Source organism: Rugamonas sp. GW822-FHT03B10, assembly GCF_058801745.1.
Genome location: NZ_JBXANP010000014.1, coordinates 56,588 through 114,258, shown reverse-complemented (window position 1 = coordinate 114,258; position 57,671 = coordinate 56,588). Strand labels below are relative to the sequence as shown.

The following is a 57,671-nucleotide window of genomic DNA, read 5'->3' as shown; positions in this document are numbered from 1 at the left end:
GACTTCTCCCAGGCCGCCATCGACGCCGACATCCGCGCCAGCGCCGACTTCCTGCGCCGCTTCGAGGCCATCGACACCAGCGGCTTCCCCGAGCAGGAACAGCTGAACCAGACGCTGATGGTGCGCTCGCTGCGCCTGAACCTGGACGGCGCCCGCTTCAAGGAATGGGAAATGCCGGTGCTGCAGAATTCCGGCATCCACATCGACGCGCCGCAGCTGGTGTCGGCGCTGGCCTTCGACACGGTCAAGGATTACGATGATTACCTGGCCCGGCTGCGCGCCTTGCCGCGCGCGTTCGCCGACACCACCATCCAGATGCAGAACGGCATGCACGACCACCTGATGCCGCCCCAGTTCCTGATCCCCAAGATCGCGCGCCAGTGCGACGACCTGGCCGCCATGGCGCCGGCCGCCTCGCCGTTCGCGGAACCGCTGAAGCGTCTCCCGGCCAGCTTCAGCGCGGCCGACCAGGCGCGCCTGCGGCGCGACATCCTGGCCGCCATCGAGCATGACGTGGTGCCCGCCTATCGGAAATTCGCCGCCTTCGTGAAGAACGTCTACCTGCCCCAGGGCCGCACCGAGCCGGGCCTGTGGTCGCTGCCGGACGGCGCGGCCCGCTACAGCTACCGGGTGCGCTCGGCCACCACCACCGACCAGACGCCCGAGCAGATCCACCAGCTGGGCCTGGCCGAGGTGGCCCGCATCGAGGGCCAGATGCTGGGCGTGGCCAGGAAGATGGGGTACGCCGACCTGAAGAGCTTCAACGCGGCCGTCCACGCCAACGCGGCCCTGCATCCGAAGTCGCGCCAGGAATTGCTGGACCTGTACACCAAGTACACGGACCAGATGTACGCCAAGCTGCCCCAGCAGTTCGGGTTGCTGCCCAAGGCCAAGGTCAAGATCATGCCGGTCGAGCAGTTCCGCGAGGAGGGCGCGGCCGCCGCGTCCTACAACCTGGGCACGCCGGACGGCAGCCGGCCCGGCCGGGTGATGGTCAACACGGGCGAGTTCGCCAAGCGCTCGCTGATCGACGTGGAGACCACGGCCCTGCACGAGGGCGTGCCGGGCCACCACATGCAGATCGCCATCGCCCAGGAATTGCAGGGCCTGCCCGCGTTCCGCCAGCAGCCGAACTACACGGCCTACACGGAAGGCTGGGCCCTGTACGCCGAGCGGCTGGGCGAGGAGCTGGGCTTCTACAGCGATCCGTACAGCTACTACGGCCATTTGCAGGACGAGATGCTGCGCGCCATCCGGCTGGTGGTCGATACCGGCCTGCACTATAAACAGTGGAACCGCCAGCAGGTGGTCGACTTCTTCCATGCCCACTCCGGCATCGAGGAGGTGGACGTGCAAAGCGAGACCGACCGCTACATCGTGTGGCCGGCCCAGGCGCTCGGCTACAAGATCGGCCAGCTGAAGATCCTGGAACTGCGCGACTATGCGCGTCGGCAACTGGGCGCCAAGTTCGACATCCGCGCCTTCCACGACGAGGTGCTGGGCGCCGGCGCCTTGCCGATGGATGTGCTGGAGGCGCGCGTCAAAGCCTGGGTCGCGGCACAGCAACGGGCCTGAGCGTTCCGCCTTCCTCGTCCGGCGCCGTGCGAGGCGGCCGGGCCAAGACAGCGCCGACAGCGGCGCCCCGGCAACGGGGCGCCGCTGTCGCATTGTTCAGCAGCATTTTCACCTTTGTGTGTAGTCGAGGGAAATTCGCGCGCCAGATTGGCGAGCCCATGCGGTGTAGGACCGCTCCTACGCTGCCCGCCGGCCGGCCGGAAGTTGTCAATACATATATGGTGTGGCGCGGCGGCCGGTGGCTAGCGCGGATGGGATGGCCGGGCTATCCCCCAAACAGGGCATGCGGGCCCAGGCTGGTGTCCAAGAGGGGTGGCACGGGTCCGCGCCATGTCATGCGGGCGTCATGCGGATCGTGCACAGTCATGTCCGCCCTTGAGTTTCCCCAGTGAATTACGACGGTTTCGTCATTCTGTTTGCCGGATGGCATCCAAGTTGCAAGCTCTACAATGGCCTCGACCGTCGCCAGGCGGGCCGTTGGTTGCAGCAAAATCTTGCAAGATCAATAGGTTGCGAGCGAACGACAGCCTGACAGAAAAATTCTTTTGGGAAATTAGGTGGGTTATACTGCGAGGTATTGCCCTACGTAAACATGTTCCATTCGCTGGTCAACGCGGGTGTCAATATATTGCCTGGCGAGAATAAGTTTACTTAATGGAAGTATCCACCCGGTCGCTTTGTACGAAAACGGGCCGAGTGCGGATACCTACGCAGCAGTGTCATGCCAGTATGGAAAAGTTGTTTAAATTACAGTTCGCGTAACCAGCCATCCGCCTGACGGCGCGGCATTAAATTCCTAAAGTTAACTTTTTTGTTGACGTTAAGAATGAACGGCCGGGTTCGTTGTGGTCACAGCATCGGTTTTACAGAATATTTAAGAGTACAAAAACGTCAATTGCCATGGTGGGGATAGGAGCTGAGGGGGAATGCCCGTCGGCTCCTGTCCGTTTCCAAACAGAAAATTAGCGGCGACCTTCAGGAGAAATGCAAATGAGCAGCATCTTAGCTACCTATACAACTGACCAGATCGCGAATCTGACCACCCAAGAGATCGCAGCGCTATATACCTCTGACATCACGGTACTGAATTCGGATCAAATCGCCGCTTTCACCACCACGCAAATTGCCGTATTCAGCTCCCTGCAGATCGGCGCGATCACGACGGCCAGCCTGCCGTCGCTGACCACCGCCGATTTCGCCGCCATCACGACCACCGCGCTGGCCGGCCTGACCACCGCGCAGACCAAGGCGCTGACGACCGATCAGGTCGTCGCCCTGACCACCGCCCAAGCCAACGTCCTGTCGACCCAGCAAGTCGCCGCGCTGAGTACCGATGATCTGGCCGCGATGCAAACCGCTGATTTCGCCGCCCTGAAGACCTCCGCCATTGCCGCCCTGTCGACGGGACAGGTCAAGGCCCTGACCACCGACCAGGTCGTCGCCCTCGACACGAGCCAGGCCAACGCCCTGACCAGCGCGCAAGTCGCCTCGCTCAGCACGGACGATATCGCCGCCATGCAGACGGCCGATCTGGCCGCCCTGAAGACGTCGTCGATCGCCGCGTTGGCGTCGGCGCAGGTCGCCGCGCTGACCACCAACCAGATTAACAGCCTGGCGACCGCCCAGCTCGTCGCCCTGAGCACGGCGAATATCGCCAACGGCCTGACCACCGACCAGATCGTCGCGCTGACGTCGGACCAACTGCGCGCCCTGAGCACCGCGCAGGTCGCTGCCCTGTCGAGCAACAACATCGCCGCCATCGAGACGGCCGACATCACCGGCATCACCACCGCTGGTATCGCCGCGCTGAAGTCGACGCAAATCGCCGGCCTGAGCACCGCCCAGGTGGCCTCCCTGTCGACCAACCAGATCGTCGCGCTGAGCACGGCGGCCATGAACGGCATGAGCACCGACCAGATCGGCGCCCTGACGACCAACCAGGCAGCGACCCTGAGCACGAGCCAGGTGGCCAGTCTGTCGACCAACTCCCTGGTTGCCCTGACCACGGCCGACTTCGCCGCCCTGAAGACGGCCGCCATCGCCGCCCTGTCGACCAACCAGATCAAGGCCCTGACCACCGACCAGGTGGTGGCCCTGTCGACGGCCGAGGCGAACTCGCTGTCGAGCGCGCAGATTAGTGCGCTGAGCACGGACGATGTCGTCGCCCTGGAGACGGCCGACCTGGCCGCCCTGAAGACGTCGTCGATCGCCGGCCTGAGCACCGCCCAGGTCGCCGCGCTGACCACCAACCAGGTGCACAACCTGGGCACGGCCCAGCTCGCCGCACTGAGCACGGCGAATGTGGCCGCCGGCCTGACCACCGACCAGATCGTCGCGCTGACCTCGAGCCAGCTGGCCGCCCTGGGCACCGCGCAGGTCGCCGCCCTGTCGAGCAACAACCTCGGCGCCATCGAGACGGCCGACATCGTCGGCCTGTCGACCGCCGCCATCGCCGCCCTCAAGTCGGCGCAGATCGTCGGTCTGAGCACCGACCAGGTGGCCGCCCTGTCGACCAACCAGATCGTCGCGCTGAGCACGGCCGCCATGAACGGCATGAGCACCGACCAGATCGGTGCCCTGACGACCAACCAGGCCGCCGTCCTGAGCACGGGCCAGGTGGCCAGTCTGTCGACCAACGCCATCGCCGCGCTGTCGACGGCTGATTTCGCCGCCCTGAAGACGGCCGCCATCGCCGGTCTGTCGACCAACCAGATCAAGGCCCTGACCACCGACCAGGTGGTGGCCCTGTCCACGGCCGAGGCGAACTCGCTGTCGAGCGCCCAGATTGCCGCGTTGAGCACGGACGATGTCGCCGCGCTGGAAACGGCCGACCTGGCCGCCCTGAAGACGTCGTCGATCGCCGGCCTGAGCGCCGCCCAGGTCGCCGCGCTGACCACCAACCAGGTGCACAACCTGGCCACTGCCCAGCTCGCCGCCCTGAGCACGGCCGACGTCGCCAATGGCCTGACCACCGACCAGATCGTCGCGCTGACCTCGAGCCAGCTGGCCGCCCTGAGCACCGCGCAGGTCGCTGCCCTGTCGAGCAACAACATCGGCGCCATCGAGACGGCCGACATCGTCGGTCTGTCGACCGCCGCCATCGCCGCCCTCAAGTCGGCGCAGATCGCCGGTCTGAGCACCGACCAGGTGGCCGCCCTGTCGACCAACCAGATCGTTGCGCTGAGCACGGCCGCCATGAACGGCATGAGCACCGACCAGATCGGCGCGCTGACGACCAATCAGGCCGCCGCCCTGAGCACGGCCCAGGTGGCCGGTCTGTCGACCAACGCCATCGCCGCCCTGTCGACGGCCGACTTCGCCGCCCTGAAGACGGCCGCCATCGCCGGTCTGTCGACCAACCAGATCAAGGCCCTGACCACCGACCAGGTGGTGGCCCTGTCCACGGCCGAGGCGAATTCGCTGTCGAGCGCCCAGATTGCCGCGTTGAGCACGGACGATGTCGCCGCGCTGGAGACGGCCGACCTGGCCGCCCTGAAGACCGCCTCGATCGCCGGCCTGAGCACCGCCCAGGTCGCCGCGCTGACCACCAACCAGGTGCACAACCTGGCCACTGCCCAGCTCGCCGCCCTGAGCACGGCCGACGTCGCCAACGGCCTGACCACCGACCAGATCGTCGCGCTGACCTCGGACCAACTGCGCGCCCTGAGCACCGCGCAGGTCGCTGCCCTGTCGAGCAACAACATCGGCGCCATCGAAACGGCCGACATCGCCGGTCTGTCGACCGCCGCCATCGCCGCCCTGAAATCGGCGCAGATCGCTGGTCTGAGCACCGACCAGGTGGCCGCCCTGTCGACCAACCAGATCGTCGCACTGAGCACGGCGGCCATGAACGGCATGAGCACCGACCAGATCGGCGCCCTGACGACCAACCAGGCCGCCGCCCTGAGCACGGCCCAGGTGGCCGGTCTGTCGACCAACGCCATCGCCGCGCTGTCGACGGCCGACTTCGCTGCGCTGAAGACGGCCGCCATCGCCGGTCTGTCGACCAACCAGATCAAGGCGCTGACCACTGATCAGGTGGTGGCCCTGTCCACGGCCGAGGCGAACTCGCTGTCGAGCGCCCAGATTGCCGCGTTGAGCACGGACGACATCGCCGCGCTGGAAACGGCCGACCTGGCCGCCCTGAAGACCGCCTCGATCGCCGGCCTGAGCACCGCCCAGGTTGCCGCGCTGACCACCGACCAGGTGCACAACCTGGCCACGGCCCAGCTCGCCGCCCTGAGCACGGCCGACGTCGCGAACGGTCTGACCACCGACCAGATCGTCGCGCTGACGTCGAGCCAGCTGGCCGCCCTGAGCACCGCGCAAGTGGCTGCCCTGTCGAGCAACAACATCGCCGCCATCGAGACGGCCGATATCGCCGGCCTGTCGACCGCCGCCATCGCCGCCCTGAAATCGGCGCAGATCGCAGGCCTCACGACGGGCCAGGTGGCAGCGTTGTCGACCAACCAGATCGTCGCGCTGAGCACGGCCGCCATGAACGGCATGAGCACCGACCAGATCGGCGCCCTGACGACCAACCAGGCCGCCGCCCTGAGCACCGGCCAGGTGGCCGGTCTGTCGACCAACGCCATCGCCGCCCTGTCGACGGCCGACTTCGCCGCCCTGAAGACGGCCGCCATCGCCGGTCTGTCGACCGGCCAGATCAAGGCCCTGACCACTGACCAGGTGGTGGCCCTGTCCACGGCCGAGGCGAACTCGCTGTCGAGCGCCCAGATTGCCGCGTTGAGCACGGACGACATCGCCGCGCTGGAAACGGCCGACCTGGCCGCCCTGAAGACGTCGTCGATCGCCGGCCTGAGCGCCGCCCAGGTTGCCGCGCTGACCACCGACCAGGTGCACAACCTGGCCACGGCCCAGCTCGCCGCCCTGAGCACGGCCGACGTCGCGAACGGTCTGACCACCGACCAGATCGTCGCGCTGACCTCGAGCCAGCTGGCCGCCCTGAGCACCGCGCAGGTCGCTGCCCTGTCGAGCAACAACATCGGCGCCATCGAGACGGCTGACATCGTCGGTCTGTCGACCGCCGCCATCGCTGCCCTCAAGTCGGCGCAGATCGCCGGTCTGAGCACCGACCAGGTGGCCGCCCTGTCGACCAACCAGATCGTCGCGCTGAGCACGGCCGCCATGAACGGCATGAGCACCGACCAGATCGGTGCCCTGACGACCAACCAGGCCGCCGCCCTGAGCACGGCCCAGGTGGCCGGTCTGTCGACCAATGCCATCGCCGCCCTGTCGACGGCCGACTTCGCCGCCCTGAAGACGGCCGCCATCGCCGGTCTGTCGACCGGCCAGATCAAGGCCCTGACCACTGACCAGGTGGTGGCCCTGTCCACGGCCGAGGCGAACTCGCTGTCGAGTGCCCAGATTGCCGCGATGAGCACGGACGACATCGCCGCGCTGGAGACGGCCGACCTGGCCGCCCTGAAGACCGCCTCGATCGCCGGCCTGAGCGCCGCCCAGGTTGGCGCGCTGACCACCGACCAGGTGCACAACCTGGCCACGGCCCAGCTCGCCGCCCTGAGCACGGCCGACGTCGCGAACGGTCTGACCACCGACCAGATCGTCGCGCTGACCTCGAGCCAGCTGGCCGCCCTGAGCACCGCGCAGGTGGCTGCCCTGTCGAGCAACAACATCGGCGCCATCGAGACGGCTGACATCGTCGGTCTGAGCACAGCCGCCATCGCCGCCCTGAAATCGGCGCAGATCGCCGGTCTGAGCACCGACCAGGTGGCGGCGTTGTCGACCAACCAGATCGTCGCGCTGAGCACGGCCGCCATGAACGGCATGAGCACCGACCAGATCGGCGCCCTGACGACCAACCAGGCCGCCGCCCTGAGCACGGCCCAGGTGGCAGGTCTGTCGACCAACGCCATCGCCGCCCTGTCGACGGCCGACTTCGCCGCCCTGAAGACGGCCGCCATCGCCGGTCTGTCGACCAACCAGATCAAGGCCCTGACCACTGACCAGGTGGTGGCTCTGTCCACGGCCGAGGCGAACTCGCTGTCGAGCGCCCAGGTTGCCGCGTTGAGCACGGACGACATCGCCGCGCTGGAAACGGCCGACCTGTCCGCCCTGAAGACCGCGTCGATCGCCGGCCTGAGCACCGCCCAGGTTGCCGCGCTGACCACCAACCAGGTGAACAACCTGGCCACGGCCCAGCTCGCCGCCCTGAGCACGGCCGACGTCGCGAATGGTCTGACCACCGACCAGATCGTCGCGCTGACCTCGGACCAGCTGCGCGCCCTGAGCACCGCGCAGGTGGCTGCCCTGTCGAGCAACAACATCGCCGCCATCGAGACGGCTGACATCGCCGGCCTGTCGACCGCCGCCATCGCCGCCCTGAAATCGGCGCAGATCGCAGGCCTCACGACGGGCCAGGTGGCAGCGTTGTCGACCAACCAGATCGTCGCGCTGAGCACGGCCGCCATGAACGGCATGAGCACCGACCAGATCGGCGCCCTGACGACCAACCAGGCCGCCGCCCTGAGCACCGGCCAGGTGGCCGGTCTGTCGACCAATGCCATCGCCGCCCTGTCGACGGCCGACTTCGCCGCCCTGAAGACGGCCGCCATCGCCGGTCTGTCGACCGGCCAGATCAAGGCCCTGACCACCGACCAGGTGGTGGCCCTGTCCACGGCCGAGGCGAACTCGCTGTCGAGCGCCCAGGTTGCCGCGTTGAGCACGGACGATGTCGCCGCGCTGGAAACGGCCGACCTGTCCGCCCTGAAGACGTCGTCGATCGCCGGCCTGAGCGCCGCCCAGGTCGCCGCGCTGACCACCGACCAGGTGCACAACCTGGCCACGGCCCAGTTGGCTGCCCTGAGCACGGCCGACGTCGCGAACGGCCTGACCACCGACCAGATCGTCGCGCTGACCTCGAGCCAGCTGGCCGCCCTGAGCACCGCGCAGGTGGCTGCCCTGTCGAGCAACAACATCGGCGCCATCGAGACGGCTGACATCGTCGGTCTGAGCACCGCCGCCATCGCCGCCCTGAAATCGGCGCAGATCGCCGGTCTGAGCACCGACCAGGTGGCAGCGTTGTCGACCAACCAGATCGTCGCGCTGAGCACGGCCGCCATGAACGGCATGAGCACCGACCAGATCGGCGCCCTGACGACCAACCAGGCCGCCGCCCTGAGCACGGCCCAGGTGGCAGGTCTGTCGACCAACGCCATCGCCGCCCTGTCGACGGCCGACTTCGCCGCCCTGAAGACGGCCGCCATCGCCGGTCTGTCGACCAACCAGATCAAGGCCCTGACCACCGACCAGGTGGTGGCCCTGTCCACGGCCGAGGCGAACTCGCTGTCGAGCGCCCAGGTTGCCGCGTTGAGCACGGACGACATCGCCGCGCTGGAGACGGCCGACCTGGCCGCGCTGAAGACCGCGTCGATCGCCGGCCTGAGCACCGCCCAGGTTGCCGCGCTGACCACCAACCAGGTGAACAACCTGGCCACGGCCCAGCTCGCTGCCCTGAGCACGGCCGACGTCGCGAATGGTCTGACCACCGACCAGATCGTCGCGCTGACCTCGAGCCAGCTGGCCGCCCTGAGCACCGCGCAGGTGGCTGCCCTGTCGAGCAACAACATCGCCGCCATCGAGACGGCTGACATCGCCGGCCTGTCGACCGCCGCCATCGCCGCCCTGAAATCGGCGCAGATCGCAGGCCTCACGACGGGCCAGGTGGCAGCGTTGTCGACCAACCAGATCGTCGCGCTGAGCACGGCCGCCATGAACGGCATGAGCACCGACCAGATCGGCGCGCTGACGACCAACCAGGCCGCCGCCCTGAGCACCGGCCAGGTGGCCGGTCTGTCGACCAACGCCATCGCCGCCCTGTCGACGGCCGACTTCGCCGCCCTGAAGACGGCCGCCATCGCCGGCTTGACGACCGGCCAGATCAAGGCCCTGACCACCGACCAGGTGGTGGCCCTGTCCACGGCCGAGGCGAACTCGCTGTCGAGCGCCCAGGTTGCCGCGTTGAGCACGGACGACATCGCCGCGCTGGAAACGGCCGACCTGGCCGCCCTGAAGACGTCGTCGATCGCCGGCCTGAGCACCGCCCAGGTCGCCGCGCTGACCACCGACCAGGTGCACAACCTGGCCACGGCCCAGTTGGCAGCCCTGAGCACGGCCGACGTCGCGAACGGCCTGACCACCGACCAGATCGTCGCGCTGACCTCGAGCCAGCTGGCCGCCCTGAGCACCGCGCAGGTGGCTGCCCTGTCGAGCAACAACATCGGCGCCATCGAGACGGCCGACATCGTCGGTCTGAGCACCGCCGCCATCGCCGCCCTGAAATCGGCGCAGATCGCCGGTTTGAGCACCGACCAGGTGGCAGCGTTGTCGACCAACCAGATCGTCGCGCTGAGCACGGCCGCCATGAACGGCATGAGCACCGACCAGATCGGCGCCCTGACGACCAACCAGGCCGCCGCCCTGAGCACGGCCCAGGTGGCAGGTCTGTCGACCAACGCCATCGCCGCCCTGTCGACGGCCGACTTCGCCGCCCTGAAGACGGCCGCCATCGCCGGTCTGTCGACCAACCAGATCAAGGCCCTGACCACCGACCAGGTGGTGGCCCTGTCCACGGCCGAGGCGAATTCGCTGTCGAGCGCCCAGGTTGCCGCGTTGAGCACGGACGATGTCGCCGCGCTGGAAACGGCCGACCTGTCCGCCCTGAAGACCGCGTCGATCGCCGGCCTGAGCACCGCCCAGGTTGCCGCGCTGACCACCAACCAGGTGAACAACCTGGCCACGGCCCAGCTCGCTGCCCTGAGCACGGCCGACGTCGCAAACGGTCTGACCACCGACCAGATCGTCGCGCTGACCTCGGACCAGCTGCGCGCCCTGAGCACCGCGCAAGTGGCTGCCCTGTCGAGCAACAACATCGGCGCCATCGAGACGGCTGACATCGTCGGCCTGTCGACCGCCGCCATCGCCGCCCTGAAATCGGCGCAGATCGCCGGTCTCACGACGGGTCAGGTGGCCGCCTTGTCGACCAACCAGATCGTCGCGCTGAGCACGGCCGCCATGAACGGCATGAGCACCGACCAGATCGGCGCGCTGACGACCAACCAGGCCGCCGCCCTGAGCACGGGCCAGGTGGCCGGTCTGTCGACCAACGCCATCGCCGCCCTGTCGACGGCTGATTTCGCCGCATTGAAGACTGCCGCCATCGCCGGTTTGACGACCGGTCAGATCAAGGCCCTGACCACCGACCAGGTGGTGGCCCTGTCGACGGCCGAGGCGAACTCGCTGTCGAGCGCCCAGGTTGCCGCGTTGAGCACGGACGACATCGCCGCGCTGGAGACGGCCGACCTGGCCGCCCTGAAGACGTCGTCGATCGCCGGCCTGAGCGCCGCCCAGGTTGCCGCGCTGACCACCGACCAGGTGCACAACCTGGCCACGGCCCAGCTCGCTGCCCTGAGCACGGCCGACATCGCCAACGGCCTGACCACCGACCAGATCGTCGCGCTGACGTCGAGCCAGCTGGCCGCCCTGAGCACCGCGCAGGTGGCTGCCCTGTCGAGCAACAACATCGCCGCCATCGAGACGGCCGATATCGTCGGCCTGTCGACCGCCGCCATCGCCTCCCTCAAGTCGGCGCAGATCGCCGGTCTGAGCACCGACCAGGTGGCAGCGTTGTCGACCAACCAGATCGTTGCGCTGAGCACGGCCGCCATGAACGGCATGAGCACCGACCAGATCGGCGCCCTGACGACCAACCAGGCCGCCGCCCTGAGCACCGGCCAGGTGGCCGGTCTGTCGACCAACGCCATCGCCGCGCTGTCGACGGCTGACTTCGCCGCATTGAAGACTGCCGCCATCGCCGGTTTGACGACCGGCCAGATCAAGGCCCTGACCACCGACCAGGTGGTTGCCCTGTCCACGGCCGAGGCGAACTCGCTGTCGAGCGCCCAGATTGCCGCGTTGAGCACGGACGACATCGCCGCGCTGGAAACGGCCGACCTGGCCGCCCTGAAGACCGCCTCGATCGCCGGCCTGAGCGCCGCCCAGGTCGCCGCGCTGACCACCGACCAGGTGCACAACCTGGCCACGGCCCAGCTCGCCGCCCTGAGCACGGCCGACGTCGCGAACGGTCTGACCACCGACCAGATCGTCGCGCTGACCTCGAGCCAGCTGGCCGCCCTGAGCACCGCGCAGGTCGCCGCCCTGTCGAGCAACAACATCGGCGCCATCGAGACGGCCGATATCGTCGGCCTGTCGACCGCCGCCATCGCCTCCCTCAAGTCGGCGCAGATCGCCGGTCTGAGCACCGACCAGGTGGCAGCATTGTCGACCAACCAGATCGTCGCACTGAGCACGGCGGCCATGAACGGCATGAGCACCGACCAGATCGGCGCCCTGACGACCAACCAGGCCGCAGTCCTGAGCACGGGCCAGGTGGCCGGTCTGTCGACCAACGCCATCGCCGCGCTGTCGACGGCCGACTTCGCCGCCCTGAAGACGGCCGCCATCGCCGGTCTGTCGACCAACCAGATCAAGGCGCTGACCACTGATCAGGTGGTGGCCCTGTCCACGGCCGAGGCGAACTCGCTGTCGAGCGCCCAGATTGCCGCGTTGAGCACGGACGATGTCGCCGCGCTGGAAACGGCCGACCTGGCCGCCCTGAAGACCGCCTCGATCGCCGGCCTGAGCGCCGCCCAGGTCGCCGCGCTGACCACCGACCAGGTGCACAACCTGGCCACGGCCCAGCTCGCCGCCCTGAGCACGGCCGACGTCGCGAACGGTCTGACCACCGACCAGATCGTCGCGCTGACCTCGAGCCAGCTGGCCGCCCTGAGCACCGCGCAGGTCGCCGCCCTGTCGAGCAACAACATCGGCGCCATCGAGACGGCCGATATCGTCGGTCTGTCGACCGCCGCCATCGCCTCCCTCAAGTCGGCGCAGATCGCCGGTCTGAGCACCGACCAGGTGGCAGCATTGTCGACCAACCAGATCGTCGCGCTGAGCACGGCGGCCATGAACGGCATGAGCACCGACCAGATCGGCGCCCTGACGACCAACCAGGCCGCAGTCCTGAGCACGGGCCAGGTGGCCGGTCTGTCGACCAACGCCATCGCCGCGCTGTCGACGGCCGACTTCGCCGCCCTGAAGACGGCCGCCATCGCCGGTCTGTCGACCAACCAGATCAAGGCGCTGACCACTGATCAGGTGGTGGCCCTGTCCACGGCCGAGGCGAACTCGCTGTCGAGCGCCCAGATTGCCGCGTTGAGCACGGACGACATCGCCGCGCTGGAAACGGCCGACCTGGCCGCCCTGAAGACCGCCTCGATCGCCGGCCTGAGCACCGCCCAGGTTGCCGCGCTGACCACCGACCAGGTGCACAACCTGGCCACGGCCCAGCTCGCCGCCCTGAGCACGGCCGACGTCGCGAACGGTCTGACCACCGACCAGATCGTCGCGCTGACCTCGAGCCAGCTGGCCGCCCTGAGCACCGCGCAGGTCGCTGCCCTGTCGAGCAACAACATCGGCGCCATCGAGACGGCTGACATCGTCGGTCTGAGCACCGCCGCCATCGCCGCCCTGAAATCGGCGCAGATCGCCGGTCTGAGCACCGACCAGGTGGCAGCGTTGTCGACCAACCAGATCGTCGCGCTGAGCACGGCGGCCATGAACGGCATGAGCACCGACCAGATCGGTGCCTTGACGACCAACCAGGCCGCTGTCCTGAGCACGGCCCAGGTGGCCGGTCTGTCGACCAACGCCATCGCCGCGCTGTCGACGGCTGACTTCGCGGCCCTGAAGACGGCCGCCATCGCCGGCCTGTCGACCAACCAGATCAAGGCCCTGACCACCGACCAGGTGGTGGCCCTGTCCACGGCCGAGGCGAACTCGCTGTCGAGCGCCCAGGTTGCCGCGTTGAGCACGGACGATGTCGCCGCGCTGGAAACGGCCGACCTGGCCGCGCTGAAGACCGCGTCGATCGCCGGCCTGAGCACCGCCCAGGTTGCCGCGCTGACCACCAACCAGGTGAACAACCTGGCCACGGCCCAGCTCGCCGCCCTGAGCACGGCCGACGTCGCCGCCGGCCTGACCACCGACCAGATCGTCGCGCTGACGTCGGACCAACTGCGCGCCCTGAGCACCGCGCAGGTGGCCGCCCTGTCGAGCAACAACATCGGCGCCATCGAAACGGCCGACATCGGCGGTCTGTCGACCGCCGCCATCGCGGCCCTCAAGTCGGCGCAGATCACCGGCCTGAGCACCGGCCAGGTGGCAGCGTTGTCGACCAACCAGATCGTCGCGCTGAGCACGGCCGCCATGAACGCCATGAGCACCGACCAGATCGGCGCCCTGACGACCAACCAGGCCGCCGCCCTGAGCACGGGCCAGGTGGCCGGTCTGTCGACCAACGCCATCGCCGCCCTGACGACGGCCGACTTCGCGGCCCTGAAGACGGCCGCCATCGCCGGCCTGTCGACCAACCAGATCAAGGCGCTGAGCACCGACCAGGTGGTGGCCCTGTCCACGGCCGAGGCGAACTCGCTGTCGAGCGCCCAGGTTGCCGCGTTGAGCACGGACGATGTCGCCGCGCTGGAAACGGCCGACCTGGCCGCGCTGAAGACCGCCTCGATCGCCGGCCTGAGCACCGCCCAGGTTGCCGCGCTGACCACCAACCAGGTGAATAACCTGGCCACGGCCCAGCTCGCTGCCCTGAGCACGGCCGACGTCGCAAACGGTCTGACCACCGACCAGATCGTCGCGCTGACCTCGGACCAGCTGCGCGCCCTGAGCACCGCGCAAGTGGCTGCCCTGTCGAGCAACAACATCGGCGCCATCGAAACGGCCGACATCGGCGGTCTGTCGACCGCCGCCATCGCCGCCCTCAAGTCGGCGCAGATCACCGGCCTGAGCACCGCCCAGGTGGCAACGTTGTCGACCAACCAGATCGTCGCGCTGAGCACGGCCGCCATGAACGCCATGAGCACCGACCAGATCGGCGCCCTGACGACCAACCAGGCCGCCGCCCTGAGCACGGGCCAGGTGGCCGGTCTGTCGACCAACGCCATCGCCGCCCTGACGACGGCCGACTTCGCGGCGCTGAAGACGGCCGCCATCGCCGGCCTGTCGACCAACCAGATCAAGGCGCTGAGCACCGACCAGGTGGTGGCCCTGTCCACGGCCGAGGCGAACTCGCTGTCGAGCGCCCAGATTGCCGCGTTGAGCACGGACGATGTCGCCGCGCTGGAAACGGCCGATCTGGCCGCGCTGAAGACCGCCTCGATCGCCGGCCTGAGCACCGCCCAGGTTGGCGCGCTGACCACCGACCAGGTGCACAACCTGGCCACGGCCCAGCTCGCCGCCCTGAGCACGGCCGACGTCGCGAACGGTCTGACGACCGACCAGATCGTCGCGCTGACGTCGAGCCAGCTGGGCGCCCTGAGCACGGCGCAGGTGGCTGCCCTGTCGAGCAACAACATCGGCGCCATCGAGACGGCCGACATCGGCGGCATCACCACCGCCGGCGTGGCCGCCCTGAAATCGGCGCAGATCGTGGCGCTCAGCACCGACCAGGTCAGCAAGCTGTCGACCGGCCAGACCATCGCCCTGACCACCGCCGCCTTCTCGGCCCTGAACAGCGACCAGGTCGCTGCGCTGACCACCAGCCAGGCCGCCGTGCTGAGCACGCAGCAGGTCGTGTCGCTGTCGGCCGCCGCCATCGCCAGCATGAGCACGGACGATCTGGGTGCGTTGAAAACCTCGGCTGTGGCCGCCCTGACCACCAACCAGGTCAAGGCGCTGACCACTGACCAGGTCGCCAGCCTGTCGACCAGCGACATCGTCGTGCTGACCACCTCGCAGTTGGGCAATGCCTTCACCACGGACCAGGTGGTGGCGCTGTCGTCGAACCAGGTGGGCGCGCTGAGCACCGCGCAGGTGCAAGCCTTCTCGACCGCCAGCATCGCGGCGATCGAGACCGCGGACATCGGCGCGCTGAAGACGGCCGCCATCGCCGCCCTGCGCACCGCGCAGCTGACGGCGCTCAGCACCAACCAGGTCGTGGCCCTGAGCACCAACCAGGTGGCGGCGCTGAGCACGGCCGCCATCGGCTCCGCGCTGACCACCGACCAGGTCGTCGCGCTGTCGAGCGACCAGCTCAATGCCTTGAGCACGGCGCAGATCCGCGCGCTGTCGACCAACGGCATCGTCGCGCTGGAAACCTCGGACCTGCACGCGCTGAAGACGGCGTCGTTCGTGGCCATGAGCACCACTCAGCTGGTGAAACTGACCACCGATCAGATCGTCGCGCTGACCACCGGCCAGATCAAGAATCTGAGCTCGGCACAAGCCAACGCGATGACCTCGACGCAGATCCAGGCGATGAGCACCGACCAGGCCAACGCCCTGTTCAACGCGGCCCACGGCCTCTCGCCGATCGTGCTGGACCTGAACGGCAACGGCATCAACACCCTGTCGTCCAACGCCGGCGTGAGCTTCGACCTGAATGCCGACGGCACCAAGGTCAACGCCGGTTGGGTTGGCGGCGGCGATGGCTTGCTGGTGCTCGACCGTAACGGCGACGGCACCATCAACGATGGCGGCGAACTGTTCGGCACCGGCACCACACTGGCGGATGGCACCAAGGCCAACAACGGCTACCAGGCGCTGTCGGCGATCGACAGCAACGGCGACGGTGTGGTCGATGCCAAGGACAGCCAGTTCGGCAAGCTGCAAGTGTGGGTGGACGCCAATGCCGACGGCGTCAGCCAGACCGGCGAGCTGAAGTCGCTGGCGGACCTCGGCATCACCAAGCTGAACCTGGACGTCAAGGTCGATGGCCACCGCGACAACGGCAACACCGTGGGCCTGAGCTCGACCTACGAGACGGCCGACGGCACCACCCACCAGGCAGCGGACGTCTGGTTCGCCGCGGGCAGCACGTCGACGACTCTGACCAGCTCGGTCAGCAGCCTGTCGGCGGCGATGTCGGGCTACACCGCTGCGGATGCCGCAACCACGGCAACCAAGCTGGAGATGCCAAGCGCCGGTAACACGGCGGTGGCGGCCCTGGCCAGCGCGATCGGCAGCTACGACAACAGCACGCTGACCGCGGCGTCCGGCCAGGCCTCGAGCGACGAGACCCAGCGCCTGAAAGCGCTGTTGGCCGGCAACCACGGCGCCGGCATCCTGGCCGCCAAGTAAGCCAAGCGCGTCATAGCGCCAGAAACGGCAGGGCCTGCGGGCCTTGCCGTTTTTTTTTATGCCGCGAACAAGCCCGTAAACGCGCCGGTGTTTCTGCAACAGAAAAGGCGCCGGCGGGCATGGTGCTGGGTTAGAATCCCAAGGCTGGTACGGTAGTGCGCAAATGCAAGCTTTTACCTTTGACAGGCCTATGCAAGATAAATTTCCCCATACCGCGATCCAGTGCCTGACTGCCATCGCGCAGCATCACGGTCTGCAGATCAACCCCGAACGCATCATTGACGACAATGCGCTGCGCGCCGAGGAACCGAGTACGGGGGCGCTGCTGCGGATCGCGTCCGAGATCGGCCTGAAATCCAAGGCCGATAAACTGAGCTGGGCCCGCCTGATGGCGCAAGGCGGGGTGTTCCCGCTGATGGCGCGCCTGGTCGACGGCAACATGATCATCGTGGTGGGCGTCAAGCCGGGCGAGCAGGGCGCGGAAGACCAGGTCGCCGTGCTCAACCCGGCCGCCGGCAACGCGCAGGTGATGATGGTGGCGCGCAGCGAATTCGAGCGGCGCTGGCTGGGCGAGGTGATTTTCGTCAAACGCCAGCACAAGCTGACCGATCCCAACCAGCCGTTCGGCCTGCGCTGGTTCATCCCGGAGATCTTGCAGCAGAAGGCCGCCTTCCGCGACATCTTCATCGCCGCCATCGCCATGCAGTTGCTGGCGCTGGCCTCGCCGATCTTCTTCCAGCTGGTGATCGACAAGGTGCTCACCCACCAGAGCGTGACCACGCTGCAGGTGCTGGGCGTGGGCATCGTGATGGCGCTGGCGTTCGACGCCACCTTCGGCTTCCTGCGCCAGACGCTGACCCTGGCCGCCTCCAACAAGATCGACATGCGCCTGACGCGGCGCGTGTTCAGCCACCTGCTGTCGCTGCCGATCGACTTCTTCGAGACCACCAGCGCCGGCGTGGTCACGCGCCACATGCAGCAGCTCGAGAAGATCCGCAACTTCCTCACCGGCCGCCTGTTCTTCACCGGCCTGGACCTGATCGCGCTGGTGGTGTTCATCCCCATCCTGTTCAGCTACTCGTTCAAGCTGGCCCTGATCGTGCTGCTGTTCGCCGGCCTGATCGGCGGCATCGTGCTGGCCATGGTGCCGACCTTCCAGCGCCGCCTGAACGCGCTGTACGCGGCCGAGGGCCAGCGCCAGGGCATGCTGGTCGAGACCATCCACGGCATGCGCACGGTCAAGGCGCTGGCGATCGAGCCGTCGCAGCGGCGCGTGTGGGACCAGCGCTCGGCCGAGGCGATCACCATGCATTTCCGCGTCGGCCAGATCTCCATCGCCGGCAATTCGCTGACCGACTTCCTCGGCAAGCTGCTGCCGGTGACGCTGATCATCGTCGGCGCGGCCGACGTGTTCACCGGCACGCTGTCGGTGGGCGCGCTGATCGCGTTCCAGATGCTGTCGGGCCGGGTCACCCAGCCGCTCATCTCCATCGTCGGCCTGGTCAACGAATACCAGGAGACGGCGCTGTCGGTGCGCATGCTGGGCGAGGTGATGAACCGCGCGCCGGAGGGCCGCCCCGGCGCCAACGGCCTGCGCCCCGTGCTGCAGGGTGAGATCAAGTTCGACAACGTGGTGTTCCGCTATCCGGGCGCGCAGAACCTGGCCCTGAACCAGGCCAGCTTCACCATCGAGCAGGGCCAGGTGGTGGGCATCGTCGGCCGCTCCGGCTCGGGCAAGACCACCCTGACCAAGCTGATCCAGGGACTCTATCCGCTGCAGGAGGGCCTGGTGCGCTTCGACGGCATCGACGCGCGCGAGATCGAGCTGTCCCATCTGCGCCGCCAGATCGGCGTGGTGCTGCAGGAGAACTTCCTGTTCCGCGGCACCGTGCGCGAGAACCTGGCGGCGACCAAGCCCGACGCCACCTTCGACGAGCTGGTGGCGGCGGCCCAGGCGGCCGGCGCCGACGAGTTCATCGAACGCCTGCCGCAGGGCTACGACACGGTGCTCGAGGAGAACGCCACCAACCTGTCGGGCGGCCAGAAGCAGCGCCTGTCGATCGCCCGCACCCTGGTGGCGCGCCCGCGCATCCTGATCCTCGACGAGGCCGCCTCGGCGCTCGATCCGGAGTCGGAGGCCATCTTCATCAACAACCTGGCGCGCATCGCCGTCGGCCGCACGGTGGTGATGATCTCGCACCGCCTGTCGACGCTGGTGAACGCCGACAAGATCATGGTCATGCAGCAGGGCTCGCTGGTCGACGCCGGCCGCCATGAAGAATTGCTCACCCGCAGCGAAACCTACCAGCACCTATGGAACCAGCAAACAAGTCACCTGTGAAGTTCATGCGCGGCACAAAGGACCAGACGGAAATCGAGTTCCTGCCCGACGCCGACGCCATCGAGCGCGGCCCGCTGCCGCGGTTCGTGCGGCTGACGCTGCACCTGCTGCTGCTGGCCTTCGCCAGTTTCATCGTGTGGGCCTGCGTGTCGCCGGTGGAGAAGATCGTCATCGCGCACGGCAAGCTGGTCAATCCCTTGCCGAACATCGTGGTGCAGCCGCTCGACACCTCGATCGTCCAGAGCATCGAGGTGCGCGTGGGCCAGGTGGTGAAGAAGGGCCAGGTGCTGGCCACGCTGGACCCGACCTTCACGGCCGCCGACGAGACCCAGTTGCGGGTCCATCTGCAGTCGCTCGACACCCAGGCGGCGGCGCTGCGCGCCGAGCTGGCCGGCAAGCCGGGGGCCCGCCCCGGCGACGGCGCCAGCGACGACGCCCGCCTGCAGGCGCAGCTGGCGGCCGAGCGCAAGGCCAACTACGCGGCGCAGCTGGCCAGGATGGACCAGAACATCGCGCGCCTGCGCGCCGGGCTCGACACCAACCGCCACGACCAGGTCATCCTGGCGCAGCGCGTGAAGTCGCTGCGCGAGGTGGAGGCCATGCAGGAGCAGTTGATGGCCGAGCAGTTCGGCGCCAAGATGCACCTGCTGGAGGCGCGCGACCGCCGCCTCGAGGTCGAGCGCGACATGGATCTGCAGCGCAACAAGGCCGTCGAGATGGGCCGCGAGCTGGCCGCGGCCGAGTCGGAGCGGGCCGCGTTCGAGAAGGGCTGGCGCCAGAAGTCGATGGAGGATCTGCTCAACGCCAGCCGCGAACGCGACAGCGTCAGCGAGCAGCTGGCCAAGGCCGACAAGCGCAACCGCATGGTGCAGCTGGTGGCGCCGGCCGACGGCGTGGTGCTCGAGATCGGCAAGCTGTCGATCGGCTCCATCGTGCGCGAGGCCGAGCCGCTGTTCACGCTGGTGCCGCTCGGTTCGCAGCTGGAGGCCGAGGTGCAGATCGATTCCCAGGACGTGGGCTTCATCAAGAGCGGCGCGCTGGCGCACCTGAAGGTGGACGCCTACTCATTCCAGGAGCATGGCATGCTCGAGGGCAAGGTGCGCTTCATCAGCCAGGATTCGTTCAAGCGCGAGACGGCCGACCGCAACGGCGGCGGGATGGACGCCTACTACCTGAGCCGGGTGCCGTACCACGGCAAGCTGCGCAACCTGCCGGGCGACGCGCGCCTGCTGCCGGGCATGACGGTGACGGCCGAGATCGTCGTCGGCCACCGCACCGTGATGTCCTACCTGCTGTACCCCCTCACCCGCGCGCTCGACGAATCGATACGCGAACCTTAACCTGCCGGAGCGGACCGTGTTCACCATCATCATCCCCACCCACGACCGTCCGCTGCTGCTGAAGCGCACGCTCGAATCGCTGATCGCCCAGACCTGCCAGGATTTCAAGGTCGTGATCGTCTCTGACACGGCCGGCTACCTGCCGCCCTACCAGGAGCTGCACCAGCTCAGCGGGCGCTTCGACTATGTGCTGCGCTGCTCCGGCACGCCGGGGCCGGCCGCCAGCCGCAACCTCGGCCTGGCCATCGCCGACGGCGAGTACATCCTGTTCCTCGACGACGACGACACCTACCGCCCCGACCACCTGGCCCGGCTCAAGGCGCGCCTGCTGCAGGACCGGCCGCCGTTGCTGTTCCACGATTTCCAGATCCAGAACGAGGACCGCACGGTGTTCCCGCCGCGGCCGCTGCCGGGCGGGCAGACGGTGTCGATCGCCGACGTGACCGCCGACAGCGTGTACGTGCGCAACCGCATCCCGAACAGCTGCCTGGCCTACCGCCGCGACGTGCTGGCCGGGGTCCGCAACGAGACCGACCTGATCATTTACGAGGACTGGGACTTCCTGCTCAGCGCCCTGCATGGCCGCGCGCTCGTGCACTACGCCACGGACGGCGTGGTGATCCACAAGAGCGCGGCCACGGCGCCCGAGAACATGCGGCGTGGCAATTCGCGCGACGACAAGATCGTCGAGGTGATGCTGCAGCTGTACCGCCGGCATCCGGCGCCGAACCCGCAGACGCGCCAGGCGCGCCTGGCGCTGATGGCCAGCGCCGGGGTGGCGCTGGACCCGGCCCACTGCTAGGGCGCGCCGGCGCGCGCCGGCCTCAGGCCTGGTGGAACTGCGCCAGGCCGTGCGCCAGCGCCACCTTGGGCCGCCAGCCGGGCAGGCTGCGGTAGCTGTGCCACGGCACCATCACCTCGCGCTCGCGATAGGGCCGGCCGCCCCAGTCGATGGCCAGCGGCTTGCCGCTCACCTGCGCGTACAGCGCGGCGATCTCCTTGAGCGGCAGCGGCTGGCCGCTCGAGACGCCATACTCCTCCATCGGCCCGGCCTGGGTCGCCAGCCGCGCGCCGGCCAGCACGAAGGCCTCCACCACGTCGTCGATGTGGACCAGGTCCACCAGCTGTTCGCCCGGCGACATGGCCAGCGCCGTGCCCTCGTTGGCCACCCGCTTGAGCAGGTTCAGCACCTTGGGCCGGGGATCGCCGGCGCCGTAGGTGTCGAACAGCTTGAGCGTCACCACCCGCAGGCCGTGCACCTCGACGTAGTAGCGCAGCAGCGCCACGAAGGCGGTCTTGGTGGCCGCGTACAGGCAGACCGGGTTGTAGGGCTGGTCTTCGTAGTGTTCCCACGAGGTGCCGGTGTTGACCAGTTCGCGCACGCCGCAGACGGCCATCGCCTCGGCCAGCTGGGTGCCGAACAGCAGGTTGGCGTTGACCAGCCGCTCCACGTCCTGCGGCTGGTGCGCCGCCAGGAACAGCGAGGCCAGGTGGAACACCACCCGCGGCGCGGCGGCGCGCATCAGCTCGACCAGTTGCACGGTGCTGCCGTCGTGACGGTGCACCTGCGCCTGCGGCGGCAGGCCGTCGGCCGACGAGGCGGCGCGCAGCAGCACATGCACCTCCCAGCCGTCGGCCAGCAGGCGGCGCACCAGCGCCGCGCCGACGAAGCCGGAGGCGCCCGTCACCAGCGCGCGTTGCGGGGCGGCGGCGGTCGACGCCGGCGCGCTCACGGGCGCGCTCCCGCCGCCGCGCCGTCGTAGACGAAGGGGCTGTCGAATTGCGCCAGCGTGGGGAAGGTGCGGTCGCGCGCCGACATCAGCGGCGCGCCCGGCGGCCAGGCGATCCCGGCCGAGTCCCACAGCACGCCGCCATCGTGCTCGGGCGCGTAGGTGGTGGTGACCTTGTACACCATCAGCGACTGCTCGCTGAGCGAGCAGAAGCCATGGGCCAGTCCGGCCGGCAGGTACAGCATGTGGCCGTTCTCGGCGCTCAGTTCCAGCGTGATGTGGCGGCCGTAGGTGGGCGAGCCGCGGCGCAGGTCGAGCGCCGCGTCGAGCACGGCGCCGTGGGCGCAATAGACCAGCTTGGCGTGCGCGTGCGGCGGGGTCTGGAAGTGCAGTCCCCGCACCACGCCGCGCTGCGAGGTCGAATAGTATTCCTCGGCGTAGTCGGTGGCCAGGCCGTGCTGGCGGAAGATGTCCTCGTGGAACACCTTGACGAAGCTGCCGCGCTCGTCGCGGCGGATGTCGGTGATGATCCGGTAGCAGCCGGGCAGGTCGGTGGGTACGATGTTCATGGCAGGGTCAACGGGGGTAGTTTTCATCGAGCCGCACCAGGGCGCGGGCGATCACCTTGTCCGGCCCCCAGGCGGCGATGCGCTTGGCCAGCAGGAAAGCCTGCAGGCGCTCGCAGCAGAAGGCCATGCTGCGGTCGGCGTAGCCGGGCCGCTGCACGTAGTGGTGGCGGAAATAGCGCGACATCACCAGCTCCAGGTCGTGCACGATCTCGACGAACCAGCTGACGGGGATGTAGGCCACGGTGGGCGCGGTGATGAAGGACGGGTTGCACAGGAAGTTGGCGGCCTCCAGGTTGGTGATCACGCCGCAGTCGATGGCGTCGCCGAAGAACATCAGCATGTCGCGCGCCACGCCGTTGGCCTCGTACTGTTGCAGCACGCTGCCGGCGAACGTCACCGTGATCGGCACGATGGGGGTCTGGCCGTCGCCGTAGAAGTGCTCGGGCCGGACCTGGGCCAGCAGGTCCGGGTGGGCGTGGTAGTTGAAGCCGGTCAGCACGCCGATCGGATGGGTCAGCGCGAAGCGGCGGTAGTGGCAAAAGCCGACGAAGCCCTGCGCGCCCTCGGCCAGCAGGCGGCGGCGGATTTCAAACAGCGCCAGGTACTCGCCCAGGTAGCGGTTGCGCGCCGCCTCCTGCGGCGACAGCAGCTGGCTCATGGCCAGTCCCCGCTCCGGCACATAGTCGCCCGAGCCCACCATGGTCATGAAGTCGGGCATCCGCCAGTTGAACGGCGCGTGGGCGATGCAGTAGAACCGTGGTTGCTCGTGCGTCATGCCGGCACCGCCTTGATCAGGTAATGGGACGGCTGGGCCGCGTCGAGCAGCGCCTGCGGCGCCGCGCCGCTGGCGGCGGCCCGCTGGCGCAGCGCGTCCTCGATATCCGCCGGCAGCGGCGCCGGGTTCAGCAGCACGCCGCTGGCGACCCGGAAGCCGGCCCGCTGGAACAAGGCCAGCATGTCGTCGATGGCCCAGGCGTGGCGCGCCGGCGCCGCCGGCGCGTCCCAGTGGCTGCGGTTGGCGATGCGGGCCACCACGCAGGCGTCGCACTGGATCACCTTGCGCACCTGGCGCAGCACGCGGGCCGGGTCGGCCAGCTGTTCGAGCGTGGCGTCGAACAACCAGCCGTCGGCCCATTCCAGCTGGCGGTAGCAGTCGTCGCCGGCCGTGTCGAGGTCGGCCTGCAGCACACGCTCGGCGTAGGCGCCGGCCTGCCGCGCGCGCAGCGGATCGGCCTCCACCACCAGCAGCGCCGAGGCCGGGTACAGGGCGTGGTAGTCGCGCGCCAGGCCGCCGTCGGTGGCGCCGGCCTGCACCAGCAGGCGGGCGTTGGGCGGCAGCATGGCCTTGAACGGCGCGACGTAGGGAGCCGGCTCACCCATGGCCGGCTTAGAAGTTGACGCCGAAGAAGGCTTCCAGCTTCTCCACCGCGAAGTCCAGCATCTCGCGGCTCAGGCCCGGGTAGACGCCGATCCAGAAGGTGTCGTTCATCACGCGGTCGGTGTTGGTCAGCGTGCCGGCCACGCGGAAATTGCGGCCCTGCATGTACGGCTGGCGCACCAGGTTGCCGGCGAACAGCAGGCGGGTGCCGATCTTGTGCTGGTCCAGGTAGGTCAGCAGGTCGACCCGGGCCACGTTGGCGGCCGGCTTCAGCGTCATGGGGAAGCCGAACCACGACGGGTCGGCGTGCTCGGTGGCCTCGGGCAGGATCAGGAACTCGGCGCACGACTGCAGCCGCTCCTTCAGGTAGGCGAAGTTGTCCTTGCGCGCCTGGATGAAGCCGGCGGCGCGGTCGATCTGCGCCAGGCCGCAGGCGGCCTGCATGTCGGTGATCTTCAGGTTGTAGCCCAGATGGCTGTAGGTGTACTTGTGGTCGTAGCCGGGCGGCAGCGTGCCGAAGCACTGGCAGAAGCGCTTGCCGCAGGTGTTGTCCTTGCCGGGCGGGCAGTAGCAGTCGCGGCCCCAGTCGCGGAACGACTCGGCGATCGTCTTCAGTTCCGCGTTGTTGGTGAACACGGCGCCGCCCTCGCCCATGGTGATGTGGTGGGCCGGATAGAACGACATGGTGCCGATGTCGCCGAAGGTGCCGACCATCTTGCCGTGGTAGGTCGAGCCGAGCGCGTCGCAGCAGTCCTCGATCAGCCACAGATTGTGCTGCTTGCAGAAGGCCGTGATCACGTCCAGGTTGTACGGGTTGCCCAGCGTGTGGGCCAGCATGATGGCCTTGGTTTTGGGCGAGAGCGCCGCCTCGAGCTGGGTCACGTCGATGTTGTAGGTGCCCAGTTCGACGTCGACGAACACCGGCACGGCGCCGAACTGCAGGATCGGATTGACGGTGGTGGGGAAGCCGGCGGCCACGCCGATCACCTCGTCGCCGGGCTGGATCGCGCGCGCGCCCAGCTTGGGCGAGGTCAGCGTGTTGAACGCGACCAGGTTGGCCGACGAGCCCGAGTTCACCGTGATCAGGAAATCGACCCCGATCAGCTTGGCCAGCCTGGCCTCGAACTGGTCGTTGAAGCGGCCGGTGGTCAGCCAGGCGTCGAGCGAGGCCTCGACCATCAACGCCATCTCCGGCGCGCCGACCACCTTGCCGGCCGGCGGGATGACCGTCACGCCCGGCTCGAACGGCTTGGGCGCGCTGGCCAGCGCGCCGTATTCGGCCACCAGCTTGCTGATCTGTTCGCGCAGTTGCTGCTGCTTGTTTTGCATTTCACTCATGATTGCTACCTTAGACGGGGGCGGTGTTTTGATAGGTGTCGATCTGGGCCAGCGTCAGCGCGCGCATGTCGGCGCCCGCCATCTGGGCCCGGTGCCAGGCGACGATCTGGTCGATGGCGTGGCCGAGCTGCCAGCGCGGTTGCCATTGCAGACGGGCGCGCGCCTTGGAGCAGTCCAGTTTCAGGTAGTGCGCCTCGTGCGGCTGCGGCGCCCGGTCCAGTTCCCAGGCCGCCCCGGCGCCCCAGCTGGCGCACAGGCGCTCGACGATCCATTGCACCGGACGGGCGTCGACGTCGTGCGGGCCGAAGTTGTAGCCCTCGGCGTAGGCCGCGCCGTCCTGGTACAGGCGCTCGGCCAGGGTCAGATAGCCCGACAGTGGTTCCAGCACGTGCTGCCACGGCCGGATCGCGTGCGGGCTGCGGATGCGCACCGGCTGGCCGGCGCCGATCGCGCGCACCATGTCGGGGATCAGACGGTCGCCGGCCCAGTCGCCGCCGCCGATCACGTTGCCGGCGCGGGCCGACGCCAGCGCCACGCCGTGCACGGCGTATTGTTCGGGATTGAAGTACGACGAGCGGTAGCCGGCCGTCACCAGCTCGGCGCAGGCCTTGCTGTTGCTGTACGGGTCGTAGCCGCCGAACGCTTCGTTCTCGCGGTAGCCCCAGGCCCATTCCTTGTTCTCGTAGCACTTGTCGCTGGTGACGTTGAGCACCGCCTTGATGCCGGGCGTATTGCGCACCGCCTCGAACAGGTTGACCAGGCCCATGACGTTGGTGGCGTAGGTCTCCACCGGGTTGGCGTACGAGTAGCGCACCAGCGCCTGCGCCGCCAGGTGGATGACGATCTCGGGCCGGGCCTGGCGCATCGCCGCCAGCAGCGCCGCGCCGTCGCGGATATCGCCGATGACGGAGGTCATGCCGTCGCCGACGCGCGCCACCTCGAACAGGCTGGGCGTGCTGGGCGGCGCCAGCGCGTAGCCGGTCACCTGCGCCCCCATGCGCTGCAGCCACAGGCTGAGCCAGCCGCCCTTGAAGCCGGTGTGGCCGGTCAGGAACACCCGCTTGCCGTGCCAGAACGCGCCATTCATGGCCAGCGCTTCCATGGCGCCTTGCCGCTGTCCCACAGGTCCTCGAGGTGGATCTTGTCGCGCAGCGTGTCCATCGGCTGCCAGAAGCCGTGGTGGAGGTAGGCGTCCATCTGGTTGTCGCGGGCCAGCGTCTCCATCGGCTCCTTCTCCCAGATGGTGGCGTCGTCCGCGATGTAGTCGATCACCTTGGGCGAGAGCACGAAGTAGCCGCCGTTGATCCAGGCGCCGTCGCCGCGCGGTTTTTCCTTGAAGCTGACGATGCGCTGGCCGTCGATGTCGATGGCGCCGAAGCGGCCCGGCGGCAGCACCGCCGACATGGTGGCCAGCTTGCCGTGCGCGCGGTGGAAGGCGATCGAGGCGCTGATGTCGATGTCGGCCACGCCGTCGCCGTAGGTGAAGCAGAACGCCTCCTCGTCCTTCAGGTGCTCGCGCACGCGCTTGAGGCGGCCGCCCGTCATGCTGTCGGCGCCGGTGTCGATCAGCGTCACGCGCCACGGCTCGGCGTGGCGCTCGTGCACCTCCATGCTGTTGCGCTGCAGGTCGAACGTGACGTCCGAGGTGTGCAGGAAGTAGTTGGCGAAGAATTCCTTGATCACGTAGCCGCGGTAGCCGCAGCAGATGACGAAGTCGTTGATGCCGTGGGCCGAGTAGATCTTCATGATGTGCCACAGGATCGGCTTGCCGCCGATCTCGACCATCGGCTTGGGCTTGACGGTGGTTTCCTCGCTGAGCCGTGTGCCCAGGCCGCCTGCCAATATCACTGCTTTCATGCTGTCTCCGGATTGAGGGTGGGTGCGCTCACAGACTGCATTGTCAGCCACCGCCGTCGTATTCTAAACGAAAAGAACCGCGTGTTTTTCCCATCAGCACGGCCGTTCGCCATGCCGGCGCGACGGGCGCGACGATTATAGCGTGCCGGCCCGCCACTGCCTATCGCCCGGCCGCCCCGGCCACGGCCACCTCGAGATCGGTCAGCGGCAGGTGGCGCGGCAAGGTGAACAGGGGCTCGCCGACCCGCCCGGGCACGGGCGCGCCGCTGCCGTCGTGGGCCAGGCGCGCGTAGTCGGCCACCAGCGCGCGGGTGGCCTGCGGCTGCGGCTCGCTGTCGAGTACGGCCTCCATGATGCGCAGCATGATCCACGGGTCGACGTCTTCGCGCCGGCCGGCCGCGTCGTGCGGCGCCACGGTCTTGACGCGGAAATGGAAGTGGCCCATGCGCAACATGTGGCTGGCGATGGCGGCGATCTCGGCGGCGTCGGCGCGCGGCGCGCGCGGGCGCACGAAGTTGAAGGTCGGCAGCGGGGTGCGCAGGAAATCGGGCAGCAGCAGCGCCTGCCAGACGTCGTTCGGGCACTGGCTGTACGGGTGGCGCGGGTCGTAGCGCTCGCGCATGCGCTCGAGCGCGTCGCGCGAGAACACGGTGCTGGCGCCGCTGGTGAAGGTCAGGCCGGCCAGCTCGGCCGGGCCGGTCAGGCGCGCCAGCGGGCCGGCGTAGCAGCCGCTGGCCGGCAGCTGGTCCAGCACCGTGTTCAGGGCGCGGAAGTCGACCACCGAGGTCAGCGTCAGGTGGTGGAAGAAGAACGGGCCGCCGCGGGTGCGCAGCAGGTGGTCCTGCACCAGCATCTGGCGGTAGATGAACTTGGCGTTCTCGCTGCCGGACCAGACCCCGGTGCTGGCGTAGCCGGTGTCGGCCCCCAGCGCGTCGCCGATGCCGACCAGCAGGTCGTGGCCGTCGTGCACCACCTCGCCCGGGCGCAGCTTGCTGTCCCAGCGCGTGAACACGATCTCGATGCGCGGGAAGTGGGCGGCGTAGAACTGCCACAGCGCGCGCGCGTTGCGGTAGACGGGCAGCTCGTCGCCATAGGGGATCATGACGACCAGGTCGGGGCGTTCGGTGGTGGCGATGCGTGCGAGCGGGCTGGACATGGATGCGGCGGGCCGGTGGCGGCTCAGAACGTGACTTGGGCGCCGTCGGGCAGGAACTTGCGGTACCGGGCCAGGGCGCCCAGGATGGCCTCGTGGCTCATCTCGTAGTGGTACTCGTGCGCGTGCTCGGCCACCTGCACGGCGCCGAAGCGCAGGTGGAAGCTGATGACGCCGTCGTTGCCCTTGCTGACCTGGAAGTGCGCGCGCCGGAAACCCAGCTGCAGCGCGAAGTCGTAGACCAGCAGCGCCGACTCCACGCCGAAGCCGGCGGGCGCGCCGTCGCTCTTGATCCACGAGCCCCAGCAGAACGAGTCGCCCTGCTGGTCGTACAGGCGCACCGTGCCCACCGGCTGGCCGTCGAGCTTGCAGATGATGAAGTAGATCTGGCTGTCGTCGGCGGCGTAGCGGGCCAGCCAGTCGCGCTGTTGCTGGACGTCCGGCGAGGTGGCCGACAGGTAGCGGTTCTTGGCGGCGTCGGTGCGCAGCGACAGGATGAACTCGGCGTCGGCGACGGTGGCGTCGCGCAGCATCAGCTGGTGGCCGCGCACGGCCTTCGGCTTGACGTAGCGCGGCCCGCTCACGCCGCCTCCAGCGCGGCCACGGCGGCGCGCACGGCCGCCACCACCTGGTGCGCCTGTTCGGCCGTCATGGTCGGCCCCATCGGCAGGCTCAGCACCTCGCGGTGCATGGCCTCGGAGACCGGGTAGCTGCCCTCGGCCAGCCCAAGTTGCGCGTAGGCCGGCTGCAGGTGCGGCGGCAGCGGGTAGTGCACCAGCGTGCCGACCCCGGCCTCGGCCAGGCGGGCCGCCAGCGCGTCGCGCCGGGCGTGGCGCACCACGTACAGGTGCCACACCGGCTCCGCCCAAGGCGCCACCTGCGGCAGGCGCAGGCCGGCCACGCCGGCCAGGCCTTCGTTGTAGATGGCGGCGATGGCGGCGCGCGCCGCGTTCTGCCGGTCCAGCACCGGCAGCTTGACCGACAGCACGGCCGCCTGCAGCTCGTCGAGCCGCGAGTTGAAGCCAGCCAGTTCGTTGTGGTACTTCTTCTGCGAACCGTAGTTGCGCAGCGTGCGCAGCTTGAGCGCCAGCGCGTCGTCGTCGGTGGTGATGGCGCCGGCGTCGCCCAGCGCGCCCAGGTTCTTGCCCGGATAGAAGCTGAACGCGGCCGCGTGGCCCAGCGCGCCGGCCCTGCGGCCGCGGTAGCGCGCGCCGTGCGCCTGCGCGCCATCCTCGATCACCTTCAGCCCGTGCTCGCGCGCCAGGGCCAGCAGCGGGTCCATGTCGGCCGTCTGGCCGTACAGGTGGACCGGGATGATGGCGCGGGTGTCGGCCGTGATGGCCGCCGCCACGCGCCGCGGGTCGAGGTTGTAGGTGCCGTCCACCGGCTCCACCGGCACCGGCGTGGCGCCGCAGTGCGACACGGCCAGCCAGGTGGCGATGTAGGTGTTGCTGGGCACGATGACCTGGTCGCCGGGGCCGATGCCGTAGGCCTTGAGCGTGAGGAAGATGGCGTCCAGGCCGTTGGCCACGCCGACCGCGTGGCGCGTGCCGCAATAGGCCGCGAACGCCTGCTCGAACGCCTCGACCTCCTTGCCCAGCACATACCAGCCCGAATGGAGCACGCGCCGCATCGCCTGCTCGATCTCGTCCTGCTGGGCGAGGTTGATGGCTTTCAGGTCCAGAAAGGGGATGCTCATGCTTGCTCCTGGGAGAGGGCGCGCTTCTCGGCGACGAACACGTCGTAGTCGCGGATGTAGTCGTCGGCCGCGTAGTAATGGGAGGCGAACACCAGCAGCACGGCGTCGCTCGAATATTTGTACTGGATGCCCCAGGTCATGGGCGGCAGGTAGATGCCGACGTCGGGCGCGTCGAGCTGCACCTCGCAGCGCTGCGCCAGGTCGTCGACCACCACCGAGCAACTGCCCTTCACGCAGATCAGGAACTGGTGGCAGGCGCGGTGGGCGTGCTCGCCGCGGGTCTTGTCGCTCGGCACGTTGAGCACCAGGAAGTAGCGCTTGGGCAGGAACGGGATCTCCTTCTCGAACTCGCCCACCGACAGGTCGCCGCGCGGGTCCTGCAGGAACTTGAAGCGGTGCAGCGTGGCCCCGCCCACGCCCAGCGGCACCACCGACGGCTGCTCGGGGAAGGTGGCCTGCTGGTGCCGGCCCAGGGCCGGCGCGCCGCTGGCGTTCTGCACATAGCCGGTGATGCGGGCCGGGGCGCCGCCGACGATGGCGTACGGCGGCACGTTCTGCGCCACCACGGCGCCGGCCGCCACCTGGGCGCCCTGGCCCAGCCGCACGCCGCGGCACAGCAGGGCGCCGGCGCCGACCCGCGCGCCGGCGCCGACCACGATGGCGTCGCCGCCGTCGCCGGCCGGCGCCTCCAGCGTGACGCCGGGGCCCAGCTCGGCGTCGGCCTCCAGCCGCACCCCCGGCCACAGCTGGGTGTAGCCGTGCACGCGGCAGCGTTCGCCGACCTCGGCGCCGGCGTAGGCCACCACGAAATCGCCCAGCCGGGCGCTGCCGGCCACGCGCGCGCCGGCGTGCACGCGGGCGCTGTCGGCGTGGCCCATGGCCGTTGTCGCGATCGCGCCGCTCATAGCAGCTTGCCCCGGTAGGCCGTGTAGCGGGCGTAGGCCTCGCCCATCTGCGGGAACACGCCGCCCAGGCGCTGGTTCACCGAGCTCAGCGTCTCATGCATGCCGATCAGCTCGGCGTCGCTGATGGCGCCGGTCTCGTGGGCCGACACGGCCAGGTCGAGGTAGTCGGAGAAGTTGTAGCCGAAGTGGGGGTTGGAGTGGGCGTTCGAGTTCGACTGCAGGCGCTGGTCGTGGCGGAAGTAGCTGAGCTCCTCGTCCACGTAGAACACCGAGCCGTGCTCGGTGAAGTTGATGTAGCTGGCGATGTCGGCCAGGCCGCGGGTGAAGTCGTGGCTGCCGCGCTTGAACAGCTGGTGCCAGCCCAGCTCCCACAGGCGCTCGCGGCGGAACATCACGGTGGTCAGCTCGCCGATGTGGTTGCGCAGGTTGAGCACCATGAAGCGGTGCATGTCGAGCCCGCTCATCATGCCGCTGGATTCGAACGGCCGGCGCGTCTCGACCCGCATGTTGGCGATGTCGATCACCTGCGAGGCCGAGAACACCAGCTGCACCTCGGGCGTGGCCTGGCAGGCCGCCACCATGCGCTCGATGCAGAACGGGTGCAGCAGGTCGTCGTCGTACAGCGGCTTGATGAACTCGCCCTTGCCCGAGTAGAAGGCCGACAGCACGTTCTGCTCGCGCATCGCGGTCGAGCGCTGGTAGATCACGCCGGGGAAGCGGCGGCAGATGTCGTGGATCTGCTCGGTCGGGCAATTGTCGCTGACCAGGATCTCGGTGTGCGGATAGCTCTGGCCGATGGCCGAGCGCAGGCACATCTCGAAGTGCGCCGGCTTGTACGACGGGATGACGATGCTCACTAATGGAAGACTCATGGACGAACAGGCTCCTGAAGGTTTACGCGGCGACGGCGGTGACGATGTATTGCCACGGCAGCGCGTCCTCGACCGCCACCACCGGGTCGATGCCGCTGGCGCCGGCCATCATGCGGATGGCCGGCAGGTATTTCTCGCGGGCCGGCTCGTCGTTGATGCGGGCGCTGCCGCCGCTGATCTGGAAGCCGGCCTGCTGGAACATCTCGAGCACGGCGCCGCGCGTGAACACGCGCTTGCGCTCGGGCTCCAGGCCCTGCGGGCCGTAGCGCAGGTCGCCCGCGTTCAGGCGCGCCTGCAGGCTCCAGTGCTGGAAGTTGCGGATGGTGGCCACGATCCGGCCGCCCGGCGCGATGCTGGTGCGGATCTTGTGCAGCATGCTCCACGGGTCGTCCATGCGCTCGATGGCCTCGTCCAGCACCCAGGTGTCGGCGCCGCGCACATGGTCCCAGAACATGGGCCCGGCGCGCTCGGGGTCCTCGTTGAACACGAAGTCGCAGTGCGGGCGGGCGGCCTGCGCCTGGGCCGGGTCGGCCTCGATGCCGGTGTAGTTGCAGATCGGGTTGCGCTGCTTGTAGGCCTTGGCGAAGGCGCCGTCGCGGCAGCCGACCTCGACGATCTTGCGGGCCTCGGCCGGCATGAACTGCAGCAGGTCGGCGTTGGCGCTGGTGGCGCTGGGCAGGTCGTAGTGGTAGCCGCCGGTGCGGCGCACCGTGCCCTGCCACGGGTGCTTGATGAAGTGCGGCGGCTTGTCGCCCTCGAAGTCGTCGCGCACCCACTGGATGTGCTTGAACAGGTGGGTGTTGCCGCTGTGGTTCAGGGCCAGCATGGTGTGGATCATCGGCGCGCCGTGCTTGATCGGCAGCGGCCACTGGCGCACCACCTCGATGTTGGTCAGCATGCAGGCCGGGTGCAGGTAGTTGATGGCGCCGTCGGGCCGGTCGTAGCCCTGCTCGTTGACCGGCTGGGTGCTGCCGACCCCGTACATGCCGGGCTGCAGGTGCTCGTGCAGCGCCTCGAGGAAGCCGGCCTTGACGATCTCGACGTCCGAGTCGAGGAACAGCACCTCGCCCGACAGGCCGAGGTGGGCGATGGCCCAGGCCATGCCGGGGCCGTGGTGGATGTTGTAGCCGAACGGGATGAACTCGACGTTCTCGAAGCGCGCGGCGATGGCGCGGATCTTCTCGGCCACGTCGGGGTTGGAGCCGTCGATCACGTACACGCGGTTGGGGTAGAACTGGCGCAGCGTGCGCAGCAGCGCCTCGATCAGGTCGGGCGCGTTGTAGGACACGGTGACGATGGGGATCTGGTCGATGCGGGCCGGCTCGGCCGGCGCCGACGGCTCCTGCGGCCGCACCGCGTGCTCGGGCGCGGCCAGCCGCGGCGCGGCCGGCTTGGCCACGCGCTGCAGCGCCGCCTCCAGGTTGCGCACGAAGCGCGGACTGTCGAACAGGGCGCAGCTCAGGCGGTTGGCCACCAGCTGGCGCTTCATGGCGGCGATGCGCTGCGGGTTGTGGGCCAGCTCGACCGCCTTGTCCTCGTAGTCGGCGAAATTGTAGGTGATCAGCTGCGGCAGGTCGACCGCGCGCAGCAGGCTGCCGGCCATGCGCGAGGAGAAGGTCTGGCCGGCGCAGGTCAGCAGCGGCAGGCCGGCCCACAGGGCGTCGCTGGCGGTGGTGCCGGCGTTGAACGGGAAGGTGTCGAGGAACAGGTCGGCCAGCTGGTAGCGCGCCAGGTACTCGGCCGGCACGGCCCGGCTGTTGAAGATCAGGCGCTTGCGGTCGATGCCGGCCTGCTCGGCGTGGCGGTACAGGTTCTCGCGCACCTCGGGGTAGTCGGCCACCAGCCACAGCACCGAGTTGGGCACCCGGCGCAGGATGTTCATCCACACGTCGAACAGCTCGGGGGTGAACTTGAAGTTGTTGTTGAACGAGCAGAACACGAAGGCGTCGTCGGGCAGATCGACCGAGGCCCGGCTCGGGGTCGGCGCGATGGCGCGCTGGCGGTCGTTGATCTGGAAGGTGTCGGGCAGGTACAGCGGCTGCTCGGTGAAGTACGGCGTCATCTCGGGCGTGATCAGGAATTCGTCGGCGATCACGTAGTCGACCCCGGGCAGGCCGGTGCTGCCGGGGAAGCCCAGGTAGGTCAGCTGCACCGGCGCCGGGCGGTAGGCCAGGATCTGCGGGCGCGCGCCCAGCGTCAGGCCGTGCAGGTCGATCAGGATGTCGATCTCGTGGGCGCGGATGGTGCGCGCCGCCTGCTCGTCGCTGAGCTTGTCGATGCGGATGTAGTGGTCCATGGCCTTGACCACGCGGGCGCGGATCGGCGAGCCGTCCTCGCGGCTCCAGCTGAACGCGTAGACCTCGAACTTGTTGCGGTCGTGCAGCTCGTACAGCTCGGCCGTCAGGATCGACACGGCGTGCGAGCAGAAGTCGGACGACAGGTAGCCGATGCGCAGGCGCGTGTGGTCGTAGCCGTGCTGGCCGGTCAGCGGCGCCACGGCGGCGTTGATCTTCTCGTTGACGAAGCGGCGCGCGGCGGCCAGCTGCATGGCCGGGTCGGCCGAGGCGCTGAGCATGGCCAGCGCCGACGTGCCCTCCATCATGGTGGCCTGCGAGATGTGCTCGAGGCCGGCGTACACCGGCCATTCGCACTGCTTCTGGCGCAGGTGGACCCAGTGCGTCATCACGTGCGCCTGCTGCGGGTCGACCCGCAGGCTGGTGGCCAGCATGGCCTCGGCCTCCGGGTAGCGCTTCTGGATCTCGAGCAGGCGGCCCAGGTTGTTCAGGGTCTGCACGTACAGCGTGCGGTTCGACTTGATATCGGGCTCGATCGGGTCGTCGAGGATGGCTTGCCAGGTGGCCAGCGCCGCGTCGGGCCGGTGGGTGCGCTCGAGCAGCGTGCCCAGGTTGAGGCGGGCCTCGACGAAGTGGGGGTTGAGCGCCATGGCCTTGCGCAGCACGGTCTCGGCGCTGGCGTCGTCGCCGGCGCTCGACAGCACCACGGCCAGGTTGAAGCAGGCCGCGTAGGCCAGTGGCGACGGCGTGTGTTCGAGCCAGGCGCGATACAGGCCGATGGCGGCCGGCAGCTGGCCGCTTTCCTGCAGCACGGCGGCGGCGCCGAACAGGTCGCCGATCGTCAACTGGCCCTGGACGGCGAGGGCCATGACGGTGCCCAGCGGGCTGGTGTCGGCGGGAGCGGGGGCGGCGGGGGCTTGAGTGGTCATGGCGGGGCGTGAAGTTGTTTCGGTCCGGGCTAATCATACCTGCTGTGGCACGATAAGGGGCAACTTTTGGCCCCGGAGCAAGACCTGAAAACGACGCTTGCTCGCCCGATAGTCGCACGGCCGGACCTGCCTCGGCGCGCCCGAGGTGCGCCGTGGCGCGCCGGACGCGCGCCGCGGCGCGGCGGCGGCGGCCGGTGGCCGTCCGCCGCCCCGTGGACGGCGCCGCGCTAGCGGTTCGGCACGCCGAACCACAGGCTGGCCGGCGCGTCCTGCGGCCGCTTGCCGGTCAGCGCGGCGGCGGCGTCCTGCAGGCCGTGGGCGGCGCCGTAGTGGCGCAGCGCGTCGGCCATGGCCAGCGCCGGCGACGCCGGCCCCGGCTGTCCCGGCTGTCCCGGCGGCGCCAGCGCCGGCGCGGCCGGCGCGGCGCCGGCATAGCCGCCGATGGCCTCGCTCAGGCCGCTGACCTGCTGCGCCAGCGTGGCCGTCGACGGCGCGTTCTGCGCCAGGAACCAGGCGTCGGCGCTCTGGTGCACGCTGCCGTCGGTGCTGGTGTAGGTGGCGCGCAGGCCGATCAGGTTGCCGTTCTGCTGGGTCAGCGTGTGCTCGGCGCGGGTGTCGATGGCGGCGATGCCCAGTTGCGCCAGGCCGCGCAGTTCGCCGGCCTGGCTGACGCCGTCCCCGTTGGCGTCGACCCACACCCGCAGCGCGCCGTAGGCGGCGTCGGCGCTGGTGATCCGGCCGTCGCCGTCGCTGTCGAGCGCGGCCAGCGCGGCGTAGCCGTCGCGCGCCTTGCTGCCGTCGGCCAGGGTGGTGGCGCTGCCGAACAGTTCGCCGCCATCGTTGATCACGCCGTCGCCGTTGCGGTCCAGGGCCAGCAGGCCGTCGTGGGCGTCGACCCAGCCGGTGCCGACGGCGTGGCCCTCGGCGCGGATGTCGAAGCGCACGCCGGCCGTGATGGCCAGCGTCTGCACGCCATTGCCGTCGAGGTCGAGGATCAGCGGGGTCGCGTAGTTGAGCGAGGACGCGTTCAGGGCCATGGTCTGGGTGACGGACATGGCGGCCACCTGGGCGGCGCTGAGCGCGTCGGCCTGGGCCACGCTGAGCGCACCCAGTTGCAGCGTGCCCAGCGCCGGCATCTGGGCCGCCGTGAAGGCCTTGATCTGGTTGCTGCTGAAGGCGGCCAGCTGGCTGCTCTTCAGGCCGGCGACCTGGTCCGTGGTGAGGCCGGCGATCTGGTCGGTCGACAGGTAGCCGATCTGCAGCGTCGTCAGCGCGCCGAGCTGGCTGGTGCTCCAGGCGTCGAGCTGGTCGGTGCCGAAGCCGTACAGCTGGGGCGCGTCGAGCGCGGCGATCTGGCTGTTCTTCAGGGCCGCCATCTGGGTGGTGCTGAGCGCGCCCGACTGCTGGCTGGTCAGTGCCACCAGCTGGGTCGCCGACAGCGTCTGGATCTGCGCCGTGCTCAGCGCGCGCAGCTGGTCCGAGCCCAGCGCGCCGACCTGGTCGATGGTCAGGGCCGGCAGCTGGCTCAGTTTGATCGCGGCGATCTGGTCGGTCGACAAGGCCTGGACCTGCGCGTTGCTCAGCGCCGCCAACTGGCTGGTGGCCAGGTAGCCGATCTGGGTGGTGCGCAGGGCGGCGATCTGGCCGGTGCCGAGGGCGTACAACTGGTCGAGCGTCATGGCGCCGAGCTGGGCGCTGGTCAGGGCCTGCACCTGGCTGGTGTTCAGGCCGGCCAGCTGGGCCGCGCCGATGCTGGCGAACTGCGACGTGCCCAGCGCGGCCACATCGGCCGTGGCCAGCGCGCCCAGCTGGTCGCTGCGCAAGCCCGCCACGGCCGCCACGCTCAGCGCGGCGGCCTGCTGGGTGCCCAGCGCCTGCAGCTGGTCGCTGCCGAAGGCGCCGATCTGCACGCCGTCGATGGCGGCGATCTGCGCCGTCTTCAGGCCGTGCACTTGGCTGGTGGTCAAGGCCGCCGTCTGGTCGGTCGACAGGCCGGTGAACTGGCCGGCGCTGAGCGCGGCCATGTCCTGGGTGTCGAGCGCGGCGATCTGGTCGGTGCTGAGCGCGGCCAGCTGGTCGGCCGTCAGGGCCGGCATCTGCGCCGTGCTCAGGCCCGTCATCTGCGCCGTCAGCAGCACGGCGATCTGGCCCGTGCCCAGGGCGCCGGCTTGCTGCGTGGTCAGGGCCGCGATCTGGGCCGTGCGCAGCGACTGCAACTGGTCGCTGGTCAAGGCCGCCAGGCCGTCCAGGGTCAGGCCGTAGGCCAACTGGGCGGTGGTGAGCGCGGCGATGTGGTCGGTGTCGAGCGCCGCCACCTGGTCGGTGGACAGGCCGGCGGCCAGCTGGCTGGTGCTGAGGGCGCTGAACTGGGCGCTGCTCAGCGCGTTCAGTTGCTGCGTGCCCAGTGCGCCCAGTTGGGCGGCGCTCAGGGCCGCCAGCTGGCGGGTGCTGAACGCGCCGAGGTCGCGCGTTTCCAGCGCCGCCAGCTGGTCGCTGGCCAGCGCGGCGATCTGGGCCGTCGTCAGCGCGGCCGTCTGGGCCGTGCTCAGGGCGACGATCTGGTCGCTCGTCAACGCCTGCACCTGCGCCGTCGCCAGCGCCGCCGCCTGGGCGGTGCGCAGGGCGGTGATCTGGTCGGTGCCGAGCGCGGCGATGTCGTCGGTGCTCAGGCCGTAAGCCAGTTGCGCGGTGGTCAGCGCGCCGATGTGGTCGGTGTCGAGCGCGGCCAGCTGGTCCGTGCCCAGTCCGGCCAGCAGCTGGCTGGTGGTGAGGGCGGCCAGGGCGGCCGTGGCCAGGCCGTTCCACTGGTCGCTGCCCAAGGCGCTCAACTGGTCGCTGGTCAGCGCCACGGCCTGGCGCGTGCTGAACGCGCCCAGGTCGGCGCTGGCCAGCGCGGCCACCTGGCCGGTGGTCAGGGCGGCCACCTGCGCGGTGGACAGGGCGGCCGCCTGCGCCGTCGTCAGCGCGGCGATCTGGTCGGTGTCCAGGCCGGCGCTGAGCTGGTCGGTGCCGAGCGCGGCCAGCTGCGCCGTCGCCAGCGTGGTCAGTTGATCGGTTTGCAGCGCCCGCAGCTGGTCCGTGCCCAGCAGCTTGAACTGGGCCGTGGTCAGGGCCGCCAGGTCGCGCGTTTCGAGCGCGGCCACCTGGTCGCTCAGCAGCGCGTTCAGCTGCTGGCCGGCCAGCGCCCGCACCTGCCCCGTGCCCAGGGCCACGACTTGGTCGGTCGAGAGCGCCTCGATCTGGTCGGACTGCAGGGCGCCGACGGCGGCCGTGCCGAGCGCGCCGACCTGGTCGGTGTCGAACGCGGTCAGCTGGGCGGTGCCGAGGGCGGCGGCCTGCGCCGCCGTCAGCGCGCCCACCTGGGCCGTGCCCAGCTGCGACAACTGGGCCGTGCTGAGCGCGCCCAGCACGCCCGTGCCGAGGGCGCTGAAGGCGCTGGTCGACAGGGCGTTGAGCTGGTCGCTGCTGAGCGCCGCCAGTTGGACCGTGTTCAACGCGGCCAGCTGGCCGCTGCGCAGGGCGACGAAGGCGTCGGTGCCGAGCGCGCCGACCTGGCCGGCGCTGAGCGCGGCCAGCTGGGCCGTGCCGAGCGCGCCGGCCTGGACGCCGTCCAGGATGGCCAGCTGGTCGGTCTGCAGCGCCGCGATCTGGGCGCTGCCCAGGCTGGCGACCTGGGCGGTGCCCAGCGCCCGCACCAGGTCGGTGCTCAGGGCCGCGATGCCGGCGCTGCCGATGGCGGCGATCTGCGCCGTCCTCAGGGCGGCGAAGTCGACCGTCTCGAGCGCGTCGAGCTGGTCGCTGCTCAGCGCGGCGATCTGCGCCGTGACCAGCGCGGCGGCCTGGGTGCTGGTCAGCGCCACCATCTGGTCGGTCGTGACGGCGCTGAACTGCGCGGCGTTGAGCGCGGCGATCTGGTTGCTCGACAGGGTGCTGAAGTTGTCGGTGCCGATGGCGGCGATCTGGTCGCTGCTGAGCGCCGTGAGGGCGCGCGTGCTGAGGCTGTCGATCTGGCGCGAGGTCAGCATGCCGATCTGGTCGCTCGTCAGCGCCTGGGCCTGGGTCGAACTGAGCGCCTCGACCTGGTCGCTGCTCAAATGCTGCAACTGGTCGGCGGTCAGCGCCACCAGTTGCGCCGTGCCGAGCGCGGCGATCTGGACCGTCCTCAGCGCCTGCAGGCCGTCGCTGCCGATGGCCTGGAACTGGTCCGTGGCCAGCGCGGCGAGCTGGCCGCCGGCCAACGCTTGCAGCTGCAGCGTGGTCAGCGCGGCCACGCGGTCCACGGTCAGCGCGCGCAGCTGGTCGCTGCCGAGCGCGAGGACCTGGGCCGTCGTCAGCGCGGCCAGGTCGTCCAGTTCGATGGCGCCCAGCTGGTCGCTGGTCAGCAGTCCCACCTGGGCGGTGGTCAGCACCGTGTACTGTTGCGTGGTCAGGGCGATGATCTGGTCGCTGCCCAGGGCCTGCAGCTGGGCGCTGCCGAGCGCGTCCAGTTGCGTCTGGCCCAGGCTTTGCAGCTGGCCCGCCTGCAGCGCGTTGAGTTGGTCGGTGTCGAGGGCGGCGATCTGCGCGCTCTTCAGCGCGGTCAACTGGTCGGTGCCCAGCGCCTGCAGCTGGTCCGAGCCCAGCGCCTGCAACTGGCCGCCCGTCAGCGCCTGCGCCTGGCCGGTGGTGAGGGCGGCGATGTGGTCCGGCGCCAGCGCGCGCACCTGGTCGGTCGCCAGCGCGGCGATCTGCGCGCTGCGCAGGGCGGCCAGGTCGTCCAGGGTCAGCGCGGCGAACTGGGTGGTGGTCAGCGCCGTCAGCTGGCTGGTCGCCAGGGCGGCGGCCTGGGCCGTCGTCAGGGCGCCGATCTGGTCGGTGTCCAAGGCCCGCAACTGGTCGCTGCCGAGCGCCGTGATCCGGCCCGGCGTCACACTTTGCAACTGGTCGGCCGTCAGGGCCGCCACCTGGGCCGTGGTCAGGGCGGCCAGCTGGGCCGACTTGAGCGCGGCCACGTCGTCGGTGCCGAGCGCGCGCAGCTGGAGCGTGCCCAGCGCGGTCAGCTGGGCGCTGGTCAGCGCGCCGGCCTGGGCGGTGGTGAGGGCGCCGATCTGGTCGCTGGTCAGCGTTTGCAGCTGCGGCGCCGTCAGCGCCGCGAGCTGGGCCGTGCCCAGCGCTTGCAGGTCGTCGGTCGCCAGCACGGCCAGCTGGGCCGTCGTCAACGCCAGCACCTGGGCCGTGGCCAGGGCGGCGGCCTGGGCCGTCGTGAGGGCCACGATCTGGTCCGTCGTCAACGCCTGCAGCTGGGCGCTGCCCAGGCCGGCGAGCTGGGCCGGGGTCAGGCTTTGCAGCTGGTCGGTGCCGAGGGCGTCGAGCTGGTCGGTGCGCAGCGCCGCCAGTTGCGCCGATTTCAGCGCGGCCAGCTGGTCGGTGCGCAAGGCCGCGATCTGCGCCGTGGCCAGCGCCGCCAGCTGGGCGGTCGACAGGGCCGCCGTTTGCAGCGTCGTCAGCGCGGCGATCTGGCCGGTGCCGAGCACGGTCAGCTGGCTGGTGGCCAGCGCGGCCACCTGGGCCGTCCTGAGCGCGGCCAGGTCGTCCGTCGTCAGGGCCAGCAATTGGCGGCTGCTCAGCGCGACGGCCTGGGCCGTCGTCAGCGAGGCGGCCTGGGCCGTGGTCAAGGCCGCGATCTGGTCCGTGCTCAAGCCGGCCAGCTGGCCGCTGCCGAGCGCGGCGATCTGCAGCGTGGCCATGCCTTGCAGCTGGTCGGTGGACAGCGCCACCAGCTGGGCCGTGCCGAGCGCGGCCACTTGCGCCGTCTTCAGCGCGGCCAGGTCGGCCGTCTCCAGCGCCTGCAGCTGCGCGGTGGTCAGCGCGGCCACCTGGGCCGTGGTCAGCGCGCCGGCCTGCAGCGTGCCCAGGGCCACGATCTGGTCGGTGGCCAGGCTGGCCAGCTGGACGGTGCTAAGGGCGGCCAGCTGGGCCGTCCTCAGGGCCGCCACGTCGTCCGTGGACAGCACGGCCAACTGCTCCGTGGCCAGGGCCGTGAGCTGGGCCGTGGCCAACGAGGCGGCCTGGGCCGTGGTGAGGGCGGCCAGCTGGTCGCTGCGCAGACCGCGCAACTGGGCGCTGGCCAGCGCGGCCACCTGGGCCGTCGTCAGGCTGGTGAACTGGTCGGTGCTCAAGGCTTGCAGCTGCAGCGTGCCGAGGGCCGCCACCTGCGCCGTCCTGAGCGCGTCCAGGTCGCGGTTCTCCATCGCCTGCAGCTGGGTCGTGGTCAGGGCCGCCACCTGCTGGGTGCCGAGCGCGCCCGCTTGCAGCGTGGTCAGGGCCACGATCTGGTCCGTGGCCAGCGCGGCCACGGCGTCCGTGCCGAGCGCCGCGAGCTGGCCGGTTTTGAGCGCGGCCACCGCGTCCGTGCCCAGCGCCACCACCTGGGCCGTGCCCAGTGTGGCCAGCTGGGCCGTCGTCAGATTGGCGGCCTGGGCCGTGGTGAGGGCGCCGACCTGGTCGCTGCGCAGGGCGCGCAACTGGGCGCTGGTGAACGCGGCCACCTGGGCCGTCGTCAGGCTGGCGATCTGGCCGGTGGCCAGCGCGGCCACTTGCGCCGTCGCCAGCGCCGCCACCTGCGCGCTGCGCAGGGCGTCCAGGTCGCTGTTCTCCAGCGCCTGCAGCTGGTCCGTCGTCAGGGCCGCCACTTGCTGCGTGCCCAGCGCGCCGGCCTGCTGCGTGGTCAGGGCCACGATCTGGGCCGTGCTGAGCGCGGCCGTGGCGGCGCTGCCCAGCGCCGCGATCTGCGCCGTCCGCAGGGCGGCCACGGCGTCGGTCGTCAAGGCCAGCACCTGGGCCGTGCCCAGGGCGGTCATCTGGCCGGTGGTCAGCCCGGCGGCCTGGCGCGTGGTCAGGGTGGCGATCTGGGCGCTGCCCAGGGTCGCGAGCTGGCTGGTCGTCAGTGCGGCGAGCTGGGCCGTGCCCATGCTTTGCAGCTGGTCGCTGCCGAGCGCGGCCAGCTGGCCGGAGGCGAGCGCCACCAGCTGGGCGCTGCGCAGCGCGTCGAGGTCGGCCAGCGTCAGGGCCTGGATCTGTCCGGTGCCGAGGGCCGCCACCAGCGCCGTGCGCAGCGACGCCGCCTGCAGCGTCGTCAGGGCGGCGATCTGGGCCGTGGCCAGGCTGGCCATGGCCGCCGTGCCCAGCGCGTTGAGCTGGGCCGTCTTCAGCGACGCCAGCTGGTCGGTGTTGAACGCGGCCAGCTGGGTGGTGGCCAGCGCGGCCACCTGGGCCGTCGTCAGGTTGGCGGTCTGCGCCGTGGTGAGGGCCGCGATCTGGTCGCTGCCGAAGGCCGGCAACTGGGCCGTGGCCAGCGCGCCCAGCTGGGCGGTGGACAGGCTTTGCAGTTGGGCCGTTTGCAGGGCCGCCAGCTGGTCGGTTGACAGCGCCTGCAGCTGGCCGCTGCGCAGCGCCGCCAGTTCCGCCGTCAGCAGGGCGCGCACCTGGTCGGTGCCGAGCGCGGCCAGCTGGCGCGTGCCGAGGTTGCCCACCTGGGCCGTGACGAGCGCCTCGAGCTGGTCGCTGCCCAGCGCGGCCACCTGTTGCGGGGCCAGCGCGTTGAGCTGGCTGGTCTTCAGGGCGGCCAGGTCGGCCGTCTCCAGCGCGGCCAGCTGGGCCGTTTGCAGGGCGGTCATCTGCACCGTCGTCAGGCTGGCGGCCTGGGCGGTGGTGAGCGCGACGATCAGGTCGGTGCCCAGCGCGGCCACCTGGGCCGTGGACAGGGCGGCGATCTGGGCCGTCGTCATCGCCTGCAGCTGGGCCGTGCTCAGCATGCCCAGCAGCGTGGTGCCGAGCGCGGCCAGCTGGGCCGACGACAGGGCGGCCAGGTCGGCCGCGGTGAGCGCGGCCACCTGGGTGGAACTGAGCGTGACCAGCTGGCCCGTGCCCAGCGCGCGGGCCTGGGCCGTCGTCAGCGCGGCGATCTGGTCGGTGCTCAGCAGGCTCACCTCGGTCGTGGTCAGGGCCGTGATCTGGCTGGTGCGCAGGGCGGCCAGGTCGGCCGTCTCCAGCGCGGCCAGCTGGGCGCTGGTGAAGGCGGCCACCTGGGCCGTCGTCAGGCCGGCGGCCTGGGCGGTGGTGAGGGCCGCGATCTGCGCGCTGCCCAGGCCTTGCAACTGGTCGGTGGCCAGCGCGGCCAACTGGGCCGTGCCCAGCGCCTGCAGCTGGGCCGTGGTGAGCGCGCCGAGCTGGTCCGTGCCGAGGGCCCGCAGCTGGACGCTGCGCAGGGCGGCCAGTTCGGCCGTGCTCAACGCGGTCATCTGGTCGGTGGTCAGGGCGGCCAGCTGGCGCGTGCCGAGGTTGCTCACTTGCAGCGTGGACAGGGCGCCCAGCTGGGCGCTGCTGAGCAGGCCGACCTGGGCGCTGGCCAGCGCGTTGAGCTGGGCCGTCTGCAGCGCGGCCATGTCGTCGGTGCCGAACACGGCCAGCTGGTCGCTGGTGAGGGCGGCCATCTGGGCCGTGGCCAGCCTGGACAGCTGCCGGGTGCCGAGGGCGGCGATGCCGGCCGTGCCCAGCGCCTGCAGCTGGGCCGTGTTCAGATTGCTCAGCTGGGCCGTGGTCAAGGCTTGCACCTGGGCCGTGCCGAGCGCGGCGACGGCGTCTGAACCGAGGCCGCGCCACTGGGCCGTGGTCAGGGCGGCCACGTCGGCCGTGGTCAGGGCGGCCACCTGGTCGGTGCTGAGGGCGGCCAGCAGGCGCGTGGCCAGGCCGGCCGCTTGCTGGGTGCTCAGGGCGGCCAGCTGGGCCGTGCTCAGCAGGGCGGCCTGGGCCGTGCCCAGCGCGTTGAGCTGGTTGGTTCGCAGGCTGGCCAGGTCGGCCGTCTCGAGCGCGGCCAGCTGGTCGCTGTTGAGCGCCGCCAGTTGCGCCGTGGTCAGCGCCGCCGCCTGGGCCGTCGTCAACGCCGCGATCTGGGCGCTGCCGAACGCGCCCAGGTCGCGCGTGCCCAGCGCCACCGTCTGCAGCGTGCTGAGGGCCGCCACCTGGGCCGTGCCCAGCAGCGCGGCCTGGTCCGTCGTCAGGGCCGCCACCTGGCCCGATTGCAGCGCGGCCAGGTCGGCCGTGTCGAGCGCGGCCAGCTGGTCGCTGGTGAGCGCGGCGATCTGCGCCGTGGCCAGTTTGCTCAGTTGCAGCGAACTGAGCGCGGCCAGCTGCGCCGTGCCCAGCGCTTGCAGCTGGGCCGTGGTGAGCGTGCTGAGCTGGGCCGTGCCCATGGCCCGCAACTGGGCCGTGCCCAGCGCCGCGATGTCATCGGTGTTCAGGGCGCGCCACTGGGCCGTGGCGAGCGCGGCCACATCGGCCGTGGTCAGCGCGGCCACCTGGCCGGTGGTGAGGGCCGCCAGCAGGCGCGTGGCCAGGCCGGCGGCCTGCTGGGTGCCCAGCGCGGCCACCTGGTCCGTGCCCAGTAACGCGACCTGGTCCGTGCTGAGGGCGTTCAGCTGCGCCGTCCTCAGGCTGGCCAGGTCGGCCGTCTCGAGCGCCGCCCACTGGTCGCTGGTGAGCGCGGCCACCTGGGCCGTTTGCAGGTTGCTGGCCTGGGCCGTGGTCAGGGCCACGATCTGGTCGCTGGTGAGCGCCTGCACCTGGGCGCTCCGGAACGCGGCGAGCTGGGCCGTGGAGAGGGCCCGGATCTGGGCCGTGGTGAGCGCGGCCACGCTGGCCGTGTCGAGCGCGCCGATCTGGACGGTCAGCAGCGCGGCCAGGTTGGACGTGTTGAGCGCCAGCAGCTGGGCGCTGCCCAGCGCGTTGAGCTGGGCCGACGTCAGCGCGGCCGCCTGGGCCGTCGTCAGGGCCGCCACCTGCGTCGTGCTGAGCAGCGCCACTTCATCGGTCGTCAGGGCCCGGATCTGGGTCGTGCGCAGCGCGGCCAGGTCGGCCGTTTCGAGCGCGGCCAGCTGGTCGCTGGTGAGGGCGGCCAGCTGGCGCGTGGCCAGGTTGCTGGCCTGGGCCGTCGTCATGGCCACGATCTGGGCCGTGCCCAGCGCCTGCAGCTGGGCCGTGCCCAGCGCGCTCAGCTGGGCCGTCGTCAGCGCCTGCAGCTGGGCGGTGCCGAGGGCGGCCACGTTGTCGGTGCCCAGGCTGGTCAGCTGGAGCGTGCGCAGGGCGGCCAGCGTGGCCGTCGGCAGGGCGGCCAGCTGGGCGCTCGACAGGTTGGCCATCTGCAGCGTCGACAAGGAGGCGGCCTGCAGCGTCGTGAGGGCGGCCACCTGGGCCGTCGTGACGGCGCCCAGCTGGGCCGTGTTCAGGGCGCCGAGCTGGCCGGTGGCCAGCGCGGCCCAGTCGCGCGTCGACAGGGCGGCCACCTGGTCGCTGCCGAGGCTGGCGATCTGGCGCGTGGTCAGCGCGACCGCCTGCGCGGTGCTGAGCACGCCGATCTGGTCGGAACTGAGCACGGCCACCTGGTCCGTGGCCAGCTGCGCGATCTGGGCCGTCTTCAGGGCCGCCACCTGGCTGGTGCCGAGCGCCGCGATGGCGGCCGTGCCCAGGCCCGGCAACTGGCTCGATTGCAGGGCCGCATAGTCGGCCGTGCTGAGCGCCGCCAGCTGGTCGCTGTTCAGGGCCCGCAGCTGCTGCGTGGTCAGGGCGGCCGCCTGGGCCGTGCCCAGCGCGGCGATCAGGGCCGTGGCCAGCGCGCCCACCTGGGCCGTCGTCAAGGCCGTCAACTGGCCGCTCTTGAGGGCGGCCCAGTCCTGCGTCCCGAACGCGTTGAGCTGGTCGGTGGCGAGGGCGGCCATCTGGCGCGTCGTCAACGCGCCGGCCTGGGCGGTGCCCAGCGCGCTCAGCTGATCGCTGGTCAGCGCCGTGATCTGGGCCGTGCCGAGCGCGGCCAGTTGTTGCGTCGCCAGCGCGGCCACCTGGGCCGTCTGCAGGGCGGCCACGGCGTCCGTGCCGAGGGCGGCCATCTGCTGGGTCTGCAGGGCGCGCAGGGTGGCCGTGGCGAGCGCGGCCAGCTGGTCCGAGCGCAGCGCGGCCCATTGCGCCGTGCCCAGGCCCGGCACCTGCGCACTGCGCAGCGCGGCCAGCTGGGCCGTCGTCAGGGCGCCCAGCTGGGCCGTCGACAGCGCGGCCAGCTGCGCCGTTCTGAGGCTGGCCCAGTCGGCCGTCTCGAGCGCGGCCAGTTGATCGGTGGTGAGGGCGGCCAGCTGGCGCGTGCCGAGGTTGCTGGCCTGGTTGCTGCCGAGGGCGACGATCTGGTCGCTGCCCAGGGCCGCCATCTGCGCGCCGGACAGGGCGTTGAGCTGGGCCGTGCCCAGGGCGGCGGCCTGGGCCGTGCTGAGGGCGGCCACGCCGGTCGTGCCCAGGCCGGCCAGCGCGGCGGTGGCCAGCGCGGCCAGGTCGGCCGTCCGCAGCGCGGCCAGCTGGTCCGAACCGAGCGCCGCCAGTTGCTGCGACGACAGCGACCGGGCCTGCGCCGTGGTCAGCGCCGTGATCTGGTCCGCGGTGAGCGCGCCGAACAGGGCGCTGCCCAGCGCGGCGAGCTGGCCCGTCTTCAGGCTGGCCACGCTGGCCGTGCCCAGCGCGTCCAGTTGCAGCGACGACAGGGCCGCCACCTGCGCCGTGAGCAGGGCGCTGGCCTGGGCCGTGCCCAGCATGGCGATCTGGTCGCTGCCCAGGGCCGCGATCTGCTGGGTGAGCAGGGCCGTCAATTGCTGGCTGCCCAGCGCCGCCACCTGGTCGCTGCGCAGGGCGGCCACGCTGGCCGTGGCGAGCGCGGCCAGCTGCTGGCTGCGCAGGGCCGCCACGCCGGCCGTCGACAGGGCGGCCAGCTGGTCCGAACCGAGCGCGCGCGCCTGCGCCGTGCCCAGGCCGGCGATCTGGGCCGTGCGCAGGGCGGCCAGGTCGGCCGTGCCCAGCAGGGCCACCTGGGCCGTCGTCAGGGCGCCGAGCTGGGCCGTCGAGAGCGCGGCGAACTGGTCGGTGGTGACGCCGGCCACCAGCTGCGCCGTCGTCAGCAGCGGCATTTGCTGGGTGGACAGGGCCTGGATCTGCTGGGTGCCGAAGCCGTAGGCCAGCTGTGTCGTGCTCAGCGCTTGCAAGTCCTGGCTCGGCATGGCGCGGATCTGCTGGCTGCCCAGGACGGCCAACTGCGCCGTCGTGAACGCCGCCATCTGCGCCGTCGACAGCGCGGCCATGTCGGCCGTGGTCAATTGGACGATCTGGCTGGTCAGCAGTTGGGCGATCTGGTCAGTGCTAAATAATTCGACGAGCGACGACATAGTGGGGGTCTCCTGGCAGGAGGATATAGTAACGCCTATCGACCCATAATTGAGAGAAGGCAAGTAAATCCGGTCCAAATCTTGGCATGAAAACAAGGACTTAGCGGCGCCGGATCGGCATGTTGGAAACACGGTAAGATGTGCGTCATCGCATCCCCAGGAATGACCGCCCCCATGCTGCACACGCCCGCCGCCTTCACCCCCGTGATCCGCCCGCAATCCCACCCCGCGCCGCTGACCTTCCTCTGTCATCGCGGGCAGTTGCTTTTACGCAACGACGACTGGTCGCTGCCGCCGCCGGCCGTGCTGGCCGCGCTGGACGTGGCGCCCGAGCGGCTCCACCCGGTGGGCGTGCTCGACGGCCGGTATTACCAGACGGCCTGGCTGGACAGCGACGCCGTGCCGGACCCGGCCTACGGTTTCCACAACCTGCGCGCCCTGTTCGGCGTGTGCGACGACGGTTTCCTCGGCGTGGCCGGCCGCGCCGTGCAACTGGCCGAATGGGCCCGCACCCACCGCTACTGCGGCGCCTGCGCCACCCCCATGGCGCATGTGGCCGGCGAGCGCTGCTACCAGTGCCCGGCGTGCGGCATGAGCGCCTACCCGCGCATCTCGCCGGCCATGATGGTGCTGATCCGCAAGGGCGAGCAGGTGCTGCTGGCCATGCACGCCAAGTCGCCGTACCAGCGCTACACGGCGCTGGCCGGCTTCCTGGAGGCGGGCGAGTCGATCGAGGAGGCCGTGCACCGCGAGGTGTTCGAGGAGGTCGGCTTGCGCGTGCACAACCTGCGCTACTTCGCCAGCCAGCCGTGGCCGTTCCCCCATTCGCTGATGGTGGCCTTCACCGCCGACTACCTCGACGGCGAGATCCGCGTCGACCCCGGCGAGATCACCGACGCGCGCTGGTTCGGGCCCGACGACGCGTGGCCCGAGATGCCGGTCAGCGTGTCGATCGCGGCCGCGCTGATCGACGCCCACCGGCCGCCGCGGCGCTAGCGGCCGCGCGGCCGCGGCCGGTGGGCCGCCCGCATTTTCTATATACTTGCGGCAATCGTTATTTTTATGGTCTCACATCATCATGTCTAAAGAAGCTTTCACGGAACAAGACTGGCGCCGCCTGCTCAGCTCGCTGGGCGAGGACCCGGACCGTCCCGGCCTGGCCGAAACCCCGCACCGGGTGGCCAAGGCCTGGAAACACTGGACCTCGGGCTACGAGCAGGACCCGGTCGAGCTGCTGAAGGCGTTCGAGGACGGCGCCGAGCAGTACAACGAGCTGATCGTGGTGAAGAACATCCCCGTCTACAGCCACTGCGAACACCACCTGGCGCCGTTCTTCGGCAAGGCCACGGTCGGCTACCTGCCCAATGGCAAGATCGTCGGCCTGTCCAAGCTGACCCGGCTGGTCGATTGCTTCGCCAAGCGCCTGCAGGTGCAGGAACGGATGACGATCCAGATCGCCAACGCGCTGATGGACGTGCTGGAGCCGAAGGCGGTGGGGGTGGTGGTCAAGTGCCGCCACATGTGCATGGAAAGCCGCGGCATCCGCACCCCGGGCGAGGAGACCATCACCTCGGCCATGCTGGGCGAGTTGCAGCCCAACCTGGCGCTGCGCACGGAATTCCTGGCGCTGGCGCGCGACTAGGTCCGAAAAAAAACAAACCGGGGTCAGGTCATGAACTGGCGCAACTTGCACCAGTTCATGACCTGACCCCGGTTTTTTTTTCTTATTTGCGCGCGGCCCTGAATTCGGCGCTCGGCTTCCATTGCGGGATGGCGCCGCCTTGCGCCACTTCGTTGCCGACCTCGTACAGCAGGGCGACGTCCTGCGCCGCGCCGCGCAAGTCCCAGTCCGCTTCCACCACGTCGTGCACGGTGTGGTATTGGTTGGCCGTGTAGCCCTGGCGCTTGGCCAGCGCCGCCGCCGCGCCCGGCCCCGTGTATTGCACGCCGCCGCGCAGCAGCAGCGCCGGCACGCCGGCGCGCGCGAATTCGAGCTGGTCGTTGCGGAAGTACATGCCGAGCTCGGGATTGAGCTCGCCATGCACGGTGCGCCCCTGCGCCCTGGCGGCGCGCACGACGAGCTCCTCGGCGTCGCTGCGGCCCATGCCGACCACCTCCACGTCGCGCGTGCGGCCCCACAGGTTGATGCCTTCCACGTTGAGGTCGAGCAGGGTCTTGTTGAGCGGGTACAGCGGGTTGCGCGCGTAGTATTGGGCGCCCAGCAGGCCGCGCTCCTCGCCCGTGGTGAACAGGAACACGATGCTGCGCTTGGGCGCCACCGGCTGCGCCTTGTAGGCCTTGGCCACGGCCAGCAGGGCGGCCACGCCGGCCGCGTTGTCGCGCGCGCCGTGGAAGATCTGCTGCGTGCGCGGCCCCGGCAGCGTGCTGTCGATGCCGAAATGGTCCCAGTGCGCGCTGTAGAGCACAACGTCGTTTTTCAGCACGGGGTCCGAGCCCGTGATCTTCGCCACCACGTTGTTCGAGGCGACTTCGCGCCATGTGTTCTGCGCGTTCAGCGTCACCTTCACGCCCAGCGGCACCGGCTTGAAGTCGCGCGCCAGGGCGCCGCGCTGCAACTGGTCGAAGTCCTGGCCGCCGGCCTTGAACATGGCGCGCGCCTGCTCCAGCGGCAGCCAGCCGGCCAGCGGCGGGAACGCCGGGTTGGGACCCTTGGTCTTGATGGTGAACACCTCGCGCGCCAGGCTGCCGCGCGCCACGTCGTAGGGATAGCCGGCCGGCTTGGTGTCGTGCACGATCAGCACGGCGGCCGCGCCCAGTTTGGCGGCCGTCTCGAATTTATAGTTCCAGCGCCCGTAGTAGGTGAGGGCCTTGCCGCCGAACTGGCTGGCGTCGAGCTGCCGCGGATGTCTGGGGTCGGGCAGCGGCGGGTCGTTGATCAGCACCACCACGGTCTTGCCGTGCAGGTCCACGCCCTTGTAGTCGTCCCACTGGTATTGCGGCGCCGTGATGCCGTAGCCGACGAACACCAGTTCCGAGTCGGCCACGTTGACCTGCTTTTCCGTGCGCGCGCTCCAGGCCACGAACTGGTCCGGATAGGCCAGCTTGACGGGGGCGCCGGCGCCGGCCCGGTAGCTGAGCGAGGGGTGGGTCGAGATGCCGACCATGGGCACCGCTTGCAGGAAGCTGCCGTCCGGGTTGCCCGGCTCCAGGCCCAGTTTCTTCAGTTGTTGTTGCAGGTAGTCGACGGTCAGCGTTTCGCCGCGGCTGCCGGGCGCGCGGCCTTCGAACTCGTCGGAGGCGAGCGTGGTGATCTGCGCCAGCATGGCGTCGGTGTCGACTTTGAGCGGCGCGGCGGCGGCGCCGGCGGCGCACGCGCACAGCGCCAGCAGCGCCGCGGTGGGGGGGAATGTCATCGGGGAGAATGCGGTTGGCGGAGAGAATGGCTTATTTTGCCACAGAATGCTGCAATAGCACATCGGCCAGCCAGTCGACGAACACCCGCACCCGTGGCGACAGGTGGCGGTTGTGGGCGTACACGATGTTGAGCGGCAGCGGCGCCGGCCGGTATGCGGGCAGCACTTCCTCCAGCGCGCCGGCGGCCAGCAAGTCGAGCATGCCCAGCCGTGGCGACTGGATCAGGCCCAGCCCGGCCAGGCAGCTTTCCAGGTAGGCCTCGGTGCCGCTGACCGACACCAGGCTGCGCATGGCCAGCGTGCGCGGCACGCCGTCGGCGTCCACGTATTCCCAGTCCAGGTCGCGCCCGGTCTGGCTGGAGAAGAAGTTGACGGCCCAGTGCTGGCGCAGGTCGGCCAGCGTGCGCGGCCGGCCGTGGCGGGCCAGGTAGGCCGGCGCGCCCACGTTGATCTGTTCCATGTCCGTCACCTTGCGCGCCACCAGCGTCGAGTCGCGCAGCACGCCGCCGCGCACGGCGCAATCGATGCCTTCGCCCACCAGGTCGGCGTAGCGGTCGCGCGAGCCGAGCTTGACCTGGATCTCGGGATAGCGCTGGAAGAAGTCGGGCAGCGCCGGGATCACCACCTGGTGCGCGAGGCGCTCCGGCAAGTCGACCCGCAGGCTGCCGGCCGGCGCGCGGCCGTCGCCGAGGAACAGGTTGTTCAGGTCGTCCAGGTCGTTCAGCAGCGCGCCGCAGCGGTCCAGGTACAGCGCCCCCTCCACCGTCAGGCTGACCTTGCGCGTGGTGCGTTGCAGCAGCCGCACTCCCAGTTGCTGCTCGATCGCCTGCACGGCGTTGGTGACGGTGGGCTTGGGCAGGTCGAGCTGCTGGGCCGCCAGCGTGAAGCTCTTGCTGTCGGCCACGGCCTTGAAGATGTGCATGGCTTTCAGCTGGTCCATGATTGTTAGCTATAGTCGAATAAAGTAGTTGGATTTTGCGCATTTATTGCGCGGTTCGATAATAGCATAATGCCCCCATCGCGCTCCCGACCGGGCAAGGCGCCCCACCACGAACTGGAGAATCACATGCAAACACGTCTGCAAACACGTCAGCTTGGCGGCACCGGACCGCAAGTGTCGGCACTGCGCCTGGGCCTGATGGGCATGTCGGACCTGTACGGCCCGGCCGACCGCGCCGAAAGCATCGCCACCATCCACGCCGCGCTCGAGGCCGGCGTCACCCTGCTCGACACGGGCGACTTCTATGGCATGGGCCACAATGAACTGCTGCTGCGCGAGGCGCTGGCCGGGCGGCGCCGCGAGCAGGCCGTGATCAGCGTCAAGTTCGGCGCGCTGCGCGATCCGCTCGGCGGCTGGAGCGGGGTCGACAACCGCCCGGTGGCGCTGAAGAATTTCCTCGCCTACTCGCTGCAACGGCTGGGGGTGGACCACATCGACATCTACCGTCCGGCCCGGCTGGACCCGGCCGTGCCGATCGAGGACACGGTGGGCGCCATGGCCGACCTGGTCGAGGCCGGCCTGATCCGCCACATCGGCCTGTCCGAGGTGGGACCGGAGACGCTGCGCCGGGCCCATGCCGTGCACCCGATCAGCGACCTGCAGATCGAATATTCGATGATCTCGCGCGGCATCGAGGACGGCATCGTGCAGGCCTGCCGCGAGCTCGGCATCGGCATCACGGCCTATGGCGTGCTGTCGCGCGGGCTGATCAGCGGCCACTGGACGGCCGGGCGCGCCGGCGAGGGCGATTTCCGGGGCCAGCACAGCCCGCGCTTCCAGGGCGACAATCTGCGCCACAACCTGGCGCTGGTGGAACGCGTGCGCGCCATCGCCGACGGGCTGGGGGTGTCCGTGGCCCAGGTGGCGATCGCCTGGGTGGCGGCGCAAGGGGCGGCGCTGGGGGCCGACATCGTGCCGCTGGTGGGCGCGCGCCGCCGCGAACGGCTGGCCGAGGCGCTGGGCGCGGCCGATGTGGCCTTGTCGGCCGCCGACCTGGCGCAGCTGGCGCAGGCGGTGCCGGCCGGCGCCGCCGCCGGCGCGCGCTACAACGCCCACGCCGTGGCGTTGCTCGACAGCGAACGGCGCGCTTGATGCCGCATTGACAACAAAGGAGGGTGCCCTGTTATCACTCTCCTTGTCAAATCCTATACGGCAAATAAACAACATGAATGATAGCCAGTCACACAGCATATAGCTGATTGCGTCAATTCGGCGTATTCTTTCTCCGTGTTAACTAAGGAGCTCGCCGTGAATCGCCTGACTTTCCAACAAAAACTGTGGGTGCCGCTGATTTGCAGCCTGCTTTGCATCATGGCGATCTTCATCGTCGACGCGTTCCAAGCGCGCGATGTGCGTATCGAGGAACGCAGCCGTGATTTGCGCAACATCGTCGACAACGCGCTCAGCGTCGTCAAAGGCTACGACGCCCAGGTGGCGTCGGGCGCGCTGACCAAGGAGGAGGCGCAGAACCGGGCCAAGGCCGTGATCCGCAGCATGCGCTACGGCAGCGACGGCTACCTGTCGATCAACAATTCCAACGCCGTCGTCGTCATGCATCCGATCAAGCCGGAGATGGATGGCAAGGACATGAGCGGCATGCAGGACCCCAAGGGCACCTACGTCTACAAGGAGATCGTCGCGGCCGGCAACAGCAGCGACAACGGCGGTTTCGTGCGCTACTACTGGCCCCGCCCCGGCGCCTCCGAACCCGTGCCCAAGCTGAGCCGCGTGGGCCGCTACGCGCCGTGGGACTGGCAGCTGGTGACGGGCGTGTACGTGGACGATATCGACGCCGCGTTCCGCGATTCCCTGCTCACCTCGGGCGCCGTGCTGCTGGGCGTGTGCGCGGTGCTGGCGCTGATCGTCAGCGTGGTCAACCGCAGCCTGCGCCACACCATCGGCGGCGACCCCGAATACGCGGGCGAAGTGGCGGCCCGCATCGCCAGCGGCGACCTGAGCACCGCCGTCGACACCCATGACAGCGACCGCGGCAGCATCCTGTACGGGATGAAGGCCATGCGCGACCAGCTGGCCGACACCATCGGCGAGATCCGCCACAGCGCCGAGATGATCGCCACCGCCTCGGCCGAGATCGCGACCGGCAATATGGACCTGTCGGCCCGCACCGAATCGCAGGCCAGCGCGCTGGAGGAGACGGCCGCCTCGATGGAGGAGCTGACCTCGACCGTGAACCAGAACGCCAGCAACGCGGTGCAGGCCAATGAACTGGTGGAATCGGCGTCGGCCGTGGCCGAGCAGGGCGGGCGCGTGGTGTCGCAGGTGGTGCAGACGATGGAGACCATCAACGCCTCGGCCACCCGCATCGTCGACATCATCAGCGTGATCGACGGCATCGCGTTCCAGACCAACATCCTGGCCCTGAACGCGGCCGTGGAAGCGGCCCGCGCGGGCGAGCAGGGCCGCGGCTTCGCGGTGGTGGCGTCGGAGGTGCGCAACCTGGCCCAGCGCAGCGCGGCGGCGGCCAAGGAGATCAAGACCCTGATCAACGACTCGGTCGACAGCATCAACGCCGGCAGCGCCCTGGTGGCCCAGGCCGGCACCACGATGGACCAGGTGGTGGCCAGCGTGTCGCGCGTGACGGCCATCATGCGCGAGATCACGGCCGCGTCCACCGAGCAGAGCACGGGCATCGGCCACGTCAACATGGCGATCACGGAGATGGACAGCGTGACGCAGCAGAACGCGGCCCTGGTGGAGCAGGCCGCCGCCGCCGCCGGCAGCATGCAGGAACAGGCGGCGCACCTGGCCGACATGGTGGCCCGCTTCCGCCTGAGCGGGCAGGCCGCCCGTCCGGCCCAGGCCGCCGCCGCGCCGGCGCCGGGCCGCGTGGCCAAGCCCGCGCGCCGGATGGCGCTGACGCGCTAAGCGGCACGCCACCCCCGCCAACTGGGGGCGTAACACAATCAAATGTGTTACGTCTCTATGTTCAAATGTGTTACGTCCCGATCTGGCCGGGTGCGATGTTATTGCGCGGCCTTGCCTGACGCCGGGGCGCCGCCGCCGGCCGTGGCCGCTTCGCCCGCCTGGCCTTCATCGGCGGGGCCGTCCTGCTGGCCCTCGGCCGCCGCGCCCGCCGCGCCATCCGTGGCAACCACGGCCGGCACGAACACCAGCTTGCCGCCCTCGACCCGGAACACCCCCAGCAGGTCGCCGGCCTCCGCCTTCGGTTCCGGCAATTCGGTGCAGCTTTGCGTCTCCACCTGCCACAGCTGGTTGCCGTCGCGCAGGATCCACGTTTGTTCGCCCAGACCGAACAGTTCGATCTCCACGTCCTTGGCCGGCATGCTGCCCAGGCTGATGCGGCGCTGGCAGTCCGGCCAGCGCGCCAGGATCAGCGAGACGGCCGCGTCGCGTTTCCACAGGTGTTCCTGTTCCCGCTTGACGGTCAGCGTGTGACTGCTGCCGCTGCCGCCCACGTAATAGGAGGCCGAATCGTCGACGCAGGCCGTCAGCAACAGGGGCAGGGTGGCGAGCAGGATCTTGCGCATGGCGGGTGTCGTCTGCAAAAAAATGGTGTGACCATTATAGCGGCAGCGCGGGCTTGCCGACGGCGGCGCGGACGCGTGGCGGGCGCGGCGGTCCGGGGAGGGGATGGGACGGGGGGCAGGGAAGCGCGGCGGAGAAAAAACGACGCCGCGCGCGGCCGATGATCGGCCGGGCGCGGCGTTGGCGGTTCGCGCCGCGATGGCGGCGCGAACCGGCCGGAGCGCAGGCTTAGAAGCGGTAGCCCACGCCCACGCCGACCAGCCATGGGTCGATTTGCACGTTGCTGACCTTGGCGCCGCTGACGAACACGTCGCTGCGGATCTGCACTTTCTTCACGTCGAAGTTGAGCGACCAGTTCTTGTCGATCTTGTAGTCCACGCCCGCTTGCAGGGCCAGGCCGAAGCTCTTGTGCTCAAGGCCGCCAGCGCCGTTCAGCAGATCGACCTTGCTGATGTTGGTGTAGTTGACACCGGCGCCGACGTACGGGTTCAGCTGCGCGTCGGGCATGAAGTGGTACTGGGCCAGCAGCGTGGGCGGCAGGTGCTTGAAGGTGCCGATGTTGGCGCCGTCCAGGCTCACGTCATGCTTTTGCGGGTAGGTCAGCACCAGTTCGGCCGACACGTTGCGGTTGAAGAAATAGGAGATGTCCACTTCGGGAATGGTCTTCGAGCTGACATCGATGCGGTCCGATGCGCCTACGCCGCCGACCGGGTCGGACTTGTTGGCCGGGTCGATGTGCACGGCGCGCACACGCACCAGCCATGGGCTTTCTTCCGCCATGGCGTTACCGGCCAGCATGCCGAGGGAGACCAGAATGATTGCTGCTGCAGACTTTTGCATTTGTATTTCCTCTCTTTGTTTCATTGAAGTAACGCAATCAGTCTATTGGTGCAGTGCGTCAGAAACTTTGATCTAAGTCAAAATTGTCCGGGACAAGAAGGTATAGCGGACGCGGCGTGCGCGCGCCTTGATTTGACGAATATATTTTGTTGGATGGGTAATCAATCGTCGATGTGCGGGTACTGACGGCGACGCGGCCCGGCTCCGGCTCGGGCGCTACCAGCACCCAGACGCTGGTGGGTTCGCCAACGTTGTCGATCCGCGTCAGCTGGCCTACCATGGACAGGTATCCTTCCCACCGGCGGCTGACATGCATGCTTTCCTCCCCCTGCCTGGACGGCGCTCGGCGCGGTTGCTGGCTATGCTGGCAGTGCTGGCGCTGCTGGCCGGGCCGGCGGCCGCCCAGCCGCCGCCGCAGCAGCTGCCGCTCACGCAGGCGCGCGTGGCGGCGCAGGCGGCCGCAGTGTACGCGGACCGCGTCGCCGCGCTCGACGCGGCCGGGCAGCTCGATCCGGCGCCCGGCTTCACCGCCCGCGTGCGGCGCGTGGCGGCCGGCCTGATCGCGCAGGCCGCGCGCGACTATCCGGAAACGGCGGCCTGGCGCTGGGAGGTGCACGCCACGTCGGACCCGGAGCAGGACGCCGATTGCATGGCCGGCGGCAAAATCCTCGTCAGCCAGGCCTACGTCGAGCGGCTCGACTTGTCCGATCCGGAACTGGCCATGCTGCTGGCCCATGAAATCGCGCACGCCGCGCTGCGCCACAATTTACGGGAACTGGAACAGGCGCTGGCGCTGGAGCCGGCCCGGGCCGGGCGGTCGTTCGAGGCGCTGGTGGACGCGGTCGACCACGACGCGGCGCTGATGGCCAGGCTGGCGCCGCTGAACCTGGAGCAGGAGGCGCAGGCCGACCATGCCGGCCTGCTGCTGGCCGCGCGCGCCGGCTGGCCGCCCGAGCGGCTGGCGCTGTACTACCGCAAGATGATGCGCGCCAGCGGCCGCCCTTACCTCGACAGCGACGACCATCCGGCGCCGGCCAGCCGCTGGCGGGCGGCGCGCGCGCTGGCCACCACGCTGGCCGCGCCGCCGGTTCAGCGGTAGCGCGCCAGGATGCGCTCCACGCTGCCGTCGTCGGCCAGCGTGTCGAGGGCGCGGCTGATGTCCTGGAACGGGATGCCGGACTTGCGCGAGAACGCGCATTGCGCCTTGAAGGTGGAGAACACCAGGTCGGGCCGCAGCCGCAGCGTCTTGTCGTTGCGGGTCAGGTAGGCCATGGTGGACTGCACCATGATGGTGTACTGCACCTCGCCCGCCATCAGCCGGCGCAGATTCTTGTCCATATTGGGCGACTCGGTGCGGAAGAACTGCTTGCCCAGCACCTGCTCCACGCGCGGGTAGCGGTAGCCGGTCACGGTGCCGATCGGGCGGTCGCGCAGGTCGGCCAGCGAGCGGATCGGCGGCGCGCCCTCGCGCGCGACCACCAGTTCGGCGTCCGGGATCAGCGGCCGGCTCCACTGGTAGTCGCCATCGATCCAGAACGGCAGCAC

At 69.9% G+C, this 57,671-nt stretch carries 30 protein-coding genes (2 of these 30 running past the window's edge); 10 read left to right on the top strand and 20 right to left on the bottom strand.

Translation table 11 applies throughout. The annotated features are described in order from the left end of the window. From AC1RQG_RS20420 to AC1RQG_RS20400, 5 genes are all read left to right on the top strand, one after another. Window positions 1-1,575, top strand: the 3' portion of a protein-coding gene (locus AC1RQG_RS20420; protein ID WP_493134036.1) for a DUF885 domain-containing protein. Its footprint begins 207 nt before the window's first position; only the last 1,575 of its 1,782 coding nucleotides appear in the window; the start codon falls outside the window, past its left edge; it ends in the stop codon at window positions 1,573-1,575. 990 nt (window positions 1,576-2,565) lie between these two features. After that, window positions 2,566-16,767, top strand: coding sequence for an SPM autocatalytic domain-containing protein (locus AC1RQG_RS20415; RefSeq protein WP_493134034.1), 14,202 nt, complete (start codon window positions 2,566-2,568; stop codon window positions 16,765-16,767). Window positions 16,768-16,957: 190 nt separating this feature from the next. Beyond that, complete coding sequence (locus AC1RQG_RS20410; RefSeq protein WP_493134033.1) at window positions 16,958-19,108, top strand: peptidase domain-containing ABC transporter; 2,151 nt, start codon at window positions 16,958-16,960, stop codon at window positions 19,106-19,108. Between the two features lie 5 nt (window positions 19,109-19,113). Continuing rightward, window positions 19,114-20,448 carry an HlyD family type I secretion periplasmic adaptor subunit gene (locus AC1RQG_RS20405; RefSeq protein WP_493134031.1) on the top strand — a complete coding sequence of 445 codons (1,335 nt, stop codon included), beginning with the start codon at window positions 19,114-19,116 and terminating at the stop codon, window positions 20,446-20,448. A 16-nt stretch (window positions 20,449-20,464) separates the two neighbouring features. Then, window positions 20,465-21,250 carry a glycosyltransferase family A protein gene (locus AC1RQG_RS20400; protein WP_493134029.1) on the top strand — a complete coding sequence of 262 codons (786 nt, stop codon included), beginning with the start codon at window positions 20,465-20,467 and terminating at the stop codon, window positions 21,248-21,250. A gap of 22 nt (window positions 21,251-21,272) precedes the next feature. Here AC1RQG_RS20400 and AC1RQG_RS20395 read toward each other — a convergent pair whose 3' ends face one another. The 14 genes from AC1RQG_RS20395 to AC1RQG_RS20330 all read right to left on the bottom strand — a co-directional run bounded on the left by AC1RQG_RS20395 (window position 21,273) and on the right by AC1RQG_RS20330 (window position 47,405). Further along, window positions 21,273-22,181: an NAD-dependent epimerase/dehydratase family protein gene (locus AC1RQG_RS20395; RefSeq protein ID WP_493134027.1), complete on the bottom strand. Its 909-nt coding sequence runs from the start codon at window positions 22,179-22,181 to the stop codon at window positions 21,273-21,275. Then, a complete protein-coding gene (gene rfbC, locus AC1RQG_RS20390; protein WP_493134025.1) occupies window positions 22,178-22,747 on the bottom strand; it encodes a dTDP-4-dehydrorhamnose 3,5-epimerase in 570 nt (189 codons plus the stop codon). Before rfbC ends, AC1RQG_RS20395 begins: the two co-directional genes overlap by 4 nt. Before the next feature lie 7 nt (window positions 22,748-22,754). After that, on the bottom strand, window positions 22,755-23,522 hold the full coding sequence (locus AC1RQG_RS20385) for a hypothetical protein (protein WP_493134024.1): 768 nt from the start codon (window positions 23,520-23,522) through the stop codon (window positions 22,755-22,757). Further along, window positions 23,519-24,127 carry a hypothetical protein gene (locus tag AC1RQG_RS20380; RefSeq protein ID WP_493134022.1) on the bottom strand — a complete coding sequence of 203 codons (609 nt, stop codon included), beginning with the start codon at window positions 24,125-24,127 and terminating at the stop codon, window positions 23,519-23,521. The genes AC1RQG_RS20385 and AC1RQG_RS20380 overlap by 4 nt, the downstream gene beginning before the upstream one ends. Window positions 24,128-24,134: 7 nt before the next feature. Then, on the bottom strand, window positions 24,135-25,463 hold the full coding sequence (gene rfbH / locus AC1RQG_RS20375) for a lipopolysaccharide biosynthesis protein RfbH (protein WP_493134021.1): 1,329 nt from the start codon (window positions 25,461-25,463) through the stop codon (window positions 24,135-24,137). 10 nt (window positions 25,464-25,473) lie between these two features. Next, the gene (gene rfbG / locus AC1RQG_RS20370) at window positions 25,474-26,565 is read right to left on the bottom strand and encodes a CDP-glucose 4,6-dehydratase (RefSeq protein ID WP_493134091.1); all 1,092 of its coding nucleotides are present in this window, start codon (window positions 26,563-26,565) and stop codon (window positions 25,474-25,476) included. Beyond that, window positions 26,547-27,320: a glucose-1-phosphate cytidylyltransferase gene (gene rfbF / locus AC1RQG_RS20365; protein WP_493134019.1), complete on the bottom strand. Its 774-nt coding sequence runs from the start codon at window positions 27,318-27,320 to the stop codon at window positions 26,547-26,549. Before rfbF ends, rfbG begins: the two co-directional genes overlap by 19 nt. Window positions 27,321-27,480: 160 nt before the next feature. Next, window positions 27,481-28,476, bottom strand: a complete 996-nt coding sequence (locus tag AC1RQG_RS20360) for a hypothetical protein (RefSeq protein WP_493134017.1) — start codon at window positions 28,474-28,476, stop codon at window positions 27,481-27,483. Window positions 28,477-28,499: 23 nt separating this feature from the next. Then, window positions 28,500-29,057, bottom strand: a complete 558-nt coding sequence (locus AC1RQG_RS20355) for a GNAT family N-acetyltransferase (RefSeq protein WP_493134016.1) — start codon at window positions 29,055-29,057, stop codon at window positions 28,500-28,502. Next, the gene (locus AC1RQG_RS20350) at window positions 29,054-30,172 is read right to left on the bottom strand and encodes a DegT/DnrJ/EryC1/StrS family aminotransferase (protein ID WP_493134015.1); all 1,119 of its coding nucleotides are present in this window, start codon (window positions 30,170-30,172) and stop codon (window positions 29,054-29,056) included. The genes AC1RQG_RS20355 and AC1RQG_RS20350 overlap by 4 nt, the downstream gene beginning before the upstream one ends. Further along, entirely contained in the window at window positions 30,169-31,077 is a 909-nt protein-coding gene (locus tag AC1RQG_RS20345; protein ID WP_493134013.1) for a WxcM-like domain-containing protein, read from the bottom strand. The genes AC1RQG_RS20350 and AC1RQG_RS20345 overlap by 4 nt, the downstream gene beginning before the upstream one ends. Next, the gene (locus AC1RQG_RS20340; RefSeq protein ID WP_493134011.1) at window positions 31,074-31,949 is read right to left on the bottom strand and encodes a glycosyltransferase family 2 protein; all 876 of its coding nucleotides are present in this window, start codon (window positions 31,947-31,949) and stop codon (window positions 31,074-31,076) included. Before AC1RQG_RS20340 ends, AC1RQG_RS20345 begins: the two co-directional genes overlap by 4 nt. Before the next feature lie 22 nt (window positions 31,950-31,971). Then, window positions 31,972-35,172, bottom strand: coding sequence for an O-linked N-acetylglucosamine transferase family protein (locus AC1RQG_RS20335; RefSeq protein ID WP_493134009.1), 3,201 nt, complete (start codon window positions 35,170-35,172; stop codon window positions 31,972-31,974). 227 nt (window positions 35,173-35,399) lie between these two features. After that, entirely contained in the window at window positions 35,400-47,405 is a 12,006-nt protein-coding gene (locus AC1RQG_RS20330) for an SPM autocatalytic domain-containing protein (RefSeq protein ID WP_493134008.1), read from the bottom strand. A gap of 174 nt (window positions 47,406-47,579) precedes the next feature. Between AC1RQG_RS20330 and nudC the strand changes: the two genes are divergently transcribed. After that, window positions 47,580-48,401 (top strand): NAD(+) diphosphatase, encoded by an 822-nt coding sequence (nudC, locus tag AC1RQG_RS20325; RefSeq protein WP_493134006.1) that lies wholly within the window; start codon window positions 47,580-47,582, stop codon window positions 48,399-48,401. An 82-nt stretch (window positions 48,402-48,483) separates the two neighbouring features. Beyond that, window positions 48,484-49,047 carry a GTP cyclohydrolase I FolE gene (gene folE, locus AC1RQG_RS20320; RefSeq protein ID WP_182219632.1) on the top strand — a complete coding sequence of 188 codons (564 nt, stop codon included), beginning with the start codon at window positions 48,484-48,486 and terminating at the stop codon, window positions 49,045-49,047. A gap of 82 nt (window positions 49,048-49,129) precedes the next feature. Here the strand turns inward: folE and AC1RQG_RS20315 are convergent, their stop codons facing one another. Then, on the bottom strand, window positions 49,130-50,779 hold the full coding sequence (locus tag AC1RQG_RS20315) for a M20/M25/M40 family metallo-hydrolase (RefSeq protein ID WP_493134004.1): 1,650 nt from the start codon (window positions 50,777-50,779) through the stop codon (window positions 49,130-49,132). Window positions 50,780-50,810: 31 nt separating this feature from the next. Then, the gene (locus tag AC1RQG_RS20310; protein WP_493134002.1) at window positions 50,811-51,719 is read right to left on the bottom strand and encodes a LysR family transcriptional regulator; all 909 of its coding nucleotides are present in this window, start codon (window positions 51,717-51,719) and stop codon (window positions 50,811-50,813) included. Window positions 51,720-51,857: 138 nt separating this feature from the next. Here AC1RQG_RS20310 and AC1RQG_RS20305 point away from each other — a divergent pair, with 138 nt between their 5' ends. Then, window positions 51,858-52,871 carry an aldo/keto reductase gene (locus tag AC1RQG_RS20305; RefSeq protein WP_493134089.1) on the top strand — a complete coding sequence of 338 codons (1,014 nt, stop codon included), beginning with the start codon at window positions 51,858-51,860 and terminating at the stop codon, window positions 52,869-52,871. Between the two features lie 156 nt (window positions 52,872-53,027). Then, on the top strand, window positions 53,028-54,665 hold the full coding sequence (locus AC1RQG_RS20300; protein WP_493134000.1) for a methyl-accepting chemotaxis protein: 1,638 nt from the start codon (window positions 53,028-53,030) through the stop codon (window positions 54,663-54,665). Between the two features lie 98 nt (window positions 54,666-54,763). Here AC1RQG_RS20300 and AC1RQG_RS20295 read toward each other — a convergent pair whose 3' ends face one another. From AC1RQG_RS20295 to AC1RQG_RS20285, 3 genes are all read right to left on the bottom strand, one after another. Next, the gene (locus AC1RQG_RS20295) at window positions 54,764-55,288 is read right to left on the bottom strand and encodes a hypothetical protein (protein ID WP_493133998.1); all 525 of its coding nucleotides are present in this window, start codon (window positions 55,286-55,288) and stop codon (window positions 54,764-54,766) included. A 226-nt stretch (window positions 55,289-55,514) separates the two neighbouring features. Then, window positions 55,515-56,126: an OmpW/AlkL family protein gene (locus tag AC1RQG_RS20290; protein WP_493133996.1), complete on the bottom strand. Its 612-nt coding sequence runs from the start codon at window positions 56,124-56,126 to the stop codon at window positions 55,515-55,517. 58 nt (window positions 56,127-56,184) lie between these two features. After that, entirely contained in the window at window positions 56,185-56,442 is a 258-nt protein-coding gene (locus AC1RQG_RS20285) for a hypothetical protein (RefSeq protein ID WP_493133994.1), read from the bottom strand. Here AC1RQG_RS20285 and AC1RQG_RS20280 point away from each other — a divergent pair. Beyond that, window positions 56,437-57,225: a M48 family metalloprotease gene (locus AC1RQG_RS20280; protein WP_493133992.1), complete on the top strand. Its 789-nt coding sequence runs from the start codon at window positions 56,437-56,439 to the stop codon at window positions 57,223-57,225. The genes AC1RQG_RS20285 and AC1RQG_RS20280 overlap by 6 nt on opposite strands. Here AC1RQG_RS20280 and AC1RQG_RS20275 read toward each other — a convergent pair. After that, a protein-coding gene (locus AC1RQG_RS20275) for a substrate-binding periplasmic protein (RefSeq protein ID WP_493133990.1) crosses the window boundary here: on the bottom strand, window positions 57,216-57,671 show its 3' portion. Its footprint extends 267 nt past the window's final position; 456 of the gene's 723 nt are visible here — the last part of the coding sequence; the start codon falls outside the window, past its right edge — the gene reads right to left on this strand; its stop codon occupies window positions 57,216-57,218. The two genes, AC1RQG_RS20280 and AC1RQG_RS20275, sit on opposite strands and share 10 nt — an antisense overlap.

Bases quoted from the DNA above. Each gene is read 5' to 3' on its own strand.
- AC1RQG_RS20345 (WP_493134013.1), bottom strand. From the start codon at position 31,077: ATGAGCGGCGCGATCGCGACAACGGCCATGGGCCACGCCGACAGCGCC.
- AC1RQG_RS20405 (WP_493134031.1), top strand. From the start codon at position 19,114: ATGCGCGGCACAAAGGACCAGACGGAAATCGAGTTCCTGCCCGACGCC.
- AC1RQG_RS20385 (WP_493134024.1), bottom strand. From the start codon at position 23,522: ATGACGCACGAGCAACCACGGTTCTACTGCATCGCCCACGCGCCGTTC.
- AC1RQG_RS20410 (WP_493134033.1), top strand. From the start codon at position 16,958: ATGCAAGATAAATTTCCCCATACCGCGATCCAGTGCCTGACTGCCATC.
- AC1RQG_RS20330 (WP_493134008.1), bottom strand. From the start codon at position 47,405: ATGTCGTCGCTCGTCGAATTATTTAGCACTGACCAGATCGCCCAACTG.
- AC1RQG_RS20310 (WP_493134002.1), bottom strand. From the start codon at position 51,719: ATGGACCAGCTGAAAGCCATGCACATCTTCAAGGCCGTGGCCGACAGC.
- AC1RQG_RS20315 (WP_493134004.1), bottom strand. From the start codon at position 50,779: ATGACATTCCCCCCCACCGCGGCGCTGCTGGCGCTGTGCGCGTGCGCC.
- AC1RQG_RS20290 (WP_493133996.1), bottom strand. From the start codon at position 56,126: ATGCAAAAGTCTGCAGCAGCAATCATTCTGGTCTCCCTCGGCATGCTG.
- rfbH (WP_493134021.1), bottom strand. From the start codon at position 25,463: ATGAGTGAAATGCAAAACAAGCAGCAGCAACTGCGCGAACAGATCAGC.
- AC1RQG_RS20380 (WP_493134022.1), bottom strand. From the start codon at position 24,127: ATGGGTGAGCCGGCTCCCTACGTCGCGCCGTTCAAGGCCATGCTGCCG.
- AC1RQG_RS20360 (WP_493134017.1), bottom strand. From the start codon at position 28,476: ATGTCCAGCCCGCTCGCACGCATCGCCACCACCGAACGCCCCGACCTG.
- AC1RQG_RS20285 (WP_493133994.1), bottom strand. From the start codon at position 56,442: ATGCATGTCAGCCGCCGGTGGGAAGGATACCTGTCCATGGTAGGCCAG.
- AC1RQG_RS20295 (WP_493133998.1), bottom strand. From the start codon at position 55,288: ATGCGCAAGATCCTGCTCGCCACCCTGCCCCTGTTGCTGACGGCCTGC.
- rfbC (WP_493134025.1), bottom strand. From the start codon at position 22,747: ATGAACATCGTACCCACCGACCTGCCCGGCTGCTACCGGATCATCACC.
- nudC (WP_493134006.1), top strand. From the start codon at position 47,580: ATGCTGCACACGCCCGCCGCCTTCACCCCCGTGATCCGCCCGCAATCC.
- rfbG (WP_493134091.1), bottom strand. From the start codon at position 26,565: ATGGAAGCGCTGGCCATGAATGGCGCGTTCTGGCACGGCAAGCGGGTG.
- folE (WP_182219632.1), top strand. From the start codon at position 48,484: ATGTCTAAAGAAGCTTTCACGGAACAAGACTGGCGCCGCCTGCTCAGC.
- rfbF (WP_493134019.1), bottom strand. From the start codon at position 27,320: ATGAAAGCAGTGATATTGGCAGGCGGCCTGGGCACACGGCTCAGCGAG.
- AC1RQG_RS20280 (WP_493133992.1), top strand. From the start codon at position 56,437: ATGCATGCTTTCCTCCCCCTGCCTGGACGGCGCTCGGCGCGGTTGCTG.
- AC1RQG_RS20350 (WP_493134015.1), bottom strand. From the start codon at position 30,172: ATGAGCATCCCCTTTCTGGACCTGAAAGCCATCAACCTCGCCCAGCAG.
- AC1RQG_RS20335 (WP_493134009.1), bottom strand. From the start codon at position 35,172: ATGACCACTCAAGCCCCCGCCGCCCCCGCTCCCGCCGACACCAGCCCG.
- AC1RQG_RS20340 (WP_493134011.1), bottom strand. From the start codon at position 31,949: ATGAGTCTTCCATTAGTGAGCATCGTCATCCCGTCGTACAAGCCGGCG.
- AC1RQG_RS20415 (WP_493134034.1), top strand. From the start codon at position 2,566: ATGAGCAGCATCTTAGCTACCTATACAACTGACCAGATCGCGAATCTG.